General features: G+C 58.7%; 57 protein-coding genes, 1 tRNA gene and 1 pseudogene (1 of these 59 only partly in view). 23 read left to right on the top strand and 36 right to left on the bottom strand.

The window, feature by feature from the left end:
- The 5 genes from AC1RL4_RS12320 to AC1RL4_RS12300 all read right to left on the bottom strand — a co-directional run.
- On the bottom strand, positions 1-146 hold the 5' end (the start) of the coding sequence (locus AC1RL4_RS12320) for a DsbA family oxidoreductase (RefSeq protein WP_230172879.1). 535 nt of this gene lie to the left of the window's left edge; the window shows 146 of its 681 coding nt (coding positions 1-146); it begins with the start codon at positions 144-146; the stop codon falls past the left edge of the window.
- A complete protein-coding gene (locus AC1RL4_RS12315; RefSeq protein WP_019581934.1) occupies positions 143-1,474 on the bottom strand; it encodes an MFS transporter in 1,332 nt (443 codons plus the stop codon). Before AC1RL4_RS12315 ends, AC1RL4_RS12320 begins: the two co-directional genes overlap by 4 nt.
- A 100-nt stretch (positions 1,475-1,574) precedes the next feature.
- Entirely contained in the window at positions 1,575-2,627 is a 1,053-nt protein-coding gene (locus tag AC1RL4_RS12310; RefSeq protein WP_028939801.1) for a beta-keto acid cleavage family enzyme, read from the bottom strand.
- 88 nt (positions 2,628-2,715) lie between these two features.
- Positions 2,716-3,561 (bottom strand): TauD/TfdA dioxygenase family protein, encoded by an 846-nt coding sequence (locus AC1RL4_RS12305; RefSeq protein WP_019581932.1) that lies wholly within the window; start codon positions 3,559-3,561, stop codon positions 2,716-2,718.
- 14 nt (positions 3,562-3,575) lie between these two features.
- Positions 3,576-4,556 carry a quinone oxidoreductase family protein gene (locus AC1RL4_RS12300; RefSeq protein WP_028939802.1) on the bottom strand — a complete coding sequence of 327 codons (981 nt, stop codon included), beginning with the start codon at positions 4,554-4,556 and terminating at the stop codon, positions 3,576-3,578.
- A 283-nt stretch (positions 4,557-4,839) separates the two neighbouring features.
- On the opposite strand from AC1RL4_RS12300, the gene AC1RL4_RS12295 reads away from it, so the two are divergent.
- The 9 genes from AC1RL4_RS12295 (at position 4,840) to AC1RL4_RS12255 (ending at position 11,664) form a co-directional block, all read left to right on the top strand.
- Positions 4,840-5,292 carry an Ohr family peroxiredoxin gene (locus AC1RL4_RS12295; protein ID WP_019581930.1) on the top strand — a complete coding sequence of 151 codons (453 nt, stop codon included), beginning with the start codon at positions 4,840-4,842 and terminating at the stop codon, positions 5,290-5,292.
- Positions 5,293-5,440: 148 nt separating this feature from the next.
- Positions 5,441-5,902 (top strand): MarR family winged helix-turn-helix transcriptional regulator, encoded by a 462-nt coding sequence (locus AC1RL4_RS12290; protein WP_028939804.1) that lies wholly within the window; start codon positions 5,441-5,443, stop codon positions 5,900-5,902.
- A 264-nt stretch (positions 5,903-6,166) separates the two neighbouring features.
- Positions 6,167-6,943 (top strand): ABC transporter substrate-binding protein, encoded by a 777-nt coding sequence (locus AC1RL4_RS12285; RefSeq protein WP_019581928.1) that lies wholly within the window; start codon positions 6,167-6,169, stop codon positions 6,941-6,943.
- Positions 6,944-7,034: 91 nt separating this feature from the next.
- Positions 7,035-7,724 (top strand): ABC transporter permease, encoded by a 690-nt coding sequence (locus tag AC1RL4_RS12280; RefSeq protein ID WP_028939805.1) that lies wholly within the window; start codon positions 7,035-7,037, stop codon positions 7,722-7,724.
- 14 nt (positions 7,725-7,738) lie between these two features.
- Positions 7,739-8,437, top strand: coding sequence for an ABC transporter permease (locus tag AC1RL4_RS12275; RefSeq protein ID WP_477748840.1), 699 nt, complete (start codon positions 7,739-7,741; stop codon positions 8,435-8,437).
- Positions 8,438-8,446: 9 nt separating this feature from the next.
- The gene (locus AC1RL4_RS12270) at positions 8,447-9,559 is read left to right on the top strand and encodes a succinylglutamate desuccinylase/aspartoacylase family protein (protein WP_019581926.1); all 1,113 of its coding nucleotides are present in this window, start codon (positions 8,447-8,449) and stop codon (positions 9,557-9,559) included.
- 18 nt (positions 9,560-9,577) lie between these two features.
- Entirely contained in the window at positions 9,578-10,342 is a 765-nt protein-coding gene (locus AC1RL4_RS12265) for an ABC transporter ATP-binding protein (protein WP_204124436.1), read from the top strand.
- A gap of 119 nt (positions 10,343-10,461) precedes the next feature.
- Entirely contained in the window at positions 10,462-11,370 is a 909-nt protein-coding gene (locus tag AC1RL4_RS12260) for a MurR/RpiR family transcriptional regulator (protein ID WP_007940239.1), read from the top strand.
- Between the two features lie 87 nt (positions 11,371-11,457).
- Positions 11,458-11,664, top strand: coding sequence for a hypothetical protein (locus AC1RL4_RS12255; protein WP_028939807.1), 207 nt, complete (start codon positions 11,458-11,460; stop codon positions 11,662-11,664).
- 259 nt (positions 11,665-11,923) lie between these two features.
- Here AC1RL4_RS12255 and AC1RL4_RS12250 read toward each other — a convergent pair whose 3' ends face one another.
- A complete protein-coding gene (locus tag AC1RL4_RS12250; protein WP_230172881.1) occupies positions 11,924-13,003 on the bottom strand; it encodes an SDR family oxidoreductase in 1,080 nt (359 codons plus the stop codon).
- Between the two features lie 74 nt (positions 13,004-13,077).
- On the opposite strand from AC1RL4_RS12250, the gene AC1RL4_RS12245 reads away from it, so the two are divergent.
- Positions 13,078-13,467, top strand: a complete 390-nt coding sequence (locus tag AC1RL4_RS12245; RefSeq protein WP_019582817.1) for a MerR family transcriptional regulator — start codon at positions 13,078-13,080, stop codon at positions 13,465-13,467.
- Between the two features lie 125 nt (positions 13,468-13,592).
- Here AC1RL4_RS12245 and AC1RL4_RS12240 read toward each other — a convergent pair.
- Positions 13,593-13,772 (bottom strand): annotated as a pseudogene (locus AC1RL4_RS12240) (transposase domain-containing protein); the annotation flags it as partial.
- Positions 13,773-13,884: 112 nt separating this feature from the next.
- On the opposite strand from AC1RL4_RS12240, the gene AC1RL4_RS12235 reads away from it, so the two are divergent.
- Positions 13,885-14,511, top strand: a complete 627-nt coding sequence (locus AC1RL4_RS12235) for a LysE family translocator (RefSeq protein WP_230172883.1) — start codon at positions 13,885-13,887, stop codon at positions 14,509-14,511.
- 269 nt (positions 14,512-14,780) lie between these two features.
- Here AC1RL4_RS12235 and AC1RL4_RS12230 read toward each other — a convergent pair whose 3' ends face one another.
- The 5 genes from AC1RL4_RS12230 to AC1RL4_RS12210 all read right to left on the bottom strand — a co-directional run bounded on the left by AC1RL4_RS12230 (position 14,781) and on the right by AC1RL4_RS12210 (position 19,122).
- A complete protein-coding gene (locus AC1RL4_RS12230) occupies positions 14,781-15,188 on the bottom strand; it encodes a DUF3224 domain-containing protein (protein ID WP_018930269.1) in 408 nt (135 codons plus the stop codon).
- Between the two features lie 587 nt (positions 15,189-15,775).
- Complete coding sequence (locus AC1RL4_RS12225) at positions 15,776-16,396, bottom strand: NADPH-dependent F420 reductase (RefSeq protein ID WP_204124453.1); 621 nt, start codon at positions 16,394-16,396, stop codon at positions 15,776-15,778.
- Between the two features lie 113 nt (positions 16,397-16,509).
- Positions 16,510-17,451 carry an SDR family oxidoreductase gene (locus tag AC1RL4_RS12220; protein WP_096480794.1) on the bottom strand — a complete coding sequence of 314 codons (942 nt, stop codon included), beginning with the start codon at positions 17,449-17,451 and terminating at the stop codon, positions 16,510-16,512.
- Between the two features lie 84 nt (positions 17,452-17,535).
- On the bottom strand, positions 17,536-18,504 hold the full coding sequence (locus tag AC1RL4_RS12215; RefSeq protein ID WP_204124454.1) for an SDR family oxidoreductase: 969 nt from the start codon (positions 18,502-18,504) through the stop codon (positions 17,536-17,538).
- 105 nt (positions 18,505-18,609) lie between these two features.
- Complete coding sequence (locus AC1RL4_RS12210; protein WP_230172884.1) at positions 18,610-19,122, bottom strand: NADPH-dependent F420 reductase; 513 nt, start codon at positions 19,120-19,122, stop codon at positions 18,610-18,612.
- 160 nt (positions 19,123-19,282) lie between these two features.
- Here AC1RL4_RS12210 and AC1RL4_RS12205 point away from each other — a divergent pair, with 160 nt between their 5' ends.
- Positions 19,283-19,735 (top strand): winged helix-turn-helix transcriptional regulator, encoded by a 453-nt coding sequence (locus AC1RL4_RS12205; protein ID WP_096480796.1) that lies wholly within the window; start codon positions 19,283-19,285, stop codon positions 19,733-19,735.
- Between the two features lie 167 nt (positions 19,736-19,902).
- Here the strand turns inward: AC1RL4_RS12205 and AC1RL4_RS12200 are convergent, their stop codons facing one another.
- Both AC1RL4_RS12200 and AC1RL4_RS12195 read right to left on the bottom strand, forming a co-directional pair.
- A complete protein-coding gene (locus AC1RL4_RS12200) occupies positions 19,903-20,502 on the bottom strand; it encodes an NADPH-dependent F420 reductase (RefSeq protein WP_204124455.1) in 600 nt (199 codons plus the stop codon).
- 72 nt (positions 20,503-20,574) lie between these two features.
- Entirely contained in the window at positions 20,575-21,309 is a 735-nt protein-coding gene (locus AC1RL4_RS12195) for an SDR family NAD(P)-dependent oxidoreductase (protein ID WP_096480798.1), read from the bottom strand.
- Between the two features lie 112 nt (positions 21,310-21,421).
- On the opposite strand from AC1RL4_RS12195, the gene AC1RL4_RS12190 reads away from it, so the two are divergent.
- On the top strand, positions 21,422-21,784 hold the full coding sequence (locus AC1RL4_RS12190; RefSeq protein ID WP_096480799.1) for a winged helix-turn-helix transcriptional regulator: 363 nt from the start codon (positions 21,422-21,424) through the stop codon (positions 21,782-21,784).
- A gap of 573 nt (positions 21,785-22,357) precedes the next feature.
- Here the strand turns inward: AC1RL4_RS12190 and AC1RL4_RS12185 are convergent.
- From AC1RL4_RS12185 to thrS, 9 genes are all read right to left on the bottom strand, one after another.
- A tRNA-Pro gene (locus AC1RL4_RS12185) sits at positions 22,358-22,434 on the bottom strand.
- Between the two features lie 89 nt (positions 22,435-22,523).
- Positions 22,524-22,880: a MerR family transcriptional regulator gene (locus tag AC1RL4_RS12180; protein WP_003179985.1), complete on the bottom strand. Its 357-nt coding sequence runs from the start codon at positions 22,878-22,880 to the stop codon at positions 22,524-22,526.
- Entirely contained in the window at positions 22,861-23,163 is a 303-nt protein-coding gene (ihfA, locus tag AC1RL4_RS12175; RefSeq protein ID WP_002553164.1) for an integration host factor subunit alpha, read from the bottom strand. The genes AC1RL4_RS12180 and ihfA overlap by 20 nt, the downstream gene beginning before the upstream one ends.
- A 3-nt stretch (positions 23,164-23,166) precedes the next feature.
- Positions 23,167-25,548, bottom strand: coding sequence for a phenylalanine--tRNA ligase subunit beta (gene pheT, locus AC1RL4_RS12170; protein WP_028939817.1), 2,382 nt, complete (start codon positions 25,546-25,548; stop codon positions 23,167-23,169).
- 26 nt (positions 25,549-25,574) lie between these two features.
- Positions 25,575-26,591: a phenylalanine--tRNA ligase subunit alpha gene (gene pheS, locus AC1RL4_RS12165; RefSeq protein WP_007940232.1), complete on the bottom strand. Its 1,017-nt coding sequence runs from the start codon at positions 26,589-26,591 to the stop codon at positions 25,575-25,577.
- 109 nt (positions 26,592-26,700) lie between these two features.
- The gene (gene rplT, locus AC1RL4_RS12160; protein WP_007905879.1) at positions 26,701-27,057 is read right to left on the bottom strand and encodes a 50S ribosomal protein L20; all 357 of its coding nucleotides are present in this window, start codon (positions 27,055-27,057) and stop codon (positions 26,701-26,703) included.
- Positions 27,058-27,085: 28 nt separating this feature from the next.
- On the bottom strand, positions 27,086-27,280 hold the full coding sequence (rpmI, locus tag AC1RL4_RS12155; protein ID WP_002553160.1) for a 50S ribosomal protein L35: 195 nt from the start codon (positions 27,278-27,280) through the stop codon (positions 27,086-27,088).
- Between the two features lie 60 nt (positions 27,281-27,340).
- Positions 27,341-27,892 (bottom strand): translation initiation factor IF-3, encoded by a 552-nt coding sequence (gene infC / locus AC1RL4_RS12150; protein ID WP_172435341.1) that lies wholly within the window; start codon positions 27,890-27,892, stop codon positions 27,341-27,343.
- Positions 27,892-29,814 (bottom strand): threonine--tRNA ligase, encoded by a 1,923-nt coding sequence (thrS, locus tag AC1RL4_RS12145; RefSeq protein WP_007940231.1) that lies wholly within the window; start codon positions 29,812-29,814, stop codon positions 27,892-27,894. Before thrS ends, infC begins: the two co-directional genes overlap by 1 nt.
- Before the next feature lie 373 nt (positions 29,815-30,187).
- On the opposite strand from thrS, the gene AC1RL4_RS12140 reads away from it, so the two are divergent.
- Both AC1RL4_RS12140 and AC1RL4_RS12135 read left to right on the top strand, forming a co-directional pair.
- Entirely contained in the window at positions 30,188-30,490 is a 303-nt protein-coding gene (locus AC1RL4_RS12140) for a hypothetical protein (protein WP_018930277.1), read from the top strand.
- 290 nt (positions 30,491-30,780) lie between these two features.
- The gene (locus AC1RL4_RS12135) at positions 30,781-30,993 is read left to right on the top strand and encodes a cold-shock protein (protein WP_003179963.1); all 213 of its coding nucleotides are present in this window, start codon (positions 30,781-30,783) and stop codon (positions 30,991-30,993) included.
- 71 nt (positions 30,994-31,064) lie between these two features.
- Here AC1RL4_RS12135 and AC1RL4_RS12130 read toward each other — a convergent pair whose 3' ends face one another.
- Both AC1RL4_RS12130 and AC1RL4_RS12125 read right to left on the bottom strand, forming a co-directional pair.
- Entirely contained in the window at positions 31,065-31,382 is a 318-nt protein-coding gene (locus tag AC1RL4_RS12130) for an I78 family peptidase inhibitor (RefSeq protein WP_019582830.1), read from the bottom strand.
- A 166-nt stretch (positions 31,383-31,548) separates the two neighbouring features.
- Positions 31,549-31,854, bottom strand: coding sequence for a hypothetical protein (locus tag AC1RL4_RS12125; protein ID WP_018930280.1), 306 nt, complete (start codon positions 31,852-31,854; stop codon positions 31,549-31,551).
- 132 nt (positions 31,855-31,986) lie between these two features.
- Between AC1RL4_RS12125 and AC1RL4_RS12120 the strand changes: the two genes are divergently transcribed.
- Entirely contained in the window at positions 31,987-32,193 is a 207-nt protein-coding gene (locus tag AC1RL4_RS12120; RefSeq protein WP_019582831.1) for a hypothetical protein, read from the top strand.
- Positions 32,194-32,231: 38 nt separating this feature from the next.
- Here AC1RL4_RS12120 and AC1RL4_RS12115 read toward each other — a convergent pair whose 3' ends face one another.
- From AC1RL4_RS12115 to AC1RL4_RS12080, 8 genes are all read right to left on the bottom strand, one after another.
- Entirely contained in the window at positions 32,232-33,260 is a 1,029-nt protein-coding gene (locus AC1RL4_RS12115) for a nucleoside hydrolase (RefSeq protein ID WP_230172975.1), read from the bottom strand.
- A gap of 33 nt (positions 33,261-33,293) precedes the next feature.
- The gene (gene rbsD, locus AC1RL4_RS12110; protein ID WP_019582833.1) at positions 33,294-33,698 is read right to left on the bottom strand and encodes a D-ribose pyranase; all 405 of its coding nucleotides are present in this window, start codon (positions 33,696-33,698) and stop codon (positions 33,294-33,296) included.
- Entirely contained in the window at positions 33,695-34,612 is a 918-nt protein-coding gene (gene rbsK / locus AC1RL4_RS12105) for a ribokinase (protein WP_230172977.1), read from the bottom strand. Before rbsK ends, rbsD begins: the two co-directional genes overlap by 4 nt.
- Before the next feature lie 60 nt (positions 34,613-34,672).
- Entirely contained in the window at positions 34,673-35,692 is a 1,020-nt protein-coding gene (locus tag AC1RL4_RS12100) for a LacI family DNA-binding transcriptional regulator (RefSeq protein WP_019582835.1), read from the bottom strand.
- 3 nt (positions 35,693-35,695) lie between these two features.
- Positions 35,696-36,673, bottom strand: coding sequence for an ABC transporter permease (locus AC1RL4_RS12095; protein ID WP_007940220.1), 978 nt, complete (start codon positions 36,671-36,673; stop codon positions 35,696-35,698).
- A complete protein-coding gene (locus AC1RL4_RS12090; RefSeq protein WP_028939821.1) occupies positions 36,670-38,223 on the bottom strand; it encodes a sugar ABC transporter ATP-binding protein in 1,554 nt (517 codons plus the stop codon). The genes AC1RL4_RS12095 and AC1RL4_RS12090 overlap by 4 nt, the downstream gene beginning before the upstream one ends.
- A gap of 56 nt (positions 38,224-38,279) precedes the next feature.
- Positions 38,280-39,236 (bottom strand): sugar ABC transporter substrate-binding protein, encoded by a 957-nt coding sequence (locus tag AC1RL4_RS12085; RefSeq protein ID WP_019582837.1) that lies wholly within the window; start codon positions 39,234-39,236, stop codon positions 38,280-38,282.
- Between the two features lie 175 nt (positions 39,237-39,411).
- A complete protein-coding gene (locus tag AC1RL4_RS12080; protein WP_019582838.1) occupies positions 39,412-39,861 on the bottom strand; it encodes a hypothetical protein in 450 nt (149 codons plus the stop codon).
- Between the two features lie 334 nt (positions 39,862-40,195).
- Here AC1RL4_RS12080 and AC1RL4_RS12075 point away from each other — a divergent pair, with 334 nt between their 5' ends.
- The 3 genes from AC1RL4_RS12075 (at position 40,196) to AC1RL4_RS12065 (ending at position 42,424) form a co-directional block, all read left to right on the top strand.
- Positions 40,196-41,284, top strand: a complete 1,089-nt coding sequence (locus AC1RL4_RS12075; RefSeq protein WP_019582839.1) for an asparaginase — start codon at positions 40,196-40,198, stop codon at positions 41,282-41,284.
- Between the two features lie 155 nt (positions 41,285-41,439).
- On the top strand, positions 41,440-41,730 hold the full coding sequence (locus AC1RL4_RS12070; RefSeq protein WP_204124459.1) for a DUF1654 domain-containing protein: 291 nt from the start codon (positions 41,440-41,442) through the stop codon (positions 41,728-41,730).
- A 4-nt stretch (positions 41,731-41,734) separates the two neighbouring features.
- Positions 41,735-42,424, top strand: coding sequence for an endonuclease (locus AC1RL4_RS12065; protein WP_019582840.1), 690 nt, complete (start codon positions 41,735-41,737; stop codon positions 42,422-42,424).
- A gap of 99 nt (positions 42,425-42,523) precedes the next feature.
- On the opposite strand, the gene AC1RL4_RS12060 is transcribed toward AC1RL4_RS12065, so the two are convergent.
- The gene (locus AC1RL4_RS12060) at positions 42,524-43,987 is read right to left on the bottom strand and encodes a glyceraldehyde-3-phosphate dehydrogenase (RefSeq protein ID WP_026331975.1); all 1,464 of its coding nucleotides are present in this window, start codon (positions 43,985-43,987) and stop codon (positions 42,524-42,526) included.
- A 354-nt stretch (positions 43,988-44,341) separates the two neighbouring features.
- Here AC1RL4_RS12060 and mfd point away from each other — a divergent pair, with 354 nt between their 5' ends.
- The 3 genes from mfd to AC1RL4_RS12045 are packed head-to-tail and all read left to right on the top strand — an operon-like array spanning position 44,342 to position 51,082.
- Positions 44,342-47,791 (top strand): transcription-repair coupling factor, encoded by a 3,450-nt coding sequence (mfd, locus tag AC1RL4_RS12055; RefSeq protein ID WP_018930293.1) that lies wholly within the window; start codon positions 44,342-44,344, stop codon positions 47,789-47,791.
- 10 nt (positions 47,792-47,801) lie between these two features.
- Positions 47,802-48,380 carry a CsiV family protein gene (locus tag AC1RL4_RS12050; protein WP_096480806.1) on the top strand — a complete coding sequence of 193 codons (579 nt, stop codon included), beginning with the start codon at positions 47,802-47,804 and terminating at the stop codon, positions 48,378-48,380.
- An 11-nt stretch (positions 48,381-48,391) separates the two neighbouring features.
- Positions 48,392-51,082, top strand: coding sequence for a DEAD/DEAH box helicase (locus AC1RL4_RS12045; protein ID WP_230172979.1), 2,691 nt, complete (start codon positions 48,392-48,394; stop codon positions 51,080-51,082).
- 229 nt (positions 51,083-51,311) lie between these two features.
- On the opposite strand, the gene AC1RL4_RS12040 is transcribed toward AC1RL4_RS12045, so the two are convergent.
- On the bottom strand, positions 51,312-52,067 hold the full coding sequence (locus tag AC1RL4_RS12040; RefSeq protein WP_019582843.1) for a class II aldolase/adducin family protein: 756 nt from the start codon (positions 52,065-52,067) through the stop codon (positions 51,312-51,314).
- Positions 52,068-52,188: 121 nt separating this feature from the next.
- Between AC1RL4_RS12040 and AC1RL4_RS12035 the strand changes: the two genes are divergently transcribed.
- A complete protein-coding gene (locus tag AC1RL4_RS12035; protein WP_096480808.1) occupies positions 52,189-53,148 on the top strand; it encodes a LysR family transcriptional regulator in 960 nt (319 codons plus the stop codon).
- 11 nt (positions 53,149-53,159) lie between these two features.
- Here AC1RL4_RS12035 and mrdA read toward each other — a convergent pair whose 3' ends face one another.
- Positions 53,160-55,052: a penicillin-binding protein 2 gene (gene mrdA / locus AC1RL4_RS12030; protein ID WP_019582845.1), complete on the bottom strand. Its 1,893-nt coding sequence runs from the start codon at positions 55,050-55,052 to the stop codon at positions 53,160-53,162.
- Positions 55,053-55,308: the final 256 nt, after the last annotated feature.

The following is a 55,308-nucleotide window of genomic DNA, read 5'->3' as shown; positions in this document are numbered from 1 at the left end:
TGCACCCCGTGCCACACCGTGGTGATTTCCACGCCGGGTTGCTGGACACGCAGCAGGTCTTGCGCGCGCTCCAGTTGGCGCTTGCCGATCAGGCACCAGGGGCAGATGAAATCGAAAAACACATCAATACGTAAACGACCACTCACAACTTCACCTCTAACACCGCTTTGCCAATCGAATCGTGGACTTGCTCGCCCTGAAGCCGGGCCATGTCCTTGTGGTAATGACACTTGGCGTAAAAGAACACGGCCGCTGCCGCGATACTGACCAGTGGCACCATTTGAAAAGCCGCCTGCAAGCCGATGAGGTCGGACACCCGGCCGGTGATGAACGGCCCAGGCGCCAGCCCCAGCATGTTGTTGGCCAAGGTCAGCGTGGCGAAGGCCGTGCCATGGACCGAGTAATGGGTCAGGTTGGCAACCATGGCTCCGCAAGGACCGGTCGTGCCGGCGGCAATCAACATCCCCAGGCAGATCAGCACCAATTGCACAGGCCCTGCCGGCAGGGCGAAGGCCGTCGACAACAGCAGACAACTGCCCAGGCAATAGGCGATGGCCAAAGCGACTTTGCGCTCCGGCGAAGGGCGACACAGTCGATCGCTGAGCATGCCGCACAGGATCATCCCCGCGCCGCTGCACAGCACGATGATCGCCGCGACGCCGCCCGCCTTGTCCGTGGCCATGTCGTAATAACGATTGAGGTAGCTGGGCATCCACACAATCACGGTGCCGCCGACGAACAGTTGCAAGCCACTGCCGATGTAGGCAGCGATCACCGAGCGGCTGGAAAACAGCGTACGCAACGGACGCTTGACCGCGGCAGCCGCCTTGTTCGCCGCCTGCGCGGCACGCTGCGGAGCAATGCGTGCTTCCTTGACGATGATCGGGTAAAGCACCGCCAGCAGCAGGCCGAACAGCGCCATGCCGGCAAACGACCAGCGCCAGCCCAGTTTGGCGGCGATGGCACCGCCCAGCGCCATGCCCAACACCGAACCGAACATGCCGCCCGCCATGAAGGCACTGGCCAGGGTGGCACGCATGTGTTTGGGAAACACCGAAATCACCACCGCGATGCCGACGCTGCCATAGGCTGCCTCGCCGACACCCACCATGAAGCGGGCGATAAACATCTGCTGGTAGTCCTGCGCCAACGCGCAGCCCAGTGTGGCCAGGCTCCACAACAGCGCCATCAACGCCAGGCTTTTGACCCGACCGAAGCGATCCGCCAACAACGACAAGGGGAATGTGAGCAGGCCGACCATCAGGGCAACAATGCCACTGAGCAGGCCGAGCTGACCGTCGCTCAGGGCCCACTCGCCCTTGAGCATCGGAAACACCGCATTCAGTACCTGGCGCGACATGTAATCGGAAATCAGCAGGCCGAACGTCAGTGCGAATACGATCCAGGCATACTTGCGCGCAATGCCGACGCCACTGCCGTCGTCATCGTCTGCGGCGATTGGGTGAAAGGCCATGCAGCCTCCTCAAAGCTTCGTTTTATTGTTGTTATCAAGCGTGTTGCCATGCAGCGAGCGGGAGGCGTTTAACCGCCCGCTTCGTCTGCCGATCAGTCGATCAGCCGCGTTGCGGCACACCTTTTTGTCCGGCCTTGCGGTTGGGGGCCATGCCATTGGCCAACAGGGTTTCTTCGATGCTTTGGTACTGCACACCGATGCGATAGATCTCGCGGGCTTCTTTACCGGTAGCGATTTCGCGACCCAGTTCATGGGCGATGCGTACGGTTTGCTCGATTTGCTGCACCGAGCTGAAACGCTTGCCCTTCTGATCAATGATCGTGTCTTCAATCCCCACGCGAGGGTGCAGCCCCATCGCCAGCGCCATGGTATTGAACGGCAGTACGTTCTTGAGCAGCGATTCGGCGGTCAGGGTGCAACCGTCCGGCGCACGATGGATGAAGTTGAAGAAGTTGAACGGATTGGGGCCATCGAAACCGCCGCCGATGCCGATCCAGGTCAGGTTCAACGGGCCCTTGTAGACACCCTTGCGCACCAGACGCTCAAGGGTCTCCATGGCATGCATGCCGGTCAGTTGGAAATGCGGCTGGATGCCGTTGTCCATCAGACGCTTGAGGTGTTCGGCGACCCAGGCCGGGCCAGCCGGTACGGTCATTTCGCTATAGGCCGCCTGATAGGCAGGGTTGGCCAGGGACGTACCTTCCAGGTATTCCGGATACAGCAACTCCATGATGTTCATCTGGGTGGTGTTGATAGCCACCGTCACCTGATCCGGTTTTGGCGTCAGCTCCGCGAGCATGTGGCGAGTGTCGTCAGACAGCCACTTGGCCGCTTCACCATCGCTTTCGGGGGCGAAGGAAATCGAACCGCCGACCTGGATGATCATGTCCGGCACGGCTTCACGCACACCGGCGATCAACTCGTTGAACTTGGACAGACGCTTGGAACCCTTGCCGTCCAGTTCGCGCACGTGCAGGTGCAAAACCGTGGCACCCGCCTCATAACAATCGACCGCTTTCTGCACCTGCTCATCCATGGTCAACGGGATGTCTTCGGGAAAGTCTTCCGGCATCCACTCGGGGCCATACGGGGCCACGGTGATGACTACCTTTTCCATGTTTTCCGGGTGCAGGGAATCGTCGAAGAATTGCATGGGTTACTCCTATTATTATGGTTGTCCGCACGCCCGGATCGCGCCGGGCGGACGTGTCTGTGAGAGCGAATGCAGCTGCGGTCGATCGTTAAGTCTTGTCGCCGATGATGCCGGCGCGTTCCATCTTGCGATGGCACGGCGGGTAATCCATGACGGCGTAGTGCTGGGTACTGCGGTTGTCCCAGATGGCGATGCTGTTGGGTTTCCAGCGCCAGCGCACCTGGTACTCGGGGATGTAAGCCTGGCTGATCAGGTAGCGCAGCAACTCACTGGCACCCGGGTTGGCGTCCTGGCCGAAGCGCACCCGCTCGGGGGTGTGGTAGTTGCTCAAGTGGGTGGTAAAGGCGTTGACGAACAGCACCTTTTCGCCAGTCTCCGGATGGGTACGGACCACCGGATGCTCGGCATCCGGGTACATCGCCTTGAGCGCCAGACGCTTTTCAATCGGCATCGCGGCACCGAAACTCGCTTCGATGCTGTGGCGCGCACGCAGGTCGGCGATCTTCGCCTTTACGTCATCCGGCAACCGTGCGTAGGCCTCCACCATGTTGGCCCACATGGTGTCGCCGCCAACTGGCGGGCATTCCACGCAACGCAACACACAGCCCATTGGCGGCGCTTCGCGCCAGGTCGCATCGGTGTGCCAGGCGTTCTCGTAACGGTCCATCGGCTGGTCCGGGCGCTTGTAGATGCGCACCAGCCCTGGATGATCCGGATCACTGCCGGCCACCGGGTGATCCTCCAGTTCGCCAAAGCGCCGGGCGAAGGCCACGTGCTCGGCCCGGGTGATCTCCTGATCACGCAGGAACACCACGCGATGCGTGAGCAACTGAGCACGGATCTCGGCAAAAAGACCGTCGTCATGCACCGCATCGGCGAGGTTGACGCCCAGCAGTTCCGCGCCAATGCTGCAGGTCAATTGTTCGACTTTCATGGAAGACGACTCCCTTAAATGACGAAAATCGATGAGCCCGTGGTCTTGCGTGATTCCAGGTCACGATGGGCCTGGACGGCATCCTGCAAGGCATAGTGCTGGTTGATCTCGATCTTGATCCGGCCGCTGCCGACATGGTCGAACAACTCATTGGCCAACGCGGTTTTTTCCGCCGGGTCGGCGATGTAGTCGGCCAGGGCCGGGCGGGTCATGAACAGCGAGCCTTTCATCGCCAGCAGTACCGGATCGACAGCCGGGATCGGACCGGAGGCCGTGCCGACGCACACCATCAGACCGCGACGCTTGAGCGAATCCAGGGAACCCATGAAGGTGTTCTTGCCGACACTGTCGAACACCACGTTGACACCAACGCCGTCCGTCAACTCGCGCACACGCGGGGCGACGTCTTCATGGCTGTAATTGATCACATGGTCGCAGCCATGGGCCTTGGCGATTTCACCCTTGACCTCGGTGGACACGGTGCCGATGACGGTCAGGCCGAGCAGCTTGGCCCACTGCGCCACGATCAGGCCCACGCCACCTGCGGCGGCGTGCAACAGAATGCTGTCGCCAGCCTTGAAATCGTAAATGCGCCGCATCAGGTACGACGACGTCAGGCCGCGCATGGTCATCGCCGCGGCGGTCTCGAAACTGATGGTTTCCGGCAACTTGATCAGCGGTGCGGCCGGGATCAACCGTTCGGTGCTGTAGGCACCCAATGTATTGAGAAAACCGGTGTAGGTGACGCGATCCCCCACGCGCACGTTGGTAACCCCCTCGCCGATCGCCTGGACCACGCCGGAGGCTTCGACCCCCATGCCATTGGGCATCGGGATCGGATAAGTGCCATTGCGAAAGTAGGTATCGGCATAGTTCAGGCCCACCGCCACATGACGCAGACGAACCTGACCTGGACCGGGCTCGCCGACTTCGACGTCCTCATAACGAAGGACTTCGGGACCACCGGTTTCGTAGAAGCGTACGGCTTTGGCCATGTTTTCTTATTCTCCAGTCTGCAGGGTTGGCGTGCAGCGTCGATTTGCGCTGACTGGACTGTAGGACGCCGCCAGACGAGCCGCTTCTCATCAGACGACAATGGCTTTTCATTTCATGACAGTGAGCCGGCAGGCAGGGGTGGCATCCACAGGCCACTCGTCGGGCGACGCAACCCGACTGATTGACAGCGATGGGTGCTTGCGCAATCATTATTAAATCGCATGCGATACAAACGCACACGATACACAACTTACATCATTCGAAACACTGAGGATCCACCCCATGAGCAAGATCGAAAAAGTCCTGATGACCGGCAAAACTCACACCACCGCCAGCGCCGCTGGCAACACGTCGCGTGGCCATAACGGCAGCCTCGACATCACGCTGTCGTCGCCTGGAAGCGCGAAACCGGCGCACGTGTTCGCCGCTGCTCAGCCACACCCGACCGCCGAGCAATTGTTCGCCGGTGCATGGTCGGCCTGTTACACCGCCGCTGTCGGGCTGGTGGCCAATGACATGAACGTGGTGCTGCCGTCTGATTTGTCGGTCGACATCGAAGTCGATCTGGGCCAGACCGGTGCGGCCTACTTCCTTCAGGCTCGATTGACGCTCCGCGTGCCGGGTCTGGCGCACGACGTTGCAACGACACTGGCGCACACCGCCGATCAGATTTGCCCGTACTCGAAGGCGACGCGCGGCAATATCGACGTGGCCCTGAACGTCCTCACGGTTTAACGCACCGCGATTGGCATTTTTTTTACCCACATACATCGCATGCGCTTTAAGCGCATGCGAATAACAAGGCCAAACCCATTCCGATAAAATCGTACACGAGGTATATTTTGCTTTTGCGAGCCTTCTACTTTGGCCAATGAGGAAGCACATGAAACGCACCGACAAGACCGTCCCCGCTGATCTGAAGCTCTCCGACTTCCTGTGTTTTGCGGTCTATTCCACGAACCTGGCCTTCGGCAAGGCCTACAAGCCGATACTCGAGCACTTGGGGCTCACCTATACGCAATACATCACCATCGTTGCGCTATGGGAGGAAGACCACCAAACCGTGGGCAGCCTGGGCGAGAAACTGTTTCTCGAATCAAACACGCTCACACCGATCCTGAAGAAGCTGGAAGCGATGGGCTATCTGCAGAGGCAACGTGATCCCGAGGACGAACGGCAGGTGCGGATCAGCCTGACGAAAAGTGGTCGACAGCTGCGTGAAGACCGTCCCGAAACGGGCCTTTCCCACGCAACGGGTCTGGAACCGGAAGAGTTCGCACAGTTGCAGAACGCGATCGTGAAACTGCGCAACAACCTCATCAAATCGACGAAAGCCGAGGGATGAGCAAAACAAATACCTTGATACCGGAATGAAAAAACGGGCGCCCTGATCGGCGCCCGTTTTTTATTCAAAGGCTCGCTGGCAGGGCTGCGGTTACTGCCCATGAGTACTCCGCTTGTCGCCCCGTTTTGATATGTTTATTTTCATGCAGTTGATTTGTGAAATATTTTATGTCATTTATAGCCTCGCAAATCATCAGGACAGTCCACCTCGCCAGACCGGACGGCAGCCCCGTATCACCAACGCCCCATCCAAGGAGTCAACAATATGAACAAGACAGAACTTCTAGGTGCTCTGGCACTGTGCGCCGCAAGCTTGCTGGCACACGCCGACGAGGACAGCCTGCGTATCGGCATCGAAGCCGCCTACCCGCCCTTCTCTTTCAAGACGCCGGAGGGCAATGTCAGTGGTTTCGATTACGACATCGGCAACGCGCTGTGCGCAGAGATGAAGGTCAAGTGCGAATGGGTCATCCAGGAATTCGACGGCATGATCCCGTCGCTCAAAGTGCGCAAGATCGATGCGGTGTTGTCGTCGATGTCGATCACTGAAGACCGGATGAAGTCGGTCGACTTCAGCAAAAAGTACTACCACACGCCGGGCAAGTTCGCGATGAAGAGCGGCAGCGTGATCAACGACCCGCTGGTCGATCTCAAAGGCAAGAAAGTCGGCGTGCAACGCGCCTCGACCTACGACCGTTTCGCCACCGAGCAGCTGGCGCAAGCCGGTGTCGAAGTGGTCCGCTACGGCTCACAAAATGAAGCCTTCCTCGATCTGGCATCAGGTCGCCTGGACGCCACCCTCGCCGACATCGTCAACACCGACGAGAGCTTTATCAAAACCCCCATAGGTAAAGGTTTCGCGCTGGTTGGGCCGGACATCAACGACCCGAAATACTTCGGCAGAGGCGCCGGGATCGCGGTGCGTAAAGGCGACAGTGCGAACGTTGCACGCCTGAGCGCAGCGATTGACGCCATCCGCGCCAATGGCAAGTACCAGCAAGTGATGGCCAAGTACTTCGCCTTCGATATCTACGGCGAATAAGCCGTTACCCGAAACCCTGGCGCCGGCGTTTGCGGGTGCCAATTCTGGCTTGTCTCGCGCGCCTCCCGGCGCTCGCTTGAGGAACTTCATCATGCTTCACGGCTACGGATCGAGCATTCTCGATGGCGCCTGGCTGACCATTAATCTGGCCCTGACTTCCATGACCATGGCGATTGCCCTGGGTCTGATCGGCGCCGCCTTTCGCTTGTCACCGTTTAAATGGCTGGCGGTGCTGGGCGAAGGCTATACGACCCTGATTCGCGGTATTCCCGACCTGGTGTTGATCCTGCTGATTTTCTACGGCGGCCAGGATCTGGTGAACCGCATTGCCCTCGCGCTCGGTTACACCCGCTACATCGACATCAACCCCTTTATCGCCGGCGTCTGCACCATGGGTTTCATTTTTGGTGCCTACCTCTCGGAGACCTTTCGCGGCGCCTTTATGGCAATCCCCAAAGGCCAGGGCGAGGCCGGTGTGGCTTATGGCATGAGCGGCGCTCAGGTGTTCTGGCGGATTCTGGTGCCGCAGATGATTCGTTTCGCCATTCCGGGGTTCACCAACAACTGGTTGGTGCTGACCAAATCCACCGCGCTGATCTCGGTGATCGGGTTGCAGGACATGATGTTCAAAGCCAAAAACGCAGCGGACGCCACCCATGAGCCGTTCACGTTTTTCCTCGCGGTTGCCGCGCTCTACCTGATGCTGACCAGCGTGTCATTGCTGGTGCTGCGCTATCTGGAAAACCACTACTCGGTCGGCATCAAAGCCGCCGAACTGTGACGGGGAGCACAGCCATGATTCTCGACTACAACCTGATCTGGGAAAACCTGCCGCTGTACCTCAATGGCGCCTTGTTGACCCTCAAAGTCCTGCTGATTTCCCTGGCCGTTGGCCTGGTGCTGGCGATTCCTTTAGCGCTGATGCGCGTCTCCCGATCGCCGTTGATCAGCTTCCCGGCCTGGCTCTACACCTATATGATTCGCGGCACCCCGATGCTGGTGCAATTGTTCCTGATCTATTACGGCTTGGCGCAGTTCGAAGCGGTACGCCAAAGCGTGCTCTGGCCTTACCTGTCCAGCGCAACCTTTTGTGCCTGCCTGGCCTTCGCGATCAATACCAGCGCCTATAGCGCGGAACTGCTGGCCGGCAGTTTGAAGGCCACGGCCCACGGCGAGATCGAAGCCGCCAAGGCCATGGGCATGTCGCGCTTTACCTTGTACCGCCGCGTGCTCCTGCCGTCGGCCTTGCGCCGGGCACTGCCGCAATACAGCAACGAAGTGCTGATGATGCTGCAGACCACCAGCCTGGCGTCGATCGTCACCCTGGTCGACATCACCGGAGCCGCTCGTACGGTCAGTTCGCGGTTCTATCTGCCATTCGAGGCGTTCATTACCGCCGGCCTTATCTACCTGGCCCTGACCTTCATCCTGGTTCGTCTGTTCAAGCTGGCCGAGCGCCGCTGGCTGGCCTATCTGGCACCGCGCAAGCACTAAGGAGCTGTTATGGAACACATTGAATACCTGTTGCCGTGGGGTGCCTCGGGCACAGAACGACGTCTGTCGCTGTTTCGTTTTGGCAGCGGGCCGCGCAAGGCTTACATCCAGGCCTCCCTGCATGCCGATGAGTTGCCGGGGATGCGTGTGGCGGTTGAACTTAAGCAGCGTCTGCGCGTGCTGGAAGAACAAGGTCGCCTGAATGGGGTCGTCGAGTTGGTGCCGATGGCCAACCCGATTGGCATCGCCCAGATGTTCCAGGCCACCCATCAAGGTCGTTTTGAGTTCTCCAGCGGGAAGAACTTCAATCGTGATTTTCCAGAGCTGGCCGAAGCTGTGGCGGCGCTGGTGAAAGGTCAACTGGGCGCCCACGCCGACGTCAACACCGGGCTGATCCGCCGCGCCATGGCCGATGTTCTCGCCGACATGCCACCGCCGACCTCGGAACTCGATGGCCTGCGCCGCCTGTTGCTTTCACATGCCTGTGACGCCGATGTGGTGCTGGACCTGCACTGCGATTTCGAGTCGATCATGCTGCTTTACGCCATGCCGCAACACTGGCCGCGCCTGCGCTCATTGGCCGCTCGACTGGGTGCCGGCGCCGCATTGCTGGCCGAGGATGCGGGCGGCAGTGCCTTTGATGAAGCCTGCGCGATTCCCTGGTTGCGTCTGGCCGAACTCTTTCCTGAAGCCGATATTTCTTTGGCCTGTGTGGCGACCACCATTGAACTGCGCGGCATGGCCGATACCGAACGCGAGCCCTGCATCGACAGCGCGCAGGCCATTCTCGGCTATCTCGCCGAACAAGGCCTGATCAGCGGTGACTGGCCCGCCGCGCCACCGACCGAGTGTGAAGCGACGCCATTCGCCGGTGCGCAGTACGCCTACGCACCGCACCCGGGGGTGGTGAGTTATCTGCAACCGCTGGGTGCCCGGGTCAGGGTCGGCGACCCGCTGTTCGAAGTGATTGATCCGCTGACCGATCGCCACAGCATCGTGCGCGCCAGCACCGACGGCATCCTCTATGCCCGTGAACGTCTGCGCTTTGCCCAGCCCGGTTTGTGGCTGGCCAAAGTGGCCGGTACTCGCCCTATTCGCCAAGGCCGCTTGCTCAGCGACTGATTCCAGAGAGTTGAAACCATGTACAAACTTGAAATTCAGGATCTTCACAAAAGCTACGGCACCCACGAAGTGCTCAAGGGCGTGTCCCTGGAAGCGAAGGCCGGTGACGTGATCAGCATCATCGGCTCCAGCGGCTCCGGCAAAAGCACCTTCCTGCGGTGCATCAACCTGCTGGAGCAGCCCAACGCCGGCAACATCGTGCTCAATGGCGAACCGCTCAAGCTGGTGACCAACAAACTCGGCGGGCTCAAGGCTGCCGAGCCCAAACAGCTACAACGCATGCGTTCGCGACTGTCGATGGTGTTTCAGCACTTCAACCTCTGGTCGCACATGAGTGCCCTTGAAAACGTCATGGAGGCCCCGGTGCATGTGTTGGGCATCAACAAGAAAGAAGCACGGGAAAAGGCCGAGCATTACCTGAACAAAGTTGGCGTGGCGCACCGCATGGACGCCTGGCCGGCGCACATGTCGGGTGGTGAGCAGCAGCGGGTAGCGATTGCCCGGGCGCTGGCCATGGAGCCGGAAGTGATGCTGTTCGATGAACCGACTTCAGCCCTCGACCCCGAGCTGGTCGGCGAAGTGCTGAAAGTCATGCAGGACCTCGCACTCGAAGGCCGCACCATGGTAGTCGTGACCCACGAAATGGGCTTTGCCCGCGAGGTCTCGAACCAGCTAGTGTTCCTGCACAAGGGCCTGGTCGAGGAGCGCGGCAATCCGCGTGAAGTGCTGGTCAATCCACAGTCCGAGCGGCTTCGGCAGTTTCTGGCCGGCAGCTTGAAATAACCACCGGCTCGCTCACCGCTCCCTGGCTTGGCGATGCACAACGAGGTTTGGCATGCGATACACTCCAGCCAACCTCGAACCAAGCCTTCTCCAACCCTTCAGGAACTGTAGAGCCGGACATGCCGACCCCTTCGAAAGACACCACGGTCTATGCCGCGCCGGTGATGCGTAAACTGGCGGAAATCGTTTCCGATCTACAGCCGTCACTGCGCAAGGTGGCGGATTTTATCCTGCGTCACCCGCTAAGGGCCGCGACGCTGACCATCGAAGAAATGGCCCATGAAACCTCCACCTCGCCGGCCGCGGTCAATCGTCTGGCCAAGGCACTGAACCTGGGTGGCTACACCGGCATGAAGGCCGAGCTGGTCGCAACGTTGCAGCAGATGGTGTCGCCGGTCGACAAACTGCGCAACGAACTGGCGCATCGTCCCGGCGGTGCGTTTGGCCTGCATGAACAAATCCAGAGCGCCACCAGCAACCTCGCCACGGCAGCCACCAACAACCACGCCGACACCTTTGAAGCGTTCGTCACCCGCCTGATCGAAGCGCGCAAAATTTACATCCTGGGCTTTGGCAACAGCGTCTACTTCGCAGGCCTCGCCGCCTCGACCCTGATGCCCTTCTGTGCAGACGCCACCGCCATCAGCATGGAGGGCGGCAACGAAAACGCCGCTTACCGCCTGGCCGCCATCACCGATCAGGATGTGTTGCTGGCGATCTCCCTGCCGCGCTATTCCCTCGATACCCTGCAACTCGCCCGCTTCGCCAATGAGCGCGGCGCCTCGGTGCTGGCGATCACCGACTCACCCGCATCGCCGCTCACCAGCATTGCCGAACACGTGCTGTTTGCCCCCGCCGACCATCCGGTGATGACCAGCTCCAACATCGCCGTACTCGCCTTGATTGAAGGTTTGGTGGCGGGCGTGATGGCGCGCAATAAAGAAGCGGTCAAGCTGGCGACCGAGCTGACCGAGAGCGTGATGTCTTATTTGCATATTCCTGCCAGCAGCAAATCGTCGAAGAAGTGATATCTGGCGAGGGGTAGTTGTCCCTGGTGGCCGATACTCTTGGGCTAGAAACTGAAGGCAAGTACTGCCCTGCAGAAAGGTTACTCAATGCCGAAGAAACAACCGGAAAGCAAAGCGGCGACTGCTGCTGAAATTGAGCGCTCCATCCAGGCCCTGAACAAAATGGCAGAACGCCTTTGGGGTGATGGCCGGGAAGCTGAGGCGAAAGCCCTCCTTGATGCCTTGGATGCACTAAACCGGGCGCTTGATCGGATCAGGATTGGAGAAAGTCGAAGGATTTCGACTCTCCATTAAGATGTATGAGTCAATCGGCGGTTGAGGTGAAGGCTGGGCGAATAACCCAGGTGAAAAATTTTTGGATGCTTTCCCCGTCCTCATAGCGCTATCAAAGTCATCTATCGAAGCCTTTTTAAACCCGAATGCCAACTATTTCAGCAGAGCTGGCCATTTTCCAGGTACCTACTCTCGCTCCTTACGGTTTGGATATTCATTACTTCACCGTCACATAGGATGAGCAATCGTTTAGCAACTTCCGCGTGCTCTGCCGCCATTGCTAGCGGGCCTTGCCCTTGGCTATGCAATTTGAGTTGACGAACGTGGCAGTGTGCTGCAATGACTGACGTATATCCGGTTTGGCTATTCCATGCCTGTTGGCAAATTGCTCGACCGCCGCTGTATCAAAACGAGTGGTCTGGATAAAGTCCAAGGCTTCGGGTTTTGTATTCAAAAACCGCGCGAAGGGAGGAATAATCAGTAGCAACTTCAGCAATCGGAGTGAAATGTAATGCTTGGGAGACTTTAAGCCCAAAGGTTGTGCCACCTGTGCCAGGAGTTCTCGCAAGTTGGGAGTTTGGTCATCAAGCGCCAGCAATTCCTGGCCCACCATGGCAGGATCAAAAGCACAAACCGCCACCAGCTCAACCAGGTAATCCACGGTGACCAGTGGCAGCCAGTGCTCGGCGGTACCGGGCACTGCAGTCAGCTTTCCCTGCACAAGGTTGCGTATCAGCTCCACCAGCGGCTGACCGTCAAGGATATGCCCCGTGCGGCTGTGGCCACAAACTGTCGCGGGGTGGACAACGGTAATCTCCCCGCCCTTGGCGGACATGACCTCCAGGGTCGCAAAATGCGCCTCCAGCTTGCTCCCCTCGTAACCACCGACATGCCGGTAGACGGCAGGCCAATTCGTCAGCTCCGGATAACGAGGATCAATTCCGATGCGTTGCAGATGTTCATGATTTTTCAGCATGTAGCCGCCGATCATCACTAACCGGCTTTTTTGCTCAGCCGCCAACAGCGCCACGCGCTTTGCCCCTTCCACATTCACCGCACGAGAATGCTCCACTGAAAGCCCCCAAGCGAAGTGGGCGCCCAGGTGGAATACGACTCTGGCGTGCCTTAGCACTTCTCGGTCAGCAAGACTCAGCCCGAGGTTGTCCCGTTCCAGATCGCCAGCTACGGCAAATACCCGGGTTGCGTTCCCTCCCAAATTGTCGACTTGCTCGCGCAGTGCAGCTAGTCGCTCCGGGCGACGCATCAACACCCGAATGGTGTGACCTTTTGCACTCAGGTACGCCACCAAATGTTGACCGACGAAGCCGGTACCCCCCGTGACAAAGCACTCCACGCTCATTTCCCTGTTCCTTGTTTAAGGTGAGAAATCAAGCGTAAACTATCGACCCAACTCTACAGTCAAGCGGTGTTTTCATGAAAATCGGCGAACTCGAAGCCCGCAGTGGCGCCAGCCGCCATACACTGCGTTACTACGAGCAAATCGGTCTGATCTCATCGCTGCGGCAAACTAACAACTATCGCGTTTACACAGCGCAAACTCTGCAGGATCTGGACTTTATCCAGCGCGCGCAAAGCATGGGGTTTTCCCTGGGGGAAATAGGCGAGATTCTGGATGCGCAGCGGAACAAGCTGATCGATTGTGCTGACGGCGCTAAGCTCATTGAAAAGAAGATGGCAGAAATCAAACAGAAAATCGCCAACCTCCAAAGCATTTATCGGTATCTGGATGAAGAGCGTGCAAACCTCGAAGCCAGTGCTGCCAAGCAACTTGAGCTTCAGCAGCTGAACAACTCTTCCAACTGAACTGTCAGCATCTAGAAGACGGAAGCTGCAGCCTGCTTCCAGTTTCAAGCCCCCCCTTACGCATTTTCTAAAACCTTCTGGCCAGGCCCTGGACAGTAAGCGTCCGCCCAACAGACCTTGCGAGGTTAAATGGGCGCCCATCCATGCGGCAGCAACTCGGTAATCTCACTCGCCCGCTGCATCGGCAGTCGCGTGAGCACGCCCTTTGGATACGCATACGGATCATGGCCGTTAAGCCGTGCCGACGGGGTCAAACTCATAATCGCAGCCGCACGTTTGCCGCTGCGTAACAAGCCCGCGAATAGGCTCTTCAAACACATATTCTCAAATGAAGTGGCTTTGACTTTGCAGCCTGGTACGTGCACATTCTGGCGCTACGTGAGGATGGATGCCTCGGTGAGGCTTAAGGAGAATGCCGTGTTTCCGATCAATATCTGGCTTGCCTATACTGCCGCGTGCTTGCTATTGGTGCTCGCACCAGGCCCGGACAATCTGCTGGCCGTAGGCCGAGGACTCAGCCAGGGCAGGATAGCCGCTATCGTGTCGGGGATGGCATCTGGGGCGGGAATTCTCTTTCATGTGGCAACCGCTTCGCTAGGACTGACTTTGCTGATGCAGACGTCCGCCGTTGCCTTCTGGGTCGTCAAGCTTATCGGCGCCGGTTATTTGCTTTGGCTTGGCATAAAAGTCCTACGCTCTCGTAGCCTGATTAGCTTCCAGCCGGCGACTCGGCAATCACTGCCGAGCATTTTCCTCACGGGATTACTCTCCGCAGCACTCAATCCGAAGCCTGGGTTTTTCGTCCTTGCGTTCATCCCGCAGTTCGTCGACCCACAACGCGGCTCAGTGAGCGTGCAGATGCTGGTGTACGGCATATGGTTCGCCGCCCTTACGGCAGTGGGATTCGCACTTATGGGCGTATTTGCCACTGTACTGTCCCGATTTTTGCGTCAGAGCCCACGGCTGGTAAATGGCCTGAACGTAGGGGCAGGACTCACCTTCGTCGCTTCGGGAGTATCGATAGCGGCGCTCAGCCAAAAATAGGATCAATGTCTTGGCGCTGCGGGGCTGGAATTCCAGCCTCGCGGGGTTTCTATGATTATGACGCTGGCTACTTTAAGGCTGATCTTTCGTAAGCGTCCGGTAGACACGCCTAGACGACCTCATTTCAATCGAATGGTGTTCGTCATCTCCAGGCAATCGCCGTTACTGCGACCGTGAATCCATACAACCCTTAGCCCTTCAAACCTCGTTCACGTCAAAAGCCTCGGATAAGCTTTGCCAGAAACGGGGATGCATCCAGCCAATACACTTTAGCTGTCAGGTTCAAACGAGTATTCAAATGACACTTGTGCCGGCTCACCATGACCAGCAACGTAGTTACCATTACCGCTAAGATTTACTAGATCCCCCGTGCCTGCCCCCTTCACGACACTCCAAGTGCTGCGCGCCTTTCCCTCCGAAAATGATCCCGAATGCCGAACAACAAATGTTCCGCTCTTACCTGCTACCACACCACAAATCCGTTCAAAACCAACAAAGCTAGCTGTGCCGTCAACGCTATAAGACATGAGGTATTCGACGCTACTTGTTCCCTCGATGGCGCCAGAATAGGACTGCGTGACTTTGGCGTGTGAGAGTTTCGGAGTGCCCTCAAGTTCTTGAGACGGCTTCTCGTCCCAGCCAGTTATCTGAAACGTGCAGCTAACAGTCATTTTCATGGGGATTTAGCTCTTTCGTCGTAGTAAGGGAATGTGCTGGTCTGATGTGCCGGGAACACCGTTCTGCCTAATTATACCCGTTGCCACCTATGCGGCAGCAGTTGCTGACAATCACTAGCCTGGTGCGTAGGCAGGCCGTAGCTCTGTATATCCGCTCGCCTTACCCTAGATATTTAGCTGCGTGTTTAAGTACACCCGGTGTTACTTCATCGAGGCTACAACGCCTTGCGTCGTTGCCTACGCCTGCGCCAGAATCCGCCGGCTTGTGCGCTTTGGGGCTCATAGGTAACTTGATTCGCATCACTGCCCATCAGTGATCGAGTTAACGCATTAATGACGGTGGCGGCATGGGTGACTGTGTGTATAGGTGCGTGCCGGCCAGCGGCCCCCCCTCGCCCGGAATGATCCACTCGATATCTTCGGCAGACCTGGCTTATCGCCGCGGCCCATGGCTGCAAAAAAATTCTTCACAACCTGGACATTCTCTTGTGTGCTCATCGAAATCTCTCCATTTCCTTTACCCAGGATCGTGTCCGATCCAACCGAACACGTTGTTGGCCTGCTGGTGAGGACGTGGTGTCGGTGATTCAGCCGATATCGACACTCATGGCGATGTCCCAGGTGCCGGCGCCGTTTTTAGCCAGGCCGATCATCATCAGACCGAGCCACTCGAGTGTCTGGGCCATCTGCAGGCCGCCGACATCCAACGGACGCAGCCCGAGACTCTCAAGGAAGGTCGAGACGCGCGCCTTGGCGTCCGCATCGTCCGCCGCAATGAACGCATCGAGGCGTTCATCCTTCGCAAGTACATGGCCGAAGAGGGTATTGAACGCCTTGACAACATGCGCGCTGGCCGGGGCGCCCTTGGCGATCTCCTGCGCACCGGAACTGCCGTGGGGGGTAACGAGGCCCGAAAGATCGGGAGCAACCGGGTTGGTGATATCGATGATCACCTTACCGTCGAGCGCGTTCCCAAAGTCGGCCAGTACAGCCACCGCCTTGGTGTACGGTACGGCGAGAATGACGATCTCGCCCGCCGGAGTGGCGCCGTAAGTCCCTGTGATCGCTCCGGATGCGATCTTGTCGACAAGCGTCTGCGCCTTGGCGGGATCGCGACTGACAACCTCGACGGTGTGTCCGGCCTTGGCGATACGGCCGCCAACAGCCGCAGCCATGCCTCCCGAACCGATTATGCTGATAGTGCTCATGTGCAGTCTCCGTTTGAAATCGGGTAGTTTTTCATCGTTTCTGGACGGGTTACGCTGTCACGGCTTGGCCACCCGCCGGGAGTAGTGCGACCCGGCGGCGTGCCGTCACCTCATCAGTCGGCCGGAAAGTAATGACCGCTATCAAGATCGGCGAAGAGTCCGGGCTGAGTCGGTTCCCAGCCAAGAACCCGGCGCGTGATAGTGTTCGATGTCGGGGTGTCCAGCGTGACCAGATTCGCAAGGAACCCGAAGTATCCGGGCAGCATCAGCACGTCCGCGGGGATAGACACGGCCGGCAGATTCAACCGGCTGGCAATAGCTTCGGCGATCTGGCGGTACGGAACAGCCACGTCGGCGATTGCATGCCAGCTTCTGCCCGCCGCGCCTTTTTCCAGCGCCAGGCGAAACACGGTGGCGAGGTCACGGGCATGCACGGCCCCCCAACGGTTGGCACCTTCTCCGGGGTAGCCGACGACACCCTTTTCCCTGGCCAGCCCGATCAACAGCGGAAGGAAGCCGGCGTTATCGGTGGAGCTGTGCATGATCTCAGGGATCCGCACGATAGAAGACCGTATGCCCTTTTCGGCGAGACCGATCACCGTGGTTTCCACGATGTTCCGAACCCGCAGGGTATTCTTGTACGGATCGCCGCCGGGAAGGGGCGGATCCTCCTCGGTGGCCGGCCGGCCCAAGCCCTCCCACCCGGGCGAGCCGACGCTTCCAGACACGACCAACGGCTTTGCGCTTCCGGCCAATGCTTCGCCATAGGCGAGCATGATCTCAAGCTCCGCGGCCGCAACGGCGTTGATCCCGCCGGTTGGGATCAGGTCCTGCCGATGCGCGAGATGAATGACGCCGTCCGACGCTGCGGCCGCTTCCTTTAGCCCGTCGAGATCCTCAAGATTGCCGCGACGTACCTTGGCGCCGAGCGCAGCAGCCTCCGCCGCGGCCTTGTCGGACCGAGCCAGAGCAGTGACCTCATGGCCGGCGGCTATAAGATCGGAGATGATGTACGGACCGGAATGGCCGGTGCCGCCGGTAACAAAAACATGCATATGCGTGTTCCTCGTGGGTGATGGGGTGCGGAAAAAGGCGCTAGGGGACTGTGCTGGGCGCATTAACGATCCAGCGCCCCGCCGTCAGCTCAAGTCAGTCGGCGGAAAGTAATGGCCGTTGTCGAGGTCCTCGATCAGACCGGGCTGAACGGGGTCCCAGCCAAGAGCCTGGCGGGTTATGGCATTCGACGCGGGGAGGTCTAGCGTGACCACTGCCGCCAGGAACCCAAAGTAGCCCGGCAGCATCAGTTCGTCCGCGGGGATGCTCACGGCGGGTATTCCCAGCCGAGCGGCTATAGCCTCGGCGATCTCGCGGAACGGGATTCCCTCGTCGCCGATCGCGTGCCAGGTTTTACCTGCGGCCCCCTTCTCGAGCGCCAGGCGGAACAGAGAGGCAAGATCGCGGACGTGTACGGCGGGCCACCGGTTCTTGCCGTCTCCCGGATAGCCGGCGAAACCCTTTGTTTTCGCGAGCATGATCAGCTGCAGGCGACCGGTCGCACTGTGTAAGAGAGTGGGAATCCGCACGACCGACGATCTAACGCCTCGCTCCGCCAGGCCCACGACAGCGGTTTCCACGATATTGCGTGCCAACAGAGTGCCTGAATTGATCGGGCCGCCAGTTATAGCGGGATCATCCTCGGTCGCCGGGCGACCCAGACTAACCGGTGCGCCGATAGGCGCCGCCCTGCCCACGTTCATGGGCGTGCCGATACTGCCTGCAACGACCAGTGGCTTATCCGTGCCCGCCAGCGCCTCACCGAACGCGAGGACGATCGCGAGTTCCGATTCGACTAAGGCCGCGATCCCGCCGGACGGAAGCAGTTCGGGCCTGTATCCGAGGTGGATGACGCCGTCGGACTCGACCGCCGCCGCCTTGAGCCCTTCGAGGTCGGCAAGATCTCCACGACGCACCTTGGCGCCGAGCGCGGACGCCACTGACGCGGATGCGTCTGACCTTGCCAGAGCGACGACCTCGTGGCCGGCTGCGATGAGGTCGGGGATGACGTACGAACCGACGTGGCCGGTGCCGCCAGTGACGAAAACGAGCATGTTATTGGCCTTTCTGAGCAGAGTGATACGAGACACGCTGGTGTGCGTGCGCTAAGTCGGGAAGGCTGACGCCGATCGCGAAATGGGTGCTTTTGACCGAGTGGGTCATGGGGCCCAGCGACAGCAGGCAGTCGAGCTCCAGCGTTCGAGCCATAAGCAGCGGCCCAGTGTCCATCGGACGCAGTCCGAGGTTTTTGATGAACGCCGAGACGCGTACCTTCGCCTGCTCGCCGTCCCCGGCGATGAACACGTCCAGCGGGTGGCCCTCGGTCGGACCGTCGGCCAGGGCGTGGGAGAAGTGGGTGTTAACACCTTGGCAACTTCCGCGTCGGTAGGGGCGGGGTTGGTGATGTCGACAAGAAGCTTGCCGGCCAGTGCCTCCCCGTATTGCTTCACCACATCGAGAACGGCGGAGTACGGAACCGCCAGGATGACAACATCCCCAGCCAGGGCGGCGCCGTAAGTGCCTGTCGTGGCACCTGCTCCGATCTGCTCGGCCAGCGCCCGCACCTTGGCGGCGTCACGACTCATCACCTCGACGGTGGGTCCGGCTTTGGCGGCAAGGCCGCCGATCGCTACGGCCACGTCACCTGAGCCGATGATGCTGATAGTGCTCATGCGCGGTTTCCTTGCAGGTATGGGGTAGATCATTCCAAGGCTGCTGGTGCGATCCGGCGAACTCACTCAACGTAGGACCCATGCTGGTCTTTTAACTTGCAAAATGCAAGTGATCTATTGAGTTTTACTTGCGACATGCAAGTGATGCTAAGATCCAGCCATGAAAACAGCTCTTAAAGAAGACTTTCGGTCCCATTGCGCGGTGAACTACGGCGTGGAGATTTTCGGCGACCGGTGGTCGCTCTTGATCATTCGCGATATCGTTTTTGTAGGAAAGAAGACATATGGCGATTTCCTGAAATCGGAAGAGGGAATCGCGACCAATGTTCTTGCTTCCCGACTTGCCTTTCTGGAGGAGCAAGGCGTTCTCTCGAAGGCGCCCAGCCCCGACGACAGACGCAAGGACTTTTACACGTTGACCGAGAAGGGCCTGGACCTCATTCCAATTGTGATCAACATTGTGCTCTGGAGCGCGAAGCATGATTCGAAGTCGTACGTGCGGCGCCGTGAGGAGTTTGTTGCTCGATTAAGTCAAAACCCGATGCAAGTGAGCGAGGAAGTGAAGGCGCTGGTCCGCAATGGCGGGTGCATCTTTCCTGAGAGCGGGGGATGAACAAGGCGGCAAACGCGCCCTGTCACGGCGCAATTGGCACTTATCCAATCGTATAAGTTGCGGGTCTGTCAGCAAGGACCTGAAGCCGGCGCCGCCCTCACTTCAATCAGACTATGGCAGCCCTTTTCCACGAGGGAGATCGCATCAAAGTTGACGATCACGATCCATCAATCGAACTTGACCAAGTCCTTAAAGATCAACGGACCCCAGCTATTCCCGCGCGCCTGCACAAGCAGTCCACCTTCCGAAAGCCCGCCAAGTTTGATCGGCGAGAAACCGAGATTTTCCGCGAGCGCACCAATCTCCGCTGCGGCGCCGTCATCGTCGCTCGCCAGGAACACGACTCTCCTGCCACCCTGTACGGCCGGGTCCTGGTCTAGAACGGCAGCGACCAGATGGTTGAAGCCCTTGACCAGTCTTGCACCCGTGAAGGCCTGCGCGACGACCTTGGAGGAAGGCTGTCCTCCCAGCTCCTCAGGGGGCACGCCGTAGGCATTGGTCACATCGATGACGGTCTTGCCCTTCCAGTTCTGCAGCGCCTTCGCGACTTCCCGGTGCGACTCGTAACGGACAGCCAAAAAGACAATGTCCGCCTCGATGGCTTCCGCCAGTGTTTTTGGAATAATCCCGGGGCCGATCGCGGCCGCATCGGCTGCAAAACTTTCCGGATCGCGCGTGGTTGCAACGGATACTTCGATGCCTTTGCGGGCAAACGCCTTGGCAAGCGCTTGGCCGAGTTTGCCGAAGCCGATAATTGCGTAGCTCATAAAAATCTCCTTTGGTTTGCCACGCCGTGCGGCTCCGAAGATGCAATGGAGTAACCGCTCGGGCGTAGCGAATCAGATTTGCGCCAGACCGCCGTCGACGGCGACCTCACTGGCGGTCATGAAGCTGCTGTCCTGCGACGCGAGAAACGCGGCTGCCGCTCCAATCTCCGCCGGATCGGCCATGCGCTGGAGCGGATTCATCGAGGCGAAGACCTTCATGCCTTCCTCGCCTAGCGCTGCCTTCGCGAGTTCGGTCGCCGTCGGCCCGGGCGACAACACGTTGACCCGGATACCGGTGCCCTTCAGGTCCTCCGCCCAAGTCCGCGCGAGGTTGCGCACTGCTGCCTTGCTTGCGCTGTAGACGCTGAATGCCGGGGCACCCGTGGTGCCGGCGCTCGATCCGGTCAGGATGATCGAACCGCCCTGCCCCATCAGCGGCAGCGCCTTCTGGACCGTGAAGATCAAGCCCTTCACGTTGGTCTCGAAGGTTTCGTCAATGTGCTCGGCGGTAATCTTGCCGAGCGCAAGCGGGCTTCCCGTCCCGGCATTGGCGAAGACGATATCGAGGGTTCCGCGCTCGGCCTTCACCGCCGCGTAGAGTCGATCGAGGTCGGCCAGATCGGAGACCGAGCCCTTCACCGCGCGGGCATTAGGCCCGAGGTCGGCCATGGCGGCGTCGAGCGCTTCCTGGCGACGGCCGAAGATGAAGACGAAGGCGCCTTCCTCGATGAAGCGCTTCGCTGCGGCGAGGCCGATACCGGTAGCGCCGCCGGTGATCACGGCGGTCTTTCCATTCAGTCTGGTCATGACGTGCATCCTTCGTTGGAGTTGTACCCAAGCAGGAAATTGCTTGCTTGAGACGAGGATGCAGCGCTGATAACCTAAGGACAAGTATGCACCTTTTGGTAAGTATCAAAAAATGACGACGACATCTGAAATCTGCGATACCGGCTGCGGGCTCAACGCCACGCTACGCATCATCTCGGGCAAGTGGAAACCGCTGGTCCTGTTTTTCCTGCGCGACGGTCCGAAACGCTATGGCGAGCTCAAGCGTTTGATCCCTGGCGTCAGCGACAAGGTGCTGATCCAGCAGTTGAAGGATCTGGAAGCCGACCAAGTGCTTGCACGGACCGACTACAAGGAAGTGCCCCCGCGCGTGGACTACACGCTGACCCCGATCGGTCGTAGTCTGGCTGATGCGATCATCCCGCTGTGCACCTGGGGAACCGAGAACGCGGCGCAAATGGCAAGCATCTTCGCCAAGCGCGATGCTTTGGCCTAGCGGCATGCTGACGAACCGTTGAGTGGGACGATTTTGCGCAGGCGCGCGCCGTCTTTTCGCAGAACGAACACCTGAGCTACCACGCCAACCACGAGCGCAAGGGCTATAAAACCCAGCGCACCTTTGAGCAATGCCGAATTCGGGTCAGTGACGATGGGGTGGCCATCGCGGACTCGACGCAACGTCTCCGAAACGGTCGGGGCCATCAGCAAGAACGCCGTTGCGTTGCCGATCAACCACGTGAAAGCGTTATGATTCTGGGATTCAGACTATTGAAAGCATGGCCGGAGTGGCATCAAGGTTCTACTCGAAAACTTGACCATTCGTCCAGAGATGCAGTTAGAGGGGCTGGCCACATTGGTGAGCTTTGCACCTTGCACTTCGATGTGCTCCACCGAGCGAAACGACACCCGTTTGTGCCAAAGGCAGCGCGAAGAAGGGCCGGAGGCGACGTGAACTCACATGACAAGATGCGGTGATGATTCTGTTGAGAGCCTACCGTTTTGTAGGGGTAAAAACGACCCAAAATAAAAAAGGGTCGCGAGATAAAATCTCGCAACCCTTTGAATTATATGGTCGGGACGGAGTGATTCGAACACTCGACCCCTAGCACCCCATGCTAGTGCGCTACCGGACTGCGCTACGCCCCGACTAGGCGTTGACTCTGTCCCTCATCTCGAGGAACGCTCAAGAATATATCGCAAGCTTTTGAAAACTGGAAGTATTTAAAAGCAGGAATTTATTTCTTGAGGACCACCAGAACATCTTCCAGCTCGGCGATCATCTGGCGGATCATTTGTTTGTATTGGGTGGTGTCGTCTTTGGCTTCATCGCCGGACAAACGCAAACGCGCGCCGCCGATGGTGAACCCCTGATCGTAAAGAAGCGCGCGGATCTGCCGGATCATCAGCACGTCCTGGCGCTGATAATACCGGCGGTTTCCGCGGCGTTTGACGGGGTTGAGTTGAGGAAACTCCTGCTCCCAGTAGCGCAGCACGTGTGGTTTTACCGCACACAGCTCGCTGACTTCACCAATGGTGAAGTAGCGTTTGCCCGGGATGACGGGTAGTTCGTCGTTATGACTTGGTTCCAGCATAAGCCTCAACTCGGGCCTTCAACTTCTGCCCTGGACGAAAGGTGACCACACGGCGAGCCGTGATCGGGATTTCTTCTCCCGTTTTCGGATTGCGGCCAGGCCGCTGGCGTTTGTCCCGAAGGTCGAAATTGCCGAAACCGGACAATTTGACTTGTTCGTTGTCTTCGAGCGCGTGCCTGATTTCTTCGAAAAACAGTTCGACCAATTCCTTGGCCTCCCGCTTGTTCAGGCCCAGCTCTTCGTACAGACGTTCCGCCATCTCAGCTTTCGTCAAAGCCCCCATACGTCACTTCCTTAACGTGGCGTTCAACCTTTGTTCGAGCGAGGTGAGGATGTTTTGCGTTGCGGTATTCACCTCATCGTCATTAAGAGTGCGCGATGGATGCTGCCAGGTCAAGCCGACCGCAAGGCTTTTTCTATCAGGATCAATGCCTTTACCCTGATACACGTCAAATAGCCTGAGGTCCGTGAGCCATTCGCCTGCATTTTCACGGATTACATCCAGCACAGCAGTGGCCGGCACGTCCGTGGCCGCAATCAATGCCAAGTCACGACGCACTTCAGGAAAGCGCGACAACTCGCTGAATTTTGGCATTTTGCCCGAAGCCACTTCGGCCAGAACCAGCTCGAAAACGAAGACCGGACGGTCGAGACCGAGGGTTTTCGACAATTCAGGGTGGATGGCACCGACGTAGCCGACCAAGCGACCATCACGCTCGACGCGTGCGGTTTGACCCGGATGCAACGCTGGGTGTTTACCCGGCACAAACGTGAACGCATCCAGTGCACCGGCGAAACCCAGCACTGCTTCTACATCGGCTTTGACGTCGAAGAAATCCACGACATCGCGGCCTTGCGCCCAGCCTTCCGGCAGACGGCTACCGCACACCACACCGGCCAGCATCGGCTCTTGCTTCAGGCCTTCCAGTTGACCGACAAAACGCAGGCCGCTTTCGAACAGGCGGACACGATCCTGCTGGCGGTTCAGGTTGTGCTGAAGCGCCTTGACCAGGCCCGGCCACAGGGACGAACGCATGGCAGCCATGTCATTGGAAATCGGGTTGGCAAGCAACAGCGGCTCGACACCTGGATTAAACAACTCGAACTGTTTCGGATCGATGAAGCTGTAGGTGATCGCTTCCTGATAACCACGGGCCACCAGCAGACGACGCAGCTCAGGCAGATCGCTGCGCGCTTCAGCCTTGGCTTGTGGTGCCAGACGGGCTTGCGGGTAGCGAACCGGCAGACGGTTGTAGCCGTACAGACGGGCCAGCTCTTCGATCAGGTCAACTTCCAGGCTGATATCGAAACGGAAGCTTGGCACTTCAACGCGCCACTGCCCTGCCCCATCGGCAGTAATGGTCAGGCCCAAAGCGCTGAGCAGACGCTCGACTTCGGCCGAATCCATTTCCATGCCCAGCATCTGGGTGATGCGTTGGGCACGCAGGGTGATCGGTGCGATCGACGGCAGATGCTGCTCGCTGACGGTTTCGACGATCGGGCCGGCTTCGCCACCGGTGATTTCCAGCAGCAGGCCAGTGGCGCGCTCCATGGCTTCACGGGCCAGCTTCCAGTCCACGCCGCGCTCGTAGCGGTGCGAAGCGTCGGTGTGCAGGCCGTAGGAACGCGCCTTGCCAGCGACGGCAATTTGGTCGAAGAACGCGCTTTCCAGGAAAATATCGCGGGTGGTCGCGGTGTTGACGCCGCTGTGCTCGCCCCCCATGACGCCGGCGATAGCCAAGGCGCGGGTGTGGTCGGCGATCACCAGCGTATCGCTACGCAGGCTGACTTCCTGACCGTCGAGCAGCACCAGCTTCTCGCCATCTTCAGCCATGCGCACGCGGATGCCGCCATTGATTTCGGCGAGATCGAATGCGTGCAGCGGCTGGCCCAGTTCCAGCATCACGTAGTTGGTGATGTCGACGGCGGCGTCGATGCTGCGCACGTCGGCGCGACGCAGGCGCTCGACCATCCACAGTGGCGTAGGCTTGGACAGGTCAACGTTACGGATCACGCGACCCAGGTAACGCGGGCAAGCGTTCGGCGCCAGTACTTCGATCGAACGCACCTCGTCGTGCACGGCAGGAACGCTGGCAATGGCCGGGCGCACCACCGGGGCAGCATAAAGCGCACCGACTTCGCGGGCCAGACCGGCCAGAGACAGGCAGTCACCGCGGTTCGGGGTCAGGTCGACCTCGATGCTGGCGTCTTCCAGGTTCAGGTATTCACGAATGTCCTGACCGACCGGCGCATCGGCCGGCAATTCCATCAGGCCGTCGTTGCCTTCGCCAATTTGCAGCTCAGCCTGGGAGCACAGCATGCCGTTGGATTCAACGCCACGCAGCTTGGCTTTCTTGATTTTGAAATCGCCTGGCAGTTCGGCACCGATCATGGCGAACGGGATCTTCAGGCCCGGGCGCACGTTTGGCGCACCGCACACAACCTGGAAGGTCTCCGCGCCACTGCTGACCTGGCAAACGCGCAGCTTGTCGGCGTCTGGGTGTTGCTCGGTGCTCAGCACCTCGCCCACCACCACGCCACTGAATTCACCGGCGGCCGGCGTAACGCTATCGACCTCAAGACCGGCCATCGACAGACGAGCAACCAGCTCGTCGCGATTTACCTGCGGGCTTACCCAGCCACGCAGCCATTGTTCACTGAATTTCATCCTGCTCTCCTAAGAATTCGTTACGACTAGCGAAATTGCGCGAGGAACCGCAAGTCGTTGTCGAAGAACAGACGCAAGTCGTTCACGCCGTAACGCAGCATGGCCAGACGCTCAACGCCCATGCCGAAGGCAAAGCCCGAAAACTCTTCCGGGTCGATCCCGGACATACGCAGCACGTTCGGGTGAACCATGCCGCAGCCCATGACTTCCAGCCAGCCAGTCTGTTTGCAGACACGGCAGCCTTTACCGCTGCACATCACGCATTCCATGTCGACTTCGGCGGATGGCTCGGTGAACGGGAAGTACGAAGGACGGAAACGCACGGCCAGTTCTTTTTCGAAGAACACGCGCAGGAACTCTTCGATGGTCCCTTTCAGGTCGGCGAAGTTGATATCGCGGTCGACCAGCAGGCCTTCGACCTGGTGGAACATCGGCGAGTGGGTGATATCGGAGTCGCTACGGTACACACGGCCTGGGCAGACGATGCGGATCGGCGGCTGTTTCGATTCCATGGTGCGGACCTGTACCGGCGAGGTATGGGTGCGCAGCAACATGTTGGCATTGAAATAGAAGGTGTCATGCATCGACCGGGCCGGGTGATGGCCTGGGATGTTGAGCGCTTCGAAGTTGTGGTAATCGTCTTCGACCTCAGGGCCTTCGGCGATGCCGTAGCCAATGTGGGTGAAGAACTGCTCGATACGTTCCAGAGTCCGGGTAACCGGATGCAGACCGCCTGAGGTCTGGCCGCGGCCAGGCAGGGTCACGTCAATGGATTCGGCGGCGAGCTTGGCCGCAAGATCGGCCTCCTCGAACAACGCCTTGCGCGCATTGAGAACCTCTGTGACACGCTCCTTGGCAACGTTGATCAGCGCGCCGACTTGCGGACGCTCTTCTGCCGGCAAATTCCCCAGGGTCTTCATCACCTGAGTCAATTCACCCTTTTTGCCAAGGTAGTGAACCCGGATTTGCTCCAGGGCATTGATATCTTCAGCGCTTTGCACAGCCTCTAGTGCTTGAGAGACGAGCGCATCCAGGTTTTCCATGTACAGACTCCAGATACAAAATAGGGGAAGAGCTTGAAGGCTCTTCCCCTATTTATGACGTTTAACACCTGGCCCCACAGAGGTGAGGCCGGGTGACTGTCGGGGGTACTTAAGCCAAGGTGGCTTTAGCTTTCTCGACAATCGCAGCAAACGCCGCTTTTTCGTTCACTGCCAGATCAGCCAGAACCTTACGGTCGATCTCGATGGACGCTTTTTTCAGGCCGGCGATGAAACGGCTGTAGGACAGACCGTTGATACGTGCACCAGCGTTGATACGAGCGATCCACAGAGCGCGGAACTGACGTTTTTTCTGACGACGGTCACGGTAGGCGTATTGGCCTGCCTTGATTACCGCTTGCTTGGCAACACGGAATACGCGCGAGCGAGCGCCGTAGTAGCCTTTAGCAAGTTTCAGAATTTTTTTGTGACGTTTACGGGCAATGACGCCACGCTTTACACGAGCCATGAGTTACTTCCTCTATTCTTGACTAAAATTAACGAAGGCGCAGCATGCGCTCGACTTTTGCCACGTCAGACGGATGCAGCAAGCTGCTACCGCGCAGTTGACGCTTACGCTTGGTCGACATTTTAGTCAGGATGTGGCTCTTGAAAGCGTGCTTGTGCTTGATACCGTTAGCAGTTTTCAAAAACCGCTTAGCAGCACCACTTTTCGTTTTCATTTTTGGCATGTTCGGATACTCCGCATTCAGTTGATAAACATAATCAGAAGGCCTGCCGTGCCCTGTTGATTACTTCTTCTTTTTCGGGGCGATGACCATGATCAGCTGGCGTCCTTCCATCTTAGGATGCTGTTCGACCGAACCGTACTCGAGCAAGTCACCTTCAACTCGCTTGAGGAGTTCCATCCCCAGCTCCTGGTGGGCCATCTCACGGCCGCGGAATCGCAAGGATACCTTGGCCCTGTCCCCGTCACTCAGGAAACGTACCAGGTTGCGCAGTTTTACCTGGTAATCCCCTTCCTCCGTCCCTGGACGAAACTTGATTTCTTTAACCTGAATCTGCTTCTGGTTTTTCTTGGCCGCGGCAATCTGCTTCTTCTTTTCGAAGATCGATTTGCCGTAGTCCATCAGTTTGCAAACAGGGGGTACTGCATCGGCGGAAATTTCCACCAAATCCAGTTTGGCCTCTTCAGCCTTAAGAAGCGCGTCTTCAATTGACACAATCCCAAGCTGTTCACCTTCAGCCCCAATTAACCGAACCTCGCGTGCCGAGATATTCTCGTTGATCGGGGCTTTCGGTGCAGCTCGTTTATCTTGTCTCATTTCACGCTTAATAATAATTACTCCGAATCTGGGCGACCACGCCGGGAAACCGCTTGCGCGAGAAACTCAGCGAACTGGGCGACGGGCATCGAGCCCAGGTCAGCACCTTCACGAGTACGCACAGCGACAGTCTGCATCTCGACTTCCCGATCTCCGATAACCAAGAGATAGGGAACCTTGAGCAAAGTATGCTCGCGGATTTTAAAGCCGATCTTTTCATTTCTCAAGTCAGACTTGGCACGAAATCCGCTTTCGTTGAGAGTTTTTTCAACCTCGGCGGCAAAATCGGCTTGTTTATCAGTGATATTCATAATCACTGCCTGGGTCGGCGCCAGCCACGCAGGGAATGCACCCTCGTAGTGCTCGATCAGAATTCCGACGAAGCGCTCGAAGGAACCCAGGATCGCCCGGTGCAACATCACCGGGTGCTTGCGACTGTTGTCTTCAGAGACGTATTCGGCTCCCAGACGGACAGGCAGGTTAAAATCGAGCTGAAGGGTACCACACTGCCAGACGCGACCGAGGCAATCTTTCAGCGAGAACTCGATCTTCGGACCGTAGAACGCACCCTCGCCCGGCTGCAGATCGTACGGCAGGCCCGCACTATCAAGGGCTGCGGCCAATGCCGCTTCGGCGCGATCCCACAACTCGTCGGAACCGACGCGTTTTTCCGGACGAGTGGACAGTTTCATTTCGACTTCTTTAAAGCCGAAGTCGGCATAGACGTCCATGGTCAGCTTGATGAACGCGGCGGATTCGGCCTGCATCTGCTCTTCAGTACAGAAGATGTGAGCATCGTCCTGAGTGAAGGCGCGAACGCGCATGATGCCGTGCAGCGCACCCGACGGCTCGTTGCGGTGGCAGGCACCGAACTCGGCCAGACGCATCGGCAGCTCGCGGTAGCTTTTCAGGCCCTGATTGAACACCTGCACGTGGCACGGGCAGTTCATCGGCTTGATGGCGTAATCGCGGTTTTCCGACTGCGTGGTGAACATGTTGTCGGCGTAGTTGGCCCAGTGCCCGGATTTCTCCCACAGGCTGCGGTCAACGACTTGTGGAGTCTTGATCTCCAGGTAACCGTTGTCGCGCTGAACCTTGCGCATGTACTGCTCGAGCACCTGGTACAGAGTCCAGCCGTTCGGGTGCCAGAACACCATGCCCGGCGACTCTTCCTGGGTGTGGAACAGGCCCAGACGCTTGCCGATCTTGCGGTGATCGCGTTTTTCAGCTTCTTCGATGCGCTGGATGTAAGCCGCCAGCTGCTTCTTGTCTGCCCATGCTGTGCCGTAAACGCGCTGCAATTGCTCGTTCTTGGCATCGCCACGCCAGTAGGCGCCGGACAGTTTGGTCAGCTTGAAGGATTTCAGGAAGCGCGTGTTCGGCACGTGCGGACCACGGCACATGTCGACGTATTCTTCGTGATAGTACAGGCCCATGGCCTGCTCGTTCGGCATGTCTTCGACCAGGCGCAGTTTGTAGTCTTCGCCACGAGCCTTGAACACTTCGATCACTTCGGCGCGCGGAGTGACTTTCTTGATCACGTCGTAATCTTTTTCGATCAGCTGCTGCATGCGCTGTTCGATGGCGGCCAGGTCGTCGGGCGTGAAAGGACGCTCGAAGGCGATATCGTAATAGAAGCCTTCTTCGATGACCGGACCGATGACCATCTTGGCCGTCGGGTACAGCTGCTTGACCGCGTGGCCAACCAGGTGGGCGCAAGAGTGGCGAATGATCTCCAGCCCCTCTTCATCCTTTGGCGTAATGATTTGCAGCGAAGAATCGCTGTCGATGATGTCGCTGGCGTCGACCAGCTTGCCATTGACCTTGCCGGCTACGGTGGCCTTGGCCAGGCCTGCACCGATGGATGCGGCGACCTCGGCTACGGAAACCGGGTGATCGAATGAACGTTGACTGCCGTCGGGAAGAGTAATAGTTGGCATGGCGCCTCCTCTCCTAGTGGTGACCCCTACCAAAGGTCACGTGGGTTGGGATGAGCCAGTACAAGATCCGATCCAGGCCATTCAATGACGAACGCCTGCCTTACAGCGGCAGGAGCCTTGCGGCCAACCGGAAAACCGAACCAGAGTGACTGGGATTCAAATCAGGGTTATTCGCGCATTTGCCGCTGCCGGGACGGAAGGTCATCCGGAGCCTGCAAACACCCGAGCCAGGCATGCTAGCACAGATGAACGGTCATCGATGCACCGAGGTTTTCTCCGGGGGCAAATCAGGCTTTTTTGTGCCAGAGTGCTGAACTTGAACCCCGTGTCACCCATCAGATAAAAGACATTGACCCGAAAGGAGCATCTCAGCATGCGTCTGAATCGTTTATTCGCAGTAGTCGCCCCCGTCGTCCTGTTGCTGCCGCTGGCGGCCCACGCCGACTGGCCAAAGGGTGAGCGCGAGAAGTACATGGCTCAGTGCACACAGGCGGCTTCCCCTCAGATTGGCGCTGCTGCGGCAAAATCCCACTGCGCTTGTGGCGCCGACGCGATCAAATCCTACCCGGCCAGCGATATTCAGTCGCTGATGGACAACAAGGCCACCCCGGAACTGCAACAGAAGGCACTGGGCGAGATCGCCAAATGCAAGGCCAATGCACCGGCGAAAAAGTGAGGAAAAAGTCCTTTTGACTCGGCCCAACGCTGATAAAAAGTAACGGTTTTCAGCTTTTTCGTACGATTTATGCAGGTTTTGCAGCTTTTTTTATTGTCTTTACTTTTGGCTGAAAGCCTTTTAAAACGGGGCTTTCAGCCGTATGAAGCGGCAAAGAAAACACGACTGTAGGGCAAACAGCACGTCCGGGGGGCTCCCAAAGCGAACATTTCGACTATGATACTCCGGTGTGCCCAGTTGGCCTGAGCAGCACAGTACTACTGAAAATATATGTTTCTTGGAGATACACCATGTCTAATCGCCAAACCGGCACCGTTAAATGGTTCAACGATGAAAAAGGCTTCGGCTTCATCACTCCTCAAGGTGGCGGTGACGACCTGTTCGTACACTTCAAAGCTATCGAAAGCGACGGTTTCAAAAGCCTGAAAGAAGGCCAAACCGTTTCCTTCGTGGCTGAGAAAGGCCAAAAGGGTATGCAAGCTGCACAAGTTCGCCCAGAGTAATTTTCTGGCGCACTAAAAAAACCCCGTCCATGTGACGGGGTTTTTTATGGGTGAAACAAAACCTGAAGCAATCAGCCGCAATTGACGCGGGTGACCACCAGATTGCTGTCGGTGTTCAGGTTCAGGCGATCGGAGCGGTACTCCAGAGTCACCATGTCGTCAGGCTTGAGGAACCGGGCATTCTGCGCGCCTGCGCGGGTACGTGCCTGCTCCAGCAATTGGGGCGAAGCCTTTTTGCCAATGGTGAATTCGGCAGACTTTGCTTCACAACGGCTGTGGCCGGTATCGGTCGCCACAGGGTCCTTTGCCGACTCGGTGGACGTACTGCTGCAACCGGCCAGCAGAGTGGCGGCCAACAACGTACCCAATGACGCGAGCTTCCAAGGCATGAAGCCTCCTTTTTTCAAAAATTAAGCAGAGATCGTGCGACCGCCATTTTGGTGTTTGGTTTCAAGGCGGGCGCTATCACCCTGCCCTCGATCTGGACGAGTGGCGAGTTTGCCTGAGCAGCGCCCTGACGTTCATCCCGCAATCGTCACTGAATATGAACAGCGTTCAATAGACGTCGATGTAGTCGTACGGCGGATTCGGCCAGTTGTCTTTCAGCGCGTTGAAGATCTGCATGACCCACACCTCATCGCTGGCTGCGACCCGTCCGACATAACCTGAGCCCTTGGCCCATGTTTCCAGGCGAAACCGCAGCCCGTCGATATCAGTACCGCCCACGACACCCGACGAAATGTAGGCGATGCCGCCCTTGGTGACCCGCAACTGGGTGTGCTCATCGTCGCTGGCAGAGGCCAGTAGCTGACGCACTGCTTCGAGGGTCAAGCCGTCAGGAGTGTTCAAATCGATCTGCACAGCACAATCCTTGAAAATTCGTCAAAGACCAAGTGTCGCATAGCCCTCCCCTGATGCCTAAGTCGGAGTGCCAAACGTCCTGCAAAATGGTTAACTCGACACTCAGACTTTCCCGACTTCACGAGCCCCATCATGACCACCGTAAGCATCGACGCCAATATCACAATCAAGTGGCCACAGGGTCACAGCTCTTATAGCCCGGGCACTCCGGAAGAGCTGGCAATCATTGGTATCGATTTGCTGGTCAAGGAACTGGGGACGCAGGCCGCCCAGACCTTCATCACCCAGGTTCTCGAAAGGTACCCTGCCGACTACATGGGCGTAACGGATACCGAGTAGCGGAAAAACCCGCAGGCTGGCACCTGCGGGTCTTTGGATTACTTCAAGCGAGCCAGGCGCTGGGTCAGCAGGTCGAAGAAGCCCTGGGCGTCGCCATTTTCAACCCAGAAGGCATTCTTCGGCGCCTTCAGGCCGTCATACCAGTCGACAATGGTCTGACCGAAGGTCGGCCCTTCGCGACTGTCGACCACCACATTTACCGAGCGACCGGTAAACAGTTCCGGTTTGAGCAGGTAAGCGATGACCGTGGCGTCATGCACCGGGCCACCCGGAATACCATAGTGCTCCATGTCACCCTTGACGTACTCGTTGAGAATATCGCCCACCAGCTTGCTGGCATGGTTGTTCAGTGCAGCGATCTGCTTCAGGCGCGCTTCACTGGTGAGGATCTTGTGAGTCACGTCCAGCGGCAGATACGTCAGCTTGACGCCACTCTTCAGCACCACCTCCGCCGCCTGTGGGTCGGCGAACAGGTTGAATTCGGCCACCGGGGTGATGTTGCCGCCGTTGAAGTGCGCACCGCCCATGATCACCACTTCCTTGATGCCCTGAACGATTTCAGGTTCCTGGATCAGCGCCAGGGCCAGATTGGTCTGCGGGCCGAGCATGGCGATGGTGATACTGTGGGGCTTGGCGGCCTTCAGGGTATCGATCAGGTAGTTGACTGCATTGCCTTCGGCCAGGCCTTTCTTCGGCTCGTGCACGGTGACGCCCGACAGACCTTCCTTGCCGTGGATGTTCTCGGCATAGATCGGCGTGCGCATCAGCGGTTTCGGTGCACCCGCGTAAACAGGCACTTCTTCGCGGCCCGCCCATTCGCGGGCCAGACGCGCATTACGCGAAGTCTTGTCCAGACGCACGTTGCCAGCGACGGTGGTCAGCGCACGAATGTTCAGCTCTTCCGGCGAGGCCAGGGCAAACAGCAAGGCGACCACGTCGTCGGCACCCGGATCGGTGTCGATGATCAAGTCGATCTTTTCCGCCGCGTAGGCGCTTGTTGCGGTAATCAGGGACAAGAGCAGCAGACTCCGAAGCAGGTGATGCAGTTTCTGGGCATAGCGATGCATAGCGCACTCCTTGTGCGTGGGAAGAACGGAAAGTTAGAACGTTACGCCAGCCACCAAAATGATGTTGCAGTACGGCTGACATTCGCCTGTACGAACAATCGCCCGTGCCTGTCGGCTGAGCGCTTTGAATTGGTCATGGCTGAGCAGTTCACGCCGGCCCAGCGCACCGTCGGCATTCAGTTCATCCAGCGTGCTCAAGGCCGACGGTTTTTTGTCCAGAATTTCATGGGCCAGCACATGGCTTTCGACCTGCATTTCGCTGAGCACGACCTTCAAGGTACTGATGAAATCCGGAATGCCGTGGGTCAAGGCCAGGTCAATCAATTCAACGCCGGGCGGAACCGGCAGGCCGGCATCGCCGATCACGACAGTATCGCCATGACCCAGGGACGCGATCAGCCGCGACAACGCAACGTTGAGCAAAGGTGTCTTTTTCATGGTGCTTTAAATGCCTGAACGTCGGACAAGGTAGGAATCGAAGGTTGCGCGCCGGCCCGGGTGACCGACAGCGCAGCGGCGACCTGACCGAAACGGATCGCCTCGGCCTCGCTTTTGCCGGCAGCCAGGGCCGCTGCGAAACCACCGACAAACGTGTCGCCGGCCGCGGTGGTATCGACCGCCTTCACTTTCGGTGCCGGGAAATGCTCGAAGGTGACGCCATTGGCGAACAGCGATCCCTGAGCGCCAAGGGTGATGATCACCTTACCGGCGCCCATGGCGATCAAGCGGGTCGCGGCGGCTTCGGCAGTGCTCAGGGAATCCACCGGCAAACCGCTCAAGGCCGACGCTTCGCTTTCGTTGGGAATCAGGTAATCAATGGCCGCATACCAATCCGCCGGTAACGGGCGACTGGCCGGTGCCGGATTGAGGATCACGGTCTTGCCCAGCTCACGACCGCGTTTCAAAGCATGGCCGACTGTGGCATCCGGCACTTCCAGCTGACAGATGATGACATCTGCCGTCTGCAATACGTTGTCGAAACGGTCGATCACCTCAGGGGTCAGCGCGCCGTTGGCACCGGCAACAATCACGATCGCGTTCTGACTGTTGTCATCGACCACGATCAACGCCACACCGCTGGAATCCTCGACCGTACTGACGGCCTGGCAATCGATCCGCTCGGCCAACAGCGCTCCGCGCAGCGCTTCGCCATAAGCATCGCTGCCGACACAACCGACCATCGACACCTGCGCTCCCAGCCGCGCCGCAGCCACGGCCTGGTTCGCGCCCTTGCCGCCGGAAACCGTGGCAAATGACTGGCCGATCAGCGTTTCACCACCACGGGGCAGCCGTGGCGCCCGGGTCACCAGGTCCATGTTCAGGCTGCCTATTACCACTACTTTTGCTGGCATACATCTTTACTCATCAATTCGATTTCAGCGGTGCTTTTTTTGTTTAGCGGTGCTTTCGGCTCAGCGATATTGGGCAAACACACCGGCCAGCGGCGCGGTCGATTCGCGCAGGACAATACTGGGCGTCACGATGCGCTGATCGGTCGCCAGATCCGGCGCGGCGATCCTGCGCAGCAACACCTCGGCCGCCATCTCGCCAAGTTGCAGGATTGACTGGCCCACGGTGGTCAACGCCGGATAGACGTAACGACTCATCTGGATATCGTCGAATCCGATCACCGACAGCTCGGTGGGCACACGAATATTGCGCTCGGCAGCCGCACGCAACACACCGATGCCGATCATGTCGTTGCCGGCGAAGATCGCGCTAGGCGGGTTCTTTTCCAGCAGGATCGCGGCGGCGTTGTAACCGCCGGTGCTGGTGAAGTCGCTTTCCAGCATGCGCTCGCGCGGCACCTCGACGCCCGCCTCTTTCAGCGCCCGGCAATAACCGGCCAGACGCATCTGCGCCACACTGGTACTCGCCGGGCCGCCAATCGTGGCGATGTCCCGATGCCCCAGATCCAACAAGTGCCGGGTCGCCAGATAGGCGCCGTATTCGTGATCGATGCGCACCAGGTCGGCGTCGACACCCTCCAGGTCACGGTCGACGATCACCATCGGCGTACGCACGCCCGTCAGGCCTTCGGCCAGGCTGCTGTCACCACCGGCAGACGCTACGATCAAGCCGTCGATGCGTTTTTCCAGCAGCACACGAAGGTAGCTGCGCTGCTTGTCCAGGTTGTCATCGGAATTGCAGAGAATGACGCAATAGCCATTGCGCTCGCAGTAATCCTCGATGCCACGGGCCAGCTCGGCGAAGTACGGGTTGAGGCTGTTGGGCACCAGCAGCCCGATGGTCGCGGTGGTTTTCGCCTTCAACGAGCGAGCCACGGCGCTGGGCACGTAGTCGAGGCTTTTGATTGCCGCCTCGACCTTGATCCGTACTTCCTCACTGACTGGCCGCGTCTTGTTCACCACATGGGAAACCGTGGTGTAGGAAATGCCCGCGAGTGCCGCTACATCCTTGATCGTTGCCATGACTCAGGTCCGCCGGCTTGCGCGCTGACTGCGATAGGTATCGAGCACCACCGCCACCACGATAACCGCACCGGTAATGATGCGCTTGGTTGGCTCGGTCGCGCCGATCTGCGCCAAACCCGCCGCCAGTACGGAAATGATCAACACACCGAAGAAGGTGCTGATCACCGAACCGCGCCCGCCCATCAGGCTGGTACCGCCGATCACCACCGCGGCGATCACTTGCAGCTCCAGACCGGAGCCGGCATTCGGGTCCGCCGCCTCCAGGCGAGAAATCTGAAACAATGCAGCGATACCGGCCAACAGCCCCATCAGGCTGAACACCAGGATCTTGTAGGGCTTCGGATTGATCCCCGCCAGACGTACCGCCTCTTCATTGGTGCCGATGCCGATCAGGTAACGACCGAACACCGTACGCGTCAGCACAGCCTGGGCGATGAAGATAATCAGCAAGGCAATGATGAACGACGGCGAGATGCCGAACGCGATCGGGTTGGACAGCCAGGCGAAGGCATCACCGATATAGGCGGTGCGCGAACCGGTCATCTGGTATGCCAGGCCCCGCGCCATTTCCAGCACACCGAGGGACACGATGAATGACGGAATCCGCCAGGCCACGGTAATCGAACCGGTGATGGTGCCCGCCAGTGCCGCGGCGCCCATTCCCAACAACGCCGCCGGCAGCACGCTCCAGCCCCAGCCGAGAATCGCCACGCTGACTGTCGACGCCGCCAGCGCCAGCACCGAACCCACCGACAAATCGATTCCGCCGATGATCAATACGAAGGTCATGCCGACCGCCAGCACCATCAGATCGGGAATCTGGTTGGCCAGGGTGCTGAAGGTGTCGTAAGACAGGAAATGGCTGCTCAACACAGAGAACAGCGCGACCATCGCCAGCAAGGCACCGGCCAGGCCCAGGTAAGTGCCGAGGCCGTAAAAATTGCCACTACGTTTGCCGACCAGAGTTGCAGTATTCATGGAAGATCCCTAGGCGCTGCTTCGTTGAGCAACGCATCACGTTTTTGGTAGCCGGCGAACGCGGCGGCAAGCAAATCATCCTGGGTCCAGCTGTCACGCTCGAAGGTGTCGATCAGACGCCCTGCCGACAGCACGCCAATGCGGTCACAGATCAGCATCAGTTCGCGCAGGTCGCTGGACACCACCACCAATGCTTTGCCCTGACGGGTCAACTCACCGAGCAATGTATAGATGTCGAACTTGGCGCCGACGTCGATGCCTCGGGTCGGCTCGTCGAACAGCATCACCGTGCAGTCGCGTTCGAGCCAACGGCCGATCACCACTTTCTGCTGATTGCCGCCGGACAATTCCGAGACCAATTGCGTCGGGCTGGAACTGCGAATGCGCATGGCGTCGATCTGACGCTGGGCCAGCGACATCTCGTCACCGTTGTTGACGAAGCCGCCGCTGGAAATCACCGGCATATTGCCCAGGGCAATATTGGCGCTGATCGATTGCGTCAACAGCAGGCCCTCGCCCTTGCGATCTTCGGTGATCAGCGCGATGCCATGACCGACCGCGTCGGCCGGTGAACGAATATCCACCACCTGAGCCGGCGAACCCAGCGCAACGGTGCCGCTGTCGGCTGTATCGGCACCGAAGATCAGGCGCAGCAATTCGGTGCGCCCTGCCCCGATCAAACCGGAGATCCCGAAGATCTCGCCGGCGCGCACTTCGAAGGACACATCGCGAACCTTGTCGGAACGGGTCAGCCCTTTGACCGTCAAGGCCGGAGCACCGATATTGCGCGGGCCCATGTCGATGTGCTCGCCCAGCTCACGACCGACCATCAGGGTGACCAGTTGCTCACTGTTGTAATTGGCCATCGGTTCGACACAGACCAGGTTGCCGTCGCGCAATACCGCGATGCGCTGGGCCACCCGTGCCAATTCTTCGAGGCGGTGGGAAATGTAGATGATCGCCACGCCGCGCGCCTGCAGGCGAGTGATCTGCTCGAAGAGCATTTCAACTTCACGGGCCGTCAGCATCGCGGTCGGCTCGTCGAGGATCAGCACATGGCAATCGCCGATCAGGTTGCGGGCGATTTCCACCATCTGCTGGTGACCGATACCCAGCTCACCGACCAGAGTGTCCGGATCGATGGCATCGAGGCCGACCTGAGCCATGGCCTCGATCGCCGCCCTGCGCAGTTGCTTGCGGCTGATCCAGCCACCGAGGCTGGGCAGGTTGTCGAGGAACAGGTTTTCCGCCACCGACAATGTCGGCAACAGATTGAGTTCTTGCATGACCATGCGCACGCCCAGCTTTTCAGCCTGGCTGCGGCTGCCGGGACAGTAATCCTGACCCTGGAATCGCATCTGGCCGGTGGTCGGCGCGACCAACCCGCCAATGATTTTCGACAGCGTACTTTTGCCGGCGCCATTCTCGCCGGTCAGCGCCAGCACTTCGCCGCGCATCAGCGTCAGGTCGATGCCGGTCAGGACTGGTTGAGCGTAGGTCTTACCGATACCGCTGACCGAGAGGACAGCGTTCGGGGCGGAAACTGACATAAAAACTCTCCATGCGCCCGCCCCAAGGGGCGAGCACCGTTGTGTCGCCAGAAAGACTACTTGGTAACCAGCTCTACCGGAGTTTCGATGACGCCGTTGGCGCCGCTATCGACTTTCTCGCCTTTGATGATTTTCAGCGCGGTCTCGATGCCGAACACTGCTTGCCGGGCAGCAAACTGGTCGGCGGTGGCCAGGACGCGACCGTCCTTGAGCATTGGCTTGATCGCATTGATGTTGTCGTAACCGACCACTTGCACCTTGCCGGCCTTACCGGCGGCACGCACGGCAGAGACCGCGCCGACCGCCATGCTGTCGTTGCCGGCCAGCAGGGCCTTGATGTTCGGGTATTCGCTGAGCATCGACGAGGCCACCTTGCCGCCCTTGTCGATTTCCCAATCACCGGACTGCAGGGACACGACTTTGATCTGCGCCGCCTCCATCGCATCCTTGAAGCCGGCAGTGCGCTGCTGGGCGTTGGTGGTGGTGGAAACGCCTTCGATGATGCCGACTTCGTCACCGGCCTTCAGTTGCTTGGCCAGGTATTCACCCACCAGGCGCGCACCCTTGCGGTTGTCCGGGCCTACGAATGGAACGGTGATGTTTTTACTTTTGACGACAGCCGGGTCCAGCTGGTTATCGATGTTGATCACGGTGATACCGGCATCGACTGCTTTCTTGATGACCGGGACCATGGCCTTGGAGTCTGCCGGAGCGATGACCAGTGCGTTGACCTTGGACAGGATCATTTGCTCGACGATGCGCGTCTGGCCGGCCGTGTCCGTTTCGTCCTTGATGCCGTTGGAGATCAGCTCGAAGTCGCCGGAGTGGTCTTTCTGGTAGGCCTTGGCGCCGTCTTCCATGGTCAGGAAGAACTCGTTGGCCAAGGATTTCATGACCAGCGCGACTTTAGGTTTTTCAGGGGTTGCGGCGAATGCCGAAGAGACAGGCAACGCGGCGGATGCGGCAGCCAGCATAGCGACAGCGAGAAGACGTCCAGCGAATGGCAGCTTCATGGGTTCACTCCGATCTTATGATTATTCTTGGCAACGCTTGCGCTGGATCATCAATGGATCAACCCATCGACGGCGACCGCGCAAACGTTTGCGTAGACCGAACTATGCGAACCCTGCCGAGATTTGTCAACGCCCCGTTCCGTGTCTCGGTAGGCAAAAGCCAACCCGTTTTGCCTCACGCCGTGGTGTTGACCAAACCGCCGCTGGAATCCTTGGCCAGCTCCTTGACCAGATTGCCTGTCACTTGCGCGAGCGCAGCACTGGTATCGGCGATTTGCCCCTGGATCGTCATGACAGCCGTGGCCTTGGCTTCCGGGGTCGGATAATTCGCTGACTGAGCGGCCGCCAGTTGTTGCTGCTGTTCGCGCAGTTGCTGCTGCAGTTCCTGCATGCGCTTGAGCAATACCTGCACCGCAATACTCTGAGTGCTGGTTTTCTCGGATTTGCTTTCGCTCTGAGCCGCCGCGCCGCCACCGGTTCTGACCTGATTGTCATCGCCCTGCTCTTCACCCAGCGCCTGGGTCGAGGCGTCGGATGTCGCTTCACTCAAGTCGCTGATGGTCGCCGGGGATTTGCCCCCGATAGTGATTGCGCCTGCATTTGCAAAACCGACAGTAAACGACATGTGAACTCCTGAAAAAAGATCCTTTAAAGGAGCATCGACCTGCGCGGGGTTTTCTTTAGCACCGATTTTCGATTTTGCAAGGCGACCTTCTCAATGAAGGTCGGTGAGCCGAACATAAAAGCTGAACATATTCGGAAACCCGGACAGCCAGGCGCGAAGTATCGCCAGCCACGGCAACAATATTGATAAAAATCATCAGGTTAAAAGATCACCTTCTCCAGCGCCCGACTGGTACAGATCCTGCTCTTCCTCTCCACCCCCGGCGTTCAGATCTGCTTGGGGCGCTTCTAGATGAACCTGCATCTGCACCGTCTCACTACTAGAGAAAACAATAATGAAATCTGCCTTCAACACTTTTATTCCGGGCGCTTTGGCCCTGCTTATGCTTCTGCCTACCGCTCTTCAGGCAAAAGAAGTCGAAACCCGACAGAAACTGGCGAACGTGGTGATCCTGGCCACCGGCGGCACCATTGCCGGCGCGGGCGCCAGCGCCGCCAACAGTGCCACCTACCAAGCGGCGAAAGTCGGCATCGAACAATTGATCGCAGGAGTTCCGGAACTGAGCCAATTGGCCAATGTTCGCGGCGAACAAGTCATGCAGATCGCATCCGAAAGCATCACCAACGACAACCTGCTGCAACTGGGACGTCGAGTGGCTGAACTGGCCGACAGCAAAGACGTCGATGGCATTGTCATCACCCACGGTACCGACACCTTGGAAGAAACCGCTTACTTCCTGAACCTGGTGGAAAAAACCGACAAGCCGATTATCGTCGTCGGCTCCATGCGCCCTGGCACTGCCATGTCGGCCGACGGCATGCTGAACCTGTACAACGCCGTCGCCGTGGCCAGCAGCAAAGACGCGCGCGGCAAAGGTGTACTGGTGACCATGAACGATGAAATCCAGTCGGGTCGCGACGTCAGCAAAATGATCAACATCAAGACCGAGGCGTTCAAAAGTGCCTGGGGCCCGCTGGGCATGGTGGTCGAAGGAAAATCCTACTGGTTCCGTCTACCGGCCAAGCGCCACACCATGGACTCGGAATTCGACATCAAAACCATCAAGAGCCTGCCTGACGTGGAAATTGCCTACTCCTATGGCAATGTCAGCGACACCGCCTACAAAGCCCTGGCTCAATCAGGCGCCAAAGCCATCATCCATGCCGGCACCGGTAATGGCTCGGTCTCATCCCGCGTGGTCCCTGCCCTACAGGCCTTGCGCAAGGACGGCGTGCAAATCATTCGCTCTTCCCACGTCAACGCCGGTGGTTTCGTCCTGCGTAACGCCGAACAACCTGACGACAAGTACGACTGGGTTGTGGCCAACGACCTGAACCCGCAAAAAGCCCGCATCCTGGCCATGGTCGCACTGACCAAGACCAACGACAGCAAAGAGCTACAACGGATGTTCTGGGAGTACTGATACGCCCTCGCCCGACCCGTTCGCGGTCGGGCACCACTCGCCAGTCCTGGCGAGTGGTTCACGACCTCTTTCCGATAAAAAATCTCCCTTCGTCCTACACCAAACGGAAAAAACCACTGTCAGAGGATTTTCTTGAATTTTAAGCAGTTGCGAAAATGCCTACAGTTAAATACTGTATGCACGTACAGCTTAATAAGGATAACTCCGTGGCCACTACCTCCGCCTCTCCTGACGCTTACGAACGCCTGGGTATGCGCGTTCAGAAAATCATCAATTCCCCCACCGCCCAGAAAGCCAAAACTGCACTGATCTTCCGTCTTCCGGACGAGCCCGTGGATGAGTGGGAGCGTTTGCTCGAAGAAATCGACGAGAACGACAACGTCACCCTCGCCCATCGCGACGATGGCGGCGTGCAGATTTTCTGGGTTGTGCCGAAGGAAGATTGAGTTAATGAGCGTCCGCTGGTTTGCCTTGCTGTTTCTGCTCATCACCCTTGGTGCCCAGGCTGGCGCCCCACGCACCTTCAACGAAGCCAAGAAAGTCGCCTGGAAGTTGTACGCTCCGCAATCCACCGAGTTTTATTGCGGCTGCAAATACACCGGCAACCGCGTGAACCTCGCCGCCTGTGGTTATGTGCCACGCAAAAACGCCAAGCGCGCCTCGCGCATCGAGTGGGAACACATTGTCCCGGCCTGGCAGATCGGCCATCAGCGTCAGTGCTGGCAACAGGGAGGTCGCAAGAACTGCACGCGCTACGACCCAACCTATCAAAAAGCTGAGGCCGACCTGCACAATCTGGTGCCCAGCATCGGCGAAGTGAATGGCGATCGGAGCAATTTCAGTTTCGGCTGGCTGCCCGTGCAATCGGGTCAATATGGCTCATGCCTGACTCAGGTCGACTTCAAGGCGAAGAAGGTCATGCCCCGGCCTTCCATTCGCGGCATGATCGCCCGAACGTATTTCTACATGAGCAAACAGTACGGCTTGCGCCTGTCGAAACAGGATCGGCAATTGTACGAAGCCTGGAACAAGACCTACCCGGTTCAGGCCTGGGAACGTCAGCGCAATCAGAGCGTGGCGTGCGTGATGGGCCGCGGCAATGAGTTTGTCGGGCCAGTAGACATGAAGGCCTGCGGCTAACCGGCTGCCAGGACTTTCCCCGGCAGATTGCGCCCTCGCCGGGCGCCCAAACAAAAACGCCCCGACCGAAGTCGGGGCGTTTTCATGTGCGGCTAAGGCTTAGCGCGGGAATGCTGGCGGGTTTACACCGGCCATGTCTTCCATCACGCGAACTACCTGGCAGCTGTAACCGAACTCGTTGTCGTACCAAACGTACAGAACAACGCGGTTGTCGTTGCAGATGGTCGCTTCAGCGTCCACTACGCCTGCGTGGCGCGAGCCCACGAAGTCGGTGGAAACCACTTCCTGCGAGTTGACGAAGTCGATTTGCTTATGCAGATCGGAGTGTAGCGCCATGTAGCGCAGGTACTCGTTCATCTCTTCACGGGTGGTGGCTTTCTCAAGGTTCAGGTTGAGAATGGCCATCGACACGTTTGGCGTCGGAACGCGAATCGCGTTACCGGTCAGCTTGCCGGCCAGTTCAGGCAGCGCCTTGGCGGCAGCAGTGGCAGCACCGGTCTCGGTGATCACCATGTTCAACGCGGCGCTACGGCCACGACGATTGCCTTTGTGGAAGTTGTCGATCAGGTTCTGGTCGTTGGTGTACGAGTGAACCGTTTCAACGTGACCGTTGACGATGCCGAACTTGTCGTTGACCGCTTTCAGCACCGGCACGATGGCGTTGGTGGTGCAGGAAGCGGCAGAAACGATCTTGTCGTCAGCGGTGATTTCACCGTGGTTGATACCGTGAACGATGTTCTTCAGCTTGCCTTTGCCAGGCGCGGTCAGAACAACGCGGTCGATACCCGGGCAGGCCAGGTGCTGGCCCAGGCCGTCGGCGTCACGCCATACACCGGTGTTGTCCACCAGCAGCGCGTTTTTGATGCCGTACTGGGTGTAGTCCACTTCAGTCGGGTTCTTCGCGTAGATAACCTGGATCAGGTTGCCGTTAGCGGTGATGGTGTTGTTGGCTTCATCGATGGTGATGGTGCCGTTGAACGAACCGTGCACCGAGTCGCGACGCAGCAGGCTGGCACGCTTGACCAGATCGTTCTCGGCGCCCTTGCGGACAACGATGGCACGCAGACGCAGGCCGTCGCCACCACCGGTTTTCTCGATCAGGATGCGCGCCAGCAGACGACCGATACGACCGAAGCCGTACAGGACAACGTCGGTGCCGGTACGACCGGAACCATTCTGCTTGCCGACCACATCAGCCAGTTCGTCACGGACGAACGCTTCGGCGGTACGGCCATTGCCTTCGGCCTTGAACTTGACGGCCAACTTGCCCAAATCTACCGAAGCAGCGCCGAGCTTGAGCTCGCTCATTGCCTTGAGCAGCGGGAATGTTTCGTGGACGGACAATTCGCTGTCATCGGACTGGCGATGGCGAGCAAAGCGGTGAGCTTTGAGAATCGCGATGACAGACTGGTTGATCAGACTGCGGCCATAGATCGAGCTCACCACGTTGTTATTGCGGTAAAGCTGACCGATAAGCGGAATCATCGCTTCTGCGAGTGCTTCACGGTCGATCCATTCACCAAGACACTGGTCGGGCTTCTGAGTCACGGTAACCTTCCACATGTAGGGGCAGAAAAAAGGGGCTACATTATGCCGCCGAGAGCCTCCCGTAGCAATGCGCGCCTGTCGCACGAGCGGTAACAAAATCCCGTTCAAAAAAATCACGCCCCGCGCCAGCCCAGTAAATACGGGGCTTTCAGCACAGTCAATTTTTCGACGATAACGCTACAGTGTCCGTAACCCTCCGTAACACTGGGCGGTTTTGGCACTACATTTTCAGTATTAAATCGCCAGTTTTTGTCATTACCACTACATTTTGCTCAACCTGTGTATATAGACACAGTCTGCAACTGACAGCCGGCACTCGAGACCGTTACAATTACCGACTTTGTCGCAACGCTTGGAGCTCAACCTTCCGTGCCCGTTCTGCGTCTACCGCTTCTCCCTGCCGCGGCAGGTAAACAGCACTGGGGCAACCTGCCCGGTGCAGCCCTGAGCCTGGCCATCGCCGAGGCCGCCAGCGCTGCCAAGCGCTTTACCTTGCTACTGACCGCCGACAGCCAGAGTGCCGAACGGCTGGAACAGGAGCTGAGTTTCTTCGCCCCGGATTTGCCTGTTCTGCACTTCCCCGACTGGGAAACCCTGCCCTACGACCTGTTCTCGCCACACCAGGACATCATCTCGCAGCGTATCGCCAGCCTGTATCGGTTGCCGGAGCTGGCGCATGGCGTTCTGGTGGTGCCGATCACCACTGCCCTGCATCGCCTGGCGCCGACCAAATTCCTGCTCGGCAGCAGCCTGGTGTTGGATGTCGGCCAGAAACTCGATGTCGAGCAGATGCGCACCCGGCTTGAAGCCACCGGTTATCGCTACGTCGATACCGTGTACGAGCATGGCGAATTCACCGTGCGCGGCTCGCTGATCGACCTGTTCCCGATGGGCAGCAAGCTGCCTTATCGCATCGACCTGTTCGACGACGAAATCGAGACCCTGCGCACTTTCGACCCGGAAAACCAGCGTTCCATCGACAAGGTCGACTCGGTCAAGCTGTTACCGGCCAAGGAATTCCCGCTGCAGAAAGAAGCCGTGACCCGCTTCAAGGCGCGGTTTCGCGAGCGCTTCGATGTCGACTTCCGTCGCTGCCCGATTTTCCAGGATTTGAGCAGCGGGATTACGCCGGCGGGCATCGAGTACTACCTGCCGCTGTTCTTCGAGGAAACCTCCACCCTGTTCGATTACCTGCCCCAGGACACGCAAGTGTTTTCCCTGCCGGGCATCGAACAGGCCGCGGAGAATTTCTGGAATGATGTGCGTAACCGCTATGAAGAACGCCGCGTCGATCCGTCCCGTCCTTTATTGCCACCGGCCGAGTTGTTCCTGCCGGTGGAAGACTGCTTTGCGCGCCTGAAGAGCTGGCCCCGTGTGGTGGCCAGTCAACAGGACGTCGAAACCGGTGTCGGTCGCGAGCGCTTCCCGGCTCAGCCGCTGCCGAACCTGGCCATCGAAGCCAAGGCCACTCAACCGTTGGCGGCGCTGGCCAGTTTCCTCGACGAATTCCCCGGCCGCGTGCTGTTTACCGCTGAGTCCGCGGGCCGTCGTGAAGTGCTGCTGGAGTTGCTGGAACGCTTGAAGCTGCGACCGAAAACCGTCGACAGCTGGCCGGACTTTGTCGCCAGCAAAGAGCGCTTGGCGATCACCATTGCGCCGCTCGACGAAGGCCTGTTGCTGGACGACCCAGCGCTGGCCCTGGTTGCCGAAAGCCCATTGTTCGGTCAGCGCGTAATGCAGCGCCGTCGCCGTGAGAAACGCGCCGACGCGAACAACGATGCGGTGATCAAAAACCTCACCGAGCTGCGCGAAGGTGCGCCGGTGGTGCACATCGATCATGGTGTCGGCCGCTATCTGGGGCTGACGATCCTGGAAATCGACAACCAGGCCGCCGAGTTCCTGACCCTCGAATACGCCGAAGGCGCCAAGCTGTACGTGCCGGTAGCCAACCTGCACCTGATCGCCCGCTACACCGGCAGCGACGATGCCTTGGCCCCGCTGCACCGCCTCGGCTCCGAGACCTGGCAGAAAGCCAAGCGCAAAGCCGCCGAACAGGTGCGCGACGTGGCCGCCGAGTTGCTCGACATCTATGCCCGCCGCGCCGCTCGCGAGGGTTATGCCTTCGCCGACCCGAAAGCCGATTACGCGACCTTCAGCGCCGGTTTCCCGTTCGAAGAAACCCCGGACCAGCAAACCACCATCGAAGCGGTGCGCGAAGACATGCTCGCGCCCAAACCGATGGATCGGCTGGTCTGCGGCGACGTCGGTTTCGGCAAGACCGAAGTGGCCATGCGCGCGGCGTTCATCGCGGTGCACGGCGGTCGTCAGGTGGCGATTCTGGTGCCGACCACCCTGCTCGCCCAGCAACACTACAACAGCTTCCGCGACCGCTTTGCCGACTGGCCGGTGACCGTGGAAGTGATGAGCCGTTTCAAGTCGGCCAAGGAAGTGAACGCCGCGGTTGCGGACCTGGCCGAAGGCAAGATCGACATCGTGATCGGCACACACAAGCTGCTGCAAGATGACGTAAAAATCAAAAACCTGGGGCTGGTGATCATCGACGAAGAGCACCGTTTCGGTGTCCGTCAGAAAGAACAGCTCAAGGCACTGCGCAGTGAAGTTGACATTCTGACACTGACCGCAACGCCGATTCCGCGCACGCTGAACATGGCGGTGTCGGGCATGCGCGACCTGTCGATCATCGCCACACCGCCGGCCCGTCGTTTGTCGGTGCGCACCTTCGTCATGGAACAGAACAAGAGCACGGTCAAAGAGGCCCTGTTGCGTGAGTTGCTGCGTGGCGGCCAGGTCTACTACCTGCACAATGACGTGAAGACCATCGAGAAATGCGCCGCCGACCTCGCCGAACTGGTGCCGGAAGCGCGGATCGGCATTGGCCACGGGCAGATGCGCGAACGCGAACTCGAACAAGTGATGAGCGACTTCTATCACAAGCGCTTCAACGTGCTGATCGCCTCGACCATCATCGAGACCGGCATCGACGTGCCGAGCGCCAACACCATCATCATCGAGCGCGCCGACAAGTTCGGCCTGGCCCAGTTGCACCAGTTGCGCGGCCGGGTCGGTCGCAGTCACCACCAGGCGTATGCTTACCTGCTGACACCGCCACGCCAGCAAATCACTCCCGACGCGGAAAAACGTCTGGAAGCGATCGCCAACACCCAGGACCTCGGCGCGGGCTTCGTGCTCGCCACCAACGACCTGGAAATCCGTGGCGCCGGCGAACTGCTGGGCGACGGCCAGAGCGGGCAGATCCAGGCCGTGGGTTTCACGTTGTACATGGAAATGCTCGAGCGTGCAGTGAAGTCGATCCGCAAGGGCGAACAGCCGAACCTCGATCAACCGCTGGGTGGCGGTCCGGAAGTCAATCTGCGTGTACCGGCGTTGATTCCCGAAGACTACCTGCCGGACGTTCATGCTCGACTGATTCTCTACAAACGCATTGCCTCGGCCACCGATGAGGAAGGCCTCAAGGACCTGCAAGTGGAGATGATCGACCGCTTCGGCCTGTTGCCGGAACCGACCAAGAACCTGGTGCGGATCACGGCGCTGAAATTGCAAGCCGAACAGCTGGGCATCAAGAAAGTCGACGGCGGCCCGCAAGGTGGTCGGATCGAGTTCGCGGCACAGACCCCGGTCGACCCGCTGACACTGATCAAACTGATTCAGAGCCAGCCCAAACGCTACAAGTTCGAAGGCGCCACAATGTTCAAATTCCTCGTACCGATGGAACGCCCGGAAGAACGCTTTAATACTGTAGAGGCGCTATTCGAGCGCCTCATTCCGACCACTGCTTGAAGGACGCCGCATGCGCCTGTTTCGCTCACTGACCTTGCTGATGACGTTGTTGATGTCGCTGCTCGCCTCGACCGCGTTTGCCGATGATCTGTATCAGGTTGAAATGATTCTGGTACGGCAAAACGCCGTGCCTGCCATCGTCAGCCGCGCCGCGCCAGAAGACTGGGCTGCCGGAGCCCAACGCATCAGCCCCGACAGCTTTCGTACACCAAGCCTGAATGCCGAAGTGGAAAAGCTCACCGCCAGCAACGAGTACACGGTGTTGCTGCACAAGGCCTGGCAACAGAACCTGGGTGAAGAAGCCAGCAAAGTCGCGATCAGCGAAGGCAAGGAACAGTTTGGCCAATTCCCGATCGAGGGCACGTTGAACCTGAAACTGGGGCGTTTCACTGACGTCGACGCCGACTTCTGGGTCAATCAGATTGACGCCAACGGCATGGTCACCGCCAGCGAACGCCTGAAGCAGGAAAGCCACACCAAGAACGGCCTGCTGAACTTCCTCGACAATGGCCACCTGGGCCTGTTGATCAAGATCACCTCGCTGACCGCCCCTGCGCCTCGGCCAGTCCCTGATGAAATTCCGGACTGATTGACTTCTTTATGCCCCCGACCCTGAGCAAACCCCTGGCAACATCCTGGGTCAGCCGATTCAAGGAACAGAGCCTGGAGCGTGGCCGCCGCTACGCACTGGAGAACCGCGTCAGGATCGTCGAAGTCGGCGACGCCACCATCACCGCCAGTTGCGAAGGCTCTGGCGGTAACGTTTACCGTCAGACCATTCGCCTGCGCGAGTCGGCCAAAGGCACCTTGCTGATGATCGACGCCACGTGCACCTGCCCGGTTCACAGCAACTGCAAACATTGCGCGGCGGTGCTACTGCAAGTGCAGGAAACCCTCGCGTATCCGGCGGCCGCGAAAGACGCCGAACTGCTGGAAAAACTTCAGGCCGTATTGGAAAACCGTAGCCCGAAAGCACCGCCGCAAGTGCTGGTGGACAACGTGCAACCGGTGCCGCGCCTGTGGCTGGCGAGCATCGAGTTCAGCGCCTTCGAACCGCGCAACGGCAAAATGCAGCGTTACATTCAGCATCGCGCGGCGCTGTCCTTCAGCTATCTGGACGAATACGTCAGCGGACAGAAAAACGCTGACATCCTGATTCGTCAGGAAACACAGACGCTGCGGATAAAACGTCACCCGGAAGTCGAACAGACCTACAGGGAGCAGCTGCGGATCCTCGGTTTCAAAGTCGCCACCCGACAAAGCAAGGCCTTGCCGGAAAGTGCCGGCGAACTCTACGAGATGGTCAACGACAGCGCCTGGCTGACCTTCACCCTCAATGAGCTGCCGAAGTTGCGCACCCAAGGCTGGGAGTTGCAGATCGACGAGGATTTCGGCTTCGACCTGACTGCCGTGGACGACTGGTACGCCACCGTCGAGCAGGCTCCGGAACGCGACTGGTTCGACCTGGAACTGGGGATCATCGTCAACGGCGAACGCCTGAGCCTGCTGCCGATCCTGTTGAACCTGATGCGCTCCCACACCGAAATCCTCAACCCGGAACGGCTCGCCCGACGTCGTGACGACGAACTGATCCTGGTGAACATTCCGCAACGCCGCAGCACCGACCAGGGCCCGCTGCAGGTCGCCCTGCCCTTCGGCCGCCTGAAACCAGTGCTGGCCACCCTTGGTGAGTTTTACCTGCAAGAGCCCGGCGAAACCACGCTGCGCCTGAGCAAGGCCGACGCCACGCGACTGAACCCGCTGGAAGGCCTGCCGCTGCTCTGGGAAGGTGGCGAGCAGATCCGCACCTTTGCCCAGCGCCTGCGCGACATCAAGGACCACACCGCCGCAGCGCCCGAGGGCCTGAATGCCACCCTGCGCCCGTATCAGCTGGAAGGCCTGAGCTGGATGCAGTCGTTGCGACAACTGGAGGTCGGCGGGATTCTCGCGGACGACATGGGCCTGGGCAAAACCCTACAAACCCTGGCGCACATTCTCAGCGAGAAGAATGCCGGGCGCCTCGATCGGCCGTGCATGGTGGTCATGCCCACCAGCCTGATTCCGAACTGGCTCGACGAAGCGGCGCATTTCACGCCGCAACTCAAAGTGCTGGCGCTGTACGGTGCCAGTCGCAAAAAGCATTTCGACAATCTGGCTGATTACGACCTGATCCTGACCACCTATGCACTGCTGCCCAAGGACGTCGAACGTCTAGCCGCGCAGCCGTTGCACGTACTGGTGCTGGATGAAGCGCAGTACATCAAGAACCCCAACAGCAAGGCCGCCCATGCCGCCCGTGAGCTGAATGCGCGCCAGCGCCTGTGCCTGAGTGGCACGCCGCTGGAAAATCACTTGGGCGAGCTGTGGTCGCTGTTCCACTTCCTGCTGCCGGGTTGGCTCGGTGACGTGAAAAACTTCAACCGCGATTACCGCGTGCCGATAGAAAAGCGTGCCAGTGAAGTACGACTTCAACACCTGAACGGTCGGATCAAACCGTTCCTGCTGCGCCGGACCAAGGAACAAGTGGCCACCGAACTGCCGCCGAAAACCGAAATCGTCCATTGGGTCGAGCTCAACGAAGCCCAGCGCGATGTGTATGAAACCATGCGCCTGGCAATGGACAAAAAAGTCCGCGACGAGATCACCCGCAAAGGCGTGGCACGCAGCCAGATCATCATTCTTGAGGCACTGCTGAAGCTGCGTCAGGTGTGCTGTGATTTGCGCCTGGTCAACGATGCTGCCCTGCCCGCTCGCGGCAGCACCTCCGGCAAACTCGATAGCCTGATGGAAATGCTTGAAGAGCTGTTCGAGGAAGGTCGGCGGATTCTGCTGTTCTCGCAGTTCACCTCAATGTTGTCGCTGATCGAGGACGAGCTGAACAAACGCGGCGTGGCGTATGCGATCCTGACCGGCCAGACCCGTGACCGACGCACGCCAGTCAAGGAATTCCAGAGCGGCAAGCGTCAGATCTTTCTGATCAGTTTGAAGGCTGGCGGTGTGGGCCTGAACCTGACCGAAGCCGATACGGTGATTCACTACGACCCTTGGTGGAACCCGGCGACGGAAAATCAGGCGACGGATCGTGCGTATCGCATTGGTCAGGAGAAGCCGGTGTTCGTCTACAAGATGATTGCCAGGGGCACGGTGGAAGAGAAGATTCAGCATCTGCAGAAGGAAAAATCCGATCTGGCCGCAGGCGTGCTGGATGGACGCAAGACCGGGGACTGGAAGCTGCAGAGCGATGATATCGAGGCGTTGTTTGCGCCGTTGCCGGAAAAAATTGATAAGTAGCAGGGATAGTCAGATCACCATTGCGAGCAAGCTTGCCCCCACAGGGTGAGCAGCAATCCTGCGGGAACTTGCTCGCGAAAGGGGTCTTCTGAAATCGAACATGTCCTCCTGCAGGAGCGAGCGATGCGGCGACCCGACTTGCCCGCGAAGGCTGTGTCTCAGTCAACGCCGATATTGAATGTGCTGACGCCTTCGCGGGACAGCAAAACAATGCTGTTGATGACAGAGTTTACGATAAGTAGGACTCGCGCTGGGACTCGATCAGGGTCAGAGCGGCCTCCCAGGCCAGGTCGATGATGTTGTCCTGTTCATCGCGGTCAAACTGTTCGGCGGTGTGCTCACAGACTTCCGGAGACGGGTAATGCAGCGCCGAACCACCGGCCAGCGCTTGAACCTGTGCCTGACAGGCACGCTCCAGGAAGTGAATTTCCTGAAATGCCTGGGCCACGCCGGAGCCACCGACCAGCAGTCCGTGATTACGTAGGATCATCGCCCGATGCGGCCCCAGATCGGCAATCAGACGCTCGCGCTCATCCAGCGATAGGGCAATGCCTTCATAGGTGTGATACGCCAACTTGCCGTAAAACTTCAACGCGTGCTGACTGATCGGCAACAAGCCGTGCTTCTGCGCGGCGACGGCCATGCCGGCAGCCGTGTGGGTATGGATCACACAATTCAGGTCAGGACGAGCCATGTGGATTGCTGAGTGGATCACAAAGCCTGCTGCATTGACTCGATGACCTTCATAGGCCGGATCGACCACTCGCCCTTCCTGATCGATGCGGACCAGATCCGAGGCGCGCATGCGGTCGAAAATAACCCCGTAGCGGTTGATCAGAAAGTGATGCTCAGGCCCTGGAATCCGCAGGGTAATGTGGGTGTCGATCAGGTCGGTCATGCGAAAGTGCGCGACCAGACGATACAGCGCGGCCAGTTCGCAACGGGCTTGCCATTCAACCGTGCCGATGTGTTCAGGTTTGCTCACGAATGCACCTCTTTAGTCAGCGCACTCTGTGGCGCTTGTGAGCTTTATCGCTTCCATGCAAGGATTAGTAAAATTTCATATTCTTATCTTTATTATTAGAACTGCTACTACATGGAGTTTTATGCCCTCAAGCTCTAACCCTTGGGTCGGTCGTCGCTTTCTGAATGACCGTCTCGACTGGAACCTGCTGCGCACTTATCTGGTGATCAGTCAGGAAGGCAGCATGAGTCGGGCTGCCGCGCGACTGCACATCACCCAGTCGGCGGTCAGCCAGGCGTTGAAGCGTCTGGAAGAACAACTGGAATGTGTGTTGATCGCCCGCAGTGGGCGACGGTTCGACCTGACGAAGACCGGGGAAGAAGTCCTGCGCATTGCGACAGACATTTACGGCGATATTTCGCGCCTGGGAACGGTGCTGGAGAGTCGGCACGACGACGTGGTCGGCAAGATTCGCATCCTCACCGTCAGCGGCGTGCAAGCACGGCACTATGATGAGTTCCTCGCCGATTTCCACGAAACCCACCCGAAAATCGAGCTGGAAGTCGAGGTGATGGGCAGCTCGAACATCATCAGTTCGCTGCTGCAAAAAACCGCGACCATCGGCGTCGGATTGTGTCGTTTACCACAGCCGCGGCTAGAACAGCGAGTGCTGCTTCGCGAGCGCTATGCGTACTTTTGCGGACAGCGTCATCGACTTTTCGGACAAAGGAATCTGACCCTGGATCAACTTGCTACGGAGAACTTCGTCAGCTTCACCAGCGATCAGCTCGGCGGCAACCTTTCACCCCTGACACTGTTTCGCGACCAACAAGGCTTTACCGGCAAGATCGTTGCCTCATCCACCAGTTTCGAAGAGATTTACCGCTTGACTTGCGCAGGGTTTGGTATTGGGTGTCTACCGACTCATCTGGTGCACAGGGATGTCGAGCAAGGTTTGCTCTGGCGTTTGCCGCCGGAAGATGGCGTGGTGGATTTCGATATCCAGCTGTTGTGGAATCGCGAGCAGAAGATGAGTCAGGCCGAAACCGTGTTCCTGGAAAGCTTCCAGCACATGCTCAGCATTCGTGAGCCTGTGCTGTGAAGCCTTGATCCTTAAACGTGAGGGTCGCCCGGGGCTTTGCTCGGCGCGGCGTATTGCGGCTTCAGGTGGCCGTCCTGATCGAGTAGCCAAGCATCCATGATCTGCCGCACCACAGGGCCGGCGACGCGACCACCGGCCTCACCGTTTTCGATCATCACCGAGATGACAATCTGCGGATGTTCAGCCGGGGCAAATCCGACGAACAAGGCGTTGTCGCGGTTGCGCTCCAGGGTTTTCGCCCGGTTGTAGCGCTCACCCTGCTTGATCGCCACCACTTGCGCGGTGCCACTTTTGCCGGCGATGCGGTACTGCGCGCCCTGTGCCGCCGCTCGGGCAATCCCGCGGGCGTCGTGCATCACCATCTGCATGCCGTGATTGACCTGCTCCCAGTCACGCGGATCCTTGAGCAGGATGTTCGGCATCGGATGCTCGTCCACCGGCGCGACGCCATCCACGGTCTTGGCCAGGTGCGGCCGGTTCCATACACCTTTGTTGGCGATCAGCGCGGTGGCCTGTGCCAGCTGCAGAGGAGTGACCTGCATGTAGCCCTGGCCAATGCCGAGGATCACTGTCTCGCCGGGGAACCATGCCTGTCGCCGCGTGGCGCGCTTCCAGGCCTGAGACGGCATCAACCCGGGAGACTCTTCGAACATGTCCAGCGAGACCTTCTCGCCAAGGCCGAACATCGCCATGTAGTCGTGCAGACGATCAATGCCCAGCTTGTGGGCCAGATCGTAGAAGTAGGTGTCGTTGGAGCGCATGATCGCCGTGTCCATGTTCACCCAGCCATCACCACTGTGATTCCAGTTACGGTATTTATGATCAAAATCCGGTAACTGGTAATAGCCCGGATCGAAGACTCGGGTCTGCGGGGTTACGACTCCGGCGTCGAGGCCGGCGATCGCCACTTCCGGCTTGATGGTCGAGCCAGGTGCGTAGAGCCCGCGCAGCACGCGGTTGAACAGCGGCCGGTCGATGGAGTCGTGCAGTGCCGCGTATTCCTTGAAGCTGATGCCCGTCACAAACAGGTTCGGGTCGAAGCTTGGCTTGCTGACCATGGCCAATACTTCGCCAGTCGACGGATCGAGAGCGACCACCGAGCCACGCCGATCGCCCAATGCCTCCTCGGCGGCTTCCTGAAGTTTGACGTCGAGGCTCAGGACGATGTTTTTGCCGGGGATCGGGTCGGTATGCTTGAGCACTCGCAGCACGCGGCCCTGGGCATTGGTTTCGACTTCTTCGTAACCCACATGGCCGTGCAATTCTGATTCGTAGAATTTCTCGATACCGGTTTTGCCAATGGATTGGGTGCCACGGTATTCCACCGTGTCCAGGGCTTTGGATTCTTTTTCGTTAATGCGACCGACGTAGCCGATCGAATGCGCAAAGTGCGCGCCCATGGGGTAGTGGCGAACGAACTGCGGCTCTACATCGATTCCGGGTAGACGGAACTCGTTGACCGCGAGTACGGCTATCTGTTCTTCGCTGAGCTCATAGAACAGCGTGACCGGGACGAAGGGGTGCCTGGCCTGCTTCATCGCCTTGTCGAACAGCGTACGGTCCTCGGCCGGCAGGTGCAGGAGGTTGACCACTTCATCCAGCTCGCGTTTGACATCAGAAGCGCGTTCGCGGGTGATGGTCAGGTTGAAGCTGGGCCGGTTGTCTGCCAGGACCACACCATTGCGGTCGTAGATCAGCCCACGAGTTGGAGTGATCGGCAGGACATGGACGCGGTTGTTTTCGGAGATTGTCGAGTGATAGTCGAACTCGACAACCTGCAGGACGTACATGCGCACCACCAGCGCGCAAGTAATGGCGGCGACGAACAAGGCGCAGGCCATCAGTCTTTTGTTGACCAGGAGCGTCTCTTTCTCGTGGTCCTTGATTGGTATCGGTTCGGGCATTTCTGCAGCAACTCTTTGACTATAAACGGGAGTACCGATCCGTAGGCTTGCAGTCAGTCCGTTGAAACGAGCTGCACCATACCAAAAACGGCGTGGTTTTTAGCGCGCTCTGCCGAAGTTTCACGAACGATGCGACCGTTACCAGGGATGGCCATCCGCTAGCCTTCTGTTGCCAAAGCACTTTCCTGCGGGCAAAACAAAACCCCTACCTGCATACGCAGATAGGGGTTTCGGAATTTAATCTTGACGATGACCT

Source organism: Pseudomonas sp. GW822-FHT07A10, assembly GCF_058798795.1.
This window is presented reverse-complemented; position numbering and strand designations above follow the sequence as displayed.

Excerpts from the sequence above, each read along its gene's own strand:
- AC1RL4_RS12035 (WP_096480808.1), top strand. The coding sequence starts at position 52,189 with ATGCCCTCAAGCTCTAACCCTTGGGTCGGTCGTCGCTTTCTGAATGAC.
- AC1RL4_RS12215 (WP_204124454.1), bottom strand. The coding sequence starts at position 18,504 with ATGCTCGTTTTCGTCACTGGCGGCACCGGCCACGTCGGTTCGTACGTC.
- AC1RL4_RS12315 (WP_019581934.1), bottom strand. The coding sequence starts at position 1,474 with ATGGCCTTTCACCCAATCGCCGCAGACGATGACGACGGCAGTGGCGTC.
- rplT (WP_007905879.1), bottom strand. The coding sequence starts at position 27,057 with ATGGCTCGTGTAAAGCGTGGCGTCATTGCCCGTAAACGTCACAAAAAA.
- rpmI (WP_002553160.1), bottom strand. The coding sequence starts at position 27,280 with ATGCCAAAAATGAAAACGAAAAGTGGTGCTGCTAAGCGGTTTTTGAAA.
- AC1RL4_RS12045 (WP_230172979.1), top strand. The coding sequence starts at position 48,392 with ATGCCCCCGACCCTGAGCAAACCCCTGGCAACATCCTGGGTCAGCCGA.
- rbsD (WP_019582833.1), bottom strand. The coding sequence starts at position 33,698 with ATGAAAAAGACACCTTTGCTCAACGTTGCGTTGTCGCGGCTGATCGCG.
- AC1RL4_RS12090 (WP_028939821.1), bottom strand. The coding sequence starts at position 38,223 with ATGTCAGTTTCCGCCCCGAACGCTGTCCTCTCGGTCAGCGGTATCGGT.
- AC1RL4_RS12195 (WP_096480798.1), bottom strand. The coding sequence starts at position 21,309 with ATGACCAGACTGAATGGAAAGACCGCCGTGATCACCGGCGGCGCTACC.
- pheS (WP_007940232.1), bottom strand. The coding sequence starts at position 26,591 with ATGGAAAACCTGGATGCGCTCGTCTCTCAAGCACTAGAGGCTGTGCAA.
- AC1RL4_RS12120 (WP_019582831.1), top strand. The coding sequence starts at position 31,987 with ATGACCACCGTAAGCATCGACGCCAATATCACAATCAAGTGGCCACAG.
- AC1RL4_RS12295 (WP_019581930.1), top strand. The coding sequence starts at position 4,840 with ATGAGCAAGATCGAAAAAGTCCTGATGACCGGCAAAACTCACACCACC.
- AC1RL4_RS12300 (WP_028939802.1), bottom strand. The coding sequence starts at position 4,556 with ATGGCCAAAGCCGTACGCTTCTACGAAACCGGTGGTCCCGAAGTCCTT.
- AC1RL4_RS12095 (WP_007940220.1), bottom strand. The coding sequence starts at position 36,673 with ATGAATACTGCAACTCTGGTCGGCAAACGTAGTGGCAATTTTTACGGC.
- pheT (WP_028939817.1), bottom strand. The coding sequence starts at position 25,548 with ATGAAATTCAGTGAACAATGGCTGCGTGGCTGGGTAAGCCCGCAGGTA.
- AC1RL4_RS12070 (WP_204124459.1), top strand. The coding sequence starts at position 41,440 with ATGCCTACAGTTAAATACTGTATGCACGTACAGCTTAATAAGGATAAC.
- AC1RL4_RS12060 (WP_026331975.1), bottom strand. The coding sequence starts at position 43,987 with ATGTGGAAGGTTACCGTGACTCAGAAGCCCGACCAGTGTCTTGGTGAA.
- AC1RL4_RS12210 (WP_230172884.1), bottom strand. The coding sequence starts at position 19,122 with ATGAGCACTATCAGCATCATCGGCTCAGGTGACGTGGCCGTAGCGATC.
- AC1RL4_RS12180 (WP_003179985.1), bottom strand. The coding sequence starts at position 22,880 with ATGCTGGAACCAAGTCATAACGACGAACTACCCGTCATCCCGGGCAAA.
- AC1RL4_RS12305 (WP_019581932.1), bottom strand. The coding sequence starts at position 3,561 with ATGAAAGTCGAACAATTGACCTGCAGCATTGGCGCGGAACTGCTGGGC.
- thrS (WP_007940231.1), bottom strand. The coding sequence starts at position 29,814 with ATGCCAACTATTACTCTTCCCGACGGCAGTCAACGTTCATTCGATCAC.
- AC1RL4_RS12190 (WP_096480799.1), top strand. The coding sequence starts at position 21,422 with ATGACGACGACATCTGAAATCTGCGATACCGGCTGCGGGCTCAACGCC.
- AC1RL4_RS12205 (WP_096480796.1), top strand. The coding sequence starts at position 19,283 with ATGAAAACAGCTCTTAAAGAAGACTTTCGGTCCCATTGCGCGGTGAAC.
- AC1RL4_RS12255 (WP_028939807.1), top strand. The coding sequence starts at position 11,458 with ATGCCGAAGAAACAACCGGAAAGCAAAGCGGCGACTGCTGCTGAAATT.
- AC1RL4_RS12270 (WP_019581926.1), top strand. The coding sequence starts at position 8,447 with ATGGAACACATTGAATACCTGTTGCCGTGGGGTGCCTCGGGCACAGAA.
- AC1RL4_RS12220 (WP_096480794.1), bottom strand. The coding sequence starts at position 17,451 with ATGCATGTTTTTGTTACCGGCGGCACCGGCCATTCCGGTCCGTACATC.
- rbsK (WP_230172977.1), bottom strand. The coding sequence starts at position 34,612 with ATGCCAGCAAAAGTAGTGGTAATAGGCAGCCTGAACATGGACCTGGTG.
- AC1RL4_RS12225 (WP_204124453.1), bottom strand. The coding sequence starts at position 16,396 with ATGAGCACTATCAGCATAATCGGTTCGGGAGGCATGGCTGCGGCTGTT.
- AC1RL4_RS12230 (WP_018930269.1), bottom strand. The coding sequence starts at position 15,188 with ATGAAAATGACTGTTAGCTGCACGTTTCAGATAACTGGCTGGGACGAG.
- AC1RL4_RS12310 (WP_028939801.1), bottom strand. The coding sequence starts at position 2,627 with ATGCAATTCTTCGACGATTCCCTGCACCCGGAAAACATGGAAAAGGTA.
- AC1RL4_RS12085 (WP_019582837.1), bottom strand. The coding sequence starts at position 39,236 with ATGAAGCTGCCATTCGCTGGACGTCTTCTCGCTGTCGCTATGCTGGCT.
- AC1RL4_RS12265 (WP_204124436.1), top strand. The coding sequence starts at position 9,578 with ATGTACAAACTTGAAATTCAGGATCTTCACAAAAGCTACGGCACCCAC.
- AC1RL4_RS12285 (WP_019581928.1), top strand. The coding sequence starts at position 6,167 with ATGAACAAGACAGAACTTCTAGGTGCTCTGGCACTGTGCGCCGCAAGC.
- AC1RL4_RS12250 (WP_230172881.1), bottom strand. The coding sequence starts at position 13,003 with ATGAGCGTGGAGTGCTTTGTCACGGGGGGTACCGGCTTCGTCGGTCAA.
- AC1RL4_RS12130 (WP_019582830.1), bottom strand. The coding sequence starts at position 31,382 with ATGCCTTGGAAGCTCGCGTCATTGGGTACGTTGTTGGCCGCCACTCTG.
- AC1RL4_RS12245 (WP_019582817.1), top strand. The coding sequence starts at position 13,078 with ATGAAAATCGGCGAACTCGAAGCCCGCAGTGGCGCCAGCCGCCATACA.
- ihfA (WP_002553164.1), bottom strand. The coding sequence starts at position 23,163 with ATGGGGGCTTTGACGAAAGCTGAGATGGCGGAACGTCTGTACGAAGAG.
- mrdA (WP_019582845.1), bottom strand. The coding sequence starts at position 55,052 with ATGCCCGAACCGATACCAATCAAGGACCACGAGAAAGAGACGCTCCTG.
- AC1RL4_RS12260 (WP_007940239.1), top strand. The coding sequence starts at position 10,462 with ATGCCGACCCCTTCGAAAGACACCACGGTCTATGCCGCGCCGGTGATG.
- AC1RL4_RS12290 (WP_028939804.1), top strand. The coding sequence starts at position 5,441 with ATGAAACGCACCGACAAGACCGTCCCCGCTGATCTGAAGCTCTCCGAC.
- AC1RL4_RS12100 (WP_019582835.1), bottom strand. The coding sequence starts at position 35,692 with ATGGCAACGATCAAGGATGTAGCGGCACTCGCGGGCATTTCCTACACC.
- AC1RL4_RS12140 (WP_018930277.1), top strand. The coding sequence starts at position 30,188 with ATGCGTCTGAATCGTTTATTCGCAGTAGTCGCCCCCGTCGTCCTGTTG.
- AC1RL4_RS12080 (WP_019582838.1), bottom strand. The coding sequence starts at position 39,861 with ATGTCGTTTACTGTCGGTTTTGCAAATGCAGGCGCAATCACTATCGGG.
- AC1RL4_RS12275 (WP_477748840.1), top strand. The coding sequence starts at position 7,739 with ATGATTCTCGACTACAACCTGATCTGGGAAAACCTGCCGCTGTACCTC.
- AC1RL4_RS12200 (WP_204124455.1), bottom strand. The coding sequence starts at position 20,502 with ATGAGCTACGCAATTATCGGCTTCGGCAAACTCGGCCAAGCGCTTGCC.
- AC1RL4_RS12280 (WP_028939805.1), top strand. The coding sequence starts at position 7,035 with ATGCTTCACGGCTACGGATCGAGCATTCTCGATGGCGCCTGGCTGACC.
- AC1RL4_RS12135 (WP_003179963.1), top strand. The coding sequence starts at position 30,781 with ATGTCTAATCGCCAAACCGGCACCGTTAAATGGTTCAACGATGAAAAA.
- AC1RL4_RS12075 (WP_019582839.1), top strand. The coding sequence starts at position 40,196 with ATGAAATCTGCCTTCAACACTTTTATTCCGGGCGCTTTGGCCCTGCTT.
- AC1RL4_RS12050 (WP_096480806.1), top strand. The coding sequence starts at position 47,802 with ATGCGCCTGTTTCGCTCACTGACCTTGCTGATGACGTTGTTGATGTCG.
- AC1RL4_RS12115 (WP_230172975.1), bottom strand. The coding sequence starts at position 33,260 with ATGCATCGCTATGCCCAGAAACTGCATCACCTGCTTCGGAGTCTGCTG.
- AC1RL4_RS12065 (WP_019582840.1), top strand. The coding sequence starts at position 41,735 with ATGAGCGTCCGCTGGTTTGCCTTGCTGTTTCTGCTCATCACCCTTGGT.